The sequence below is a fragment of the Chitinophaga sancti genome, from assembly GCF_034087045.1.
GTDB lineage: Bacteria > Bacteroidota > Bacteroidia > Chitinophagales > Chitinophagaceae > Chitinophaga > Chitinophaga sancti_B.
In genome coordinates this window covers 1-57,671 of the sequence record NZ_CP139247.1, presented here as the reverse complement: position 1 = coordinate 57,671, position 57,671 = coordinate 1, and the positions used below count along the sequence as shown (strand labels likewise).

The following is a 57,671-nucleotide window of genomic DNA, read 5'->3' as shown; positions in this document are numbered from 1 at the left end:
ATTGTGACGAGGACTATCACACCTGAAGAGGAATTATATGAAGACCTTGTCGCCAGTTTTTTTATTTCCCCTGAACCTATTCCTTCCCTACTTGAAGTAATATCAACCAGGTATAGTACTAAAAAGTCATTTTTAGACGCCTTCACATCTTTGCACATATTTGTTATTAGTCTGCGATGTGAGCATACCTGTCATTATTGCCAGGTTTCCAGGGTGACTAGTGACAGGAACAAGTACGATATGAGTAGATTTCATATTGATGCTGGTATTGAAATGATGATGCGATCTCCGAATCCAAACGTTACCATGGAATTTCAGGGAGGTGAGGCGTTATTGGCGTTTGAAAATATTATATATGCGGTTGAAAAGACTAAGGAGGCTGCATTGGTACATAATAAAAATGTCAGCTATGTGATCTGTACCAACCTGGCTCCGTTAACTGATGAAATGCTTAACTATTGTAGTGAGAATAGCATTCTCATTTCTACATCATTGGATGGGCCGGCTTTTATACACGATAAAAATAGGCACAAACCTAATGCAAGTAGTTACGAGTTGGCGGTAAACGGGATCAATCGCTGCAGAGAAATGTTAGGTTACGGAAATGTATCTGCATTAACAACGACGACCAAGCTGTCATTAGAACATCCTGTGGAAATTGTAGATGAGTACGTTAGGCTTGGGTTTAGGAATATTTTTCTGAGGCCCATTAGTCCTTATGGTTTTGCTGTTAAAAGTGAAAAGAAGAATAAATACGAGACTGGCAGGTTCCTCGAGTATTATAAAACTGCGTTGCAGCGGATAATTGATCATAATTTGAATGGGTACTTTATCCGGGAAGATTATACCTCAATCATATTAAGGAAATTGTTGACTCCATTTCCGGTAGGCTATGTAGATCTGCAATCACCTTCGGGAATGATAAATAATGTGATCGTATTTAATTATGACGGTGCCATTTATGCTACGGATGAGGCAAGGATGTTAGCCGAAATGAAAGATTATACCTTTCGATTAGGCACGTTAGGGGAAACATCTTATAATGAAGTCTTCTATGGAGAGAAAGTGCAAGCAATCAGTGAGGTCATGACAAATGAGTCTTTACCTGGGTGTTCTGAATGTGTTTTTCAAACATATTGTGGTGCTGATCCCGTTTTTAACCATGCTACGCAGGGAGATATGGTAGGATTCAGGCCGACGAATTCATTTTGTCAAAGGAATATGGAGATCATCCAACATATTATTATGTTGATGGAGGATGACAAACGAATAGAAAAAATATTTAAAAGTTGGATAACCCATTAAAGCTGATGGTATTAAGGACTAAAGGTATACCCAATAAGATTGATACGCCTATTGTCGGGAGAATCTCCTTCTCCGGATCGGACCTGTTGGTAAATTCGGAATGTATTTTATCCACTGGTAGTGTGAGAGATATGCCGGGGGTATATGGTATAGGTGATCTCAGCCACCTTTACGAAGGAGATATTGTAGTAGTACATGCTGATGGTGTTGTAAATACAGTATATAGAGTAAATTCTGTACATAATTTCCTTTTATTTACCGAACGCTGCAATAGTAATTGTCTGATGTGTTCCCAGCCGCCGAAAGATAAAGACGATACTGACTACTTATATTATTTGCATAGTAAGACTATACCACTTATACCGAAGGATTGTTTTGAGTTGGGAATTACCGGTGGGGAACCAACATTATTAGGGGAGAGGTACTTTAAATTATTGGAGCAGATACAGTATGAGTTACCCAATACAGAGGTTCATTGCCTGACAAACGGTCGCTCATTTGCCTGGCCGAATATAGCCGGCCGTTTAGGTGACATGCATTTTAGGAGATTGATGTTGGGCATTCCGATCTATTCTGATTACCCTGCGCAGCATGACTATATTGTGCAGGCGAAAGATGCTTTTAATCAGACAGTGAAGGGGTTGTATAACCTGGCTAAGCAAAATGTTCGTATTGAACTTAGAATTGTATTGCATCAACAGACTATTCCAAGATTGATGAAGCTGGCTAAATTTATTTATAAAAATTTGCCATTTGCTGAACATGTAACTTTTATGGGGTTGGAATATCAGGGGTATACACCTCATAATATTGATAAGTTATGGATAGATCCTTTGGATTATGGAGAGGTATTATCTGATGCAGTGAGTTTTTTAGGGGATATGGGCATGAGAGTTTCCATTTATAATTCTCAATTGTGTACAATTCCGAAAGATGTGTGGGGGTATGCAAGGAGGTCTATTTCGGATTGGAAGAATGTTTATCATGAGGCTTGTGAAGGGTGTGGTGTGAAAGAGCAGTGTGGTGGATTCTTTGCTTCGGGGATGAAAAAACATAGTAGAGGCATAATGGCAATTGTATAGAAGCACTTACAAGTCTTTATAAAGACTTGTAAGTGGGATTGTAAGACCGGAATTTAATGATGTTATTCAATTCCGGATCATTCAGGATATCATGAAATATAGCAAGATTTTTCTTCGCGCTTTTCTTCAACACCGCATCATAAAACTGGTCTGAATTTTCCAGCGTCTTTAATATTACCGGCTTTATCAGCGCAATAATCTGATCTTCATCTTTCATCACCTTTGTATTTAAGAGGAGTATAGTTAATGTGCACAATGGTCTTAATTCGAGGTTATTAAATGCCCAACGGATCCAGTGGAGTTTATCAAATAGTGTGTATGAGCATGTTTCTTCCCTGCATAGGTGTTTCATTATTGGGTACCATATATGCAAATCCCTTGGTAATAGCTTAGGGATAAGTGCATTTAGAACTGGATACGCCTTTGAATGATAAGGCACCTTGACAAGGGCGGCAACAAACTGTTGGGTCAGTTTTCTGTCAAGCTCAGGAACTTCTTCCATAAGTGATACAAGGTGTTGGGCGAGTACCAGGTTATGTTCCTCATTGTTTTTAAATACGAAAAGCATACCGATACACATTTCTCTTGAATGACGATCTTCACCGTTTTTAATATAACTGATCAGTTCAGGTAGGATGATATCAAAATATTCCTCCATGTTGATGCAGGAGAGTAAGGTCTCGCAATTTCTACAATTGAATTTGTTTTCTTTTAATAAGGTTAAGGCTTGATGCAACATTTCTTCCGTGTATTCAGGCACCCGGATCAACCATGTAATTCCATAGAGCAGCTTTTCGAAAGTAGTTGTATTCCTGATAATATCCAGCATAACAGGTGGAAGCCATTTAATATAAAAATGGTAATAACTTTTTCTTCGAAGAATACTAATATGCGATTCCAGTTCTGCACAATATTTATAGAAATCATATTCAAACTCTGGTTTTGATGCGACGATAAGGGAGCAGATTTCTTTAATAATTGGAGACAGGTGGGTATTGTCCTGCTTATTATAATTTACGAATAGTTTATCTCTGACATTGAAGGAGGTCTTGCTTGTCTTACCGTAGCAGTAGAATTGATGTAGAATGATACATGCAATGACGTTAATCATCGGTAAGTCACTCACACCATCGTAATCATATAGCCATTGCATGATGGTGTCAATGGTTTTGTCACGTTGGATTTCCAGGTATCTGTGTAAGGCTTGTTTAGTAGAGAATGGCGCAATAGGTTCTAAAAATAAATTTTTAGGATCATATATGTGGCAACTGAAATAAAAATGGATGAGGTGAGGACTCATGGTTATGGTGGATAATGCTATCTTGATGAGCTTGAGTTGATTGGGGTAGGATAGGTGCGAATGGAAGACCAGCGGACCTACTTCATGAGGAAGGAAGAAGCCGTTTTGTTCATGAAGGGTGAATGTTTCAATAGTTGTATAGTGTTTATCAGGATGGGATAGATGTTGTACGGTGTTGATGAATATATCGACAGCTTTTTCTTTTTCAGGATGGTTATTGACGATAGAGGATAGTAATTGTTGCATGACGGGCGAGACGTCCTGTTGTAGAAAGGCGTGTTTTGAGATCAGCCAGGGGAAGCCTTTCTTTTGTGTAGGGTTTAGTTGATCCCAGGGTACCTGTAGGTCCAATGATTCGCCAGCCAGGAATTCTCCAATCCAGAGGAAGATTATTCTGATGCCATTGTCTGATAGGAAAAAGAGATTTTCCTGGATGAGTATGGGGATAAGAGCAGGATGGTCTTTTAGAATATCCTGGTATGTTTCGTAGGATAACCAGTGATTTTCGGAATGACTGGCTAAGAGAATGAGAAGGTGGTGGATGATGTTAGAAGGTATATTGGTCAGTCTGGCGATATTGGCACATTTTCTTTGAATATAGGTGGCTACTAATGGATAGTTATCTGGAACAGCGGATATAGCTTGTGAAGAAACATCATGTAAAAGACGGATTACAAGTGGATGACTCAACCTGGAGATCGTCTTGAACTTTCCTGGTAGATTATATAATGAGAATGCCTCGTTGGTTTGTTTAACATTAAAACTTCCCATTCTTATACCTGGATGCTTATAGAAAGGTTTAGTGGAAGTGATGATCAGTTTTATGTTCGTGTTCTTTGCCCAGCCAATGGAGTGTTTGATCCACGAGTTAAACTTACCTGCGAATTGATTGCTCATTTCATTTAATCCATCAATAAATATGATGCATTGATTATTGTATATACTATTACAGACAGTGTGCATTAAGTCTTCTATTGTGATGATTTCCTGGGGATGTTCTGTTAGCGTTTGTTGTAGTAATCTTTTTATTTCTCCTCGCAGGCCATGTGGTCTTAGTTCGAATTGCCAGGCGGAAAAGAATAAAACATATCCCGCTGAGATGGATTGAGTGGCTGCGTATGCTAGTAAAGAAGTTTTGCCTACGCCTGTATCGCCAATTATAAATTTAATATGGCCTGAACTATGAATGAAGGAGTGTATTTTGGTGTCTTCATCGCGCGGGCAATAATACTCGGGCAAATAGATGCCTTTGTCGATCAGGCTATTGATAGCAGTGAGCGCTTGTAGATTGAAAATGGTGGCGATTTCGCCATAGTTTCGAAGGTATTGTCTCATCAAATATGTCTTTGAAAGATATTCCCTGAGCATCTCAAATTGCCCTGTTCTTTTTGGGTTATTGAGAAGGAGTACCCTGGAATATCGATCGGATATTTTTATACCCCACACGTTTAATGTGTCTGTTACTAAAACAGGTAATCCATGCATGCCTGTTGTTTGTAAATGATAATCACATTTATCAATTCTAATGTCCTCGAACTCCCAGGTATGTTTGCCTTGAGAAAATACAGGGTGGGAGACATCTATGATAAGTTCAGCCTTGTAGGAGAAATATAAAAAAAAACGGGTGTCTTTTTGGATGTGGATAACAGCTATGTCATTTCGAAGAGATGAATAATACTTGTTTATTACTGCATCGTATTCATGACCATAATAATCCCGGATGCGGATATTTTGTAGGTTTGAGATTAGATGATAACAGGTGATAGCCAGTCCATGAGGATCGATAAAGAAACCATAGCCTGTAACCTGGTTGTCGGCATCAAGGATGGAAATAATAGATAGTGAAACGTGACTTTCATTGTGGAGAGTCATAGGGTTGCATTTAGGTTGAGGGAATGGGTTATCTATATAGGGTTATTCTACAATATAATGATTTTTTAAAATTTAATAAAATAGGAGGAGAAAATTATTGTTTTATGAGTAATTCAGGGGTGGCAAAAGGTAGGGATTAGTGCAGTGGGAAGAGGGTCAGGAGGAGAGCGCCGTGTTGAGTGATCTGTGGCTAAGGAATTCTGTGGAATAAGACATGGGAAGTGAGCCGTGGGTAGGGAGGAACCAACGGTAAGGGCAAGCGAAGGTTAGTGCTTGCCCTGTACCCTGGCACTAGAAAAGTTGTAGTAACTAATGGGGTTAATAAAATTGGGGTTCTAAAGTAATGGTTGAAAGGTTTCGCAAAAATAAACAGGTTTTTATCGGAGGTCAACTGCGGATTTCCGCAGTTTGGACAGGAATTCTTAAATTAGAGGAATTAAAAATTTGTCATGTCCAATCCCGGGGAGTTTTCCAGATCTATGATCACAGCCTTGCCTGCCGATTTGAACAGTGAACAGGCAGTTAGTTTAAGACGTACAATACAGCGGTTTCCTGAGGAAGCAATATATGTGTATTCCTTTAAGGAGAATAGGATGGTATATGCGGATGGGTGGGAAGAGGTGCTGGGGTATGAGGATAGTGAGATCAATATGCTGAGTATTGTGGATATCACAACGCCGGAGTATAAACCGTTTTCATTTGAACTGAATGACAAGGCGTTGATGTTTATTATGAGCCGCACGGAGGAACTGGAGAAGTATAGTTTTACAATAGAACTGAAGAAGTTGCATAAGAATGGGACGCCGGTGCCGCTCATTGTGCGGGTGGGAGTGTTTAGGTCTGAGAATGGCCGGGTGACGGAGATAATTGGGAGGAACCAGGTCAGCCAGCGGTTGAAATTGGGGAAGGTGATGCAGTATGCGGCGTATGGGCCGGAGAAGGCGGAGTTTGAGGAGGAGTTGAATAAGAATTTGTTCCATTATTATGCGATCTCACAAAAAGAGAAGGAGGCGCTGGCCATGTTGGCACAGGGGAAGTCGTTTAAGGAGATCGCGCATGAGTTGAATGTTACACAGTCGGCGATAGAGAAAAGGATTATTCCATTGTATAAACGGTTTGAGGTAAAGAGTTTAACGCATTTGGTGACGTTTGCTATGGAGAATCATATTTTGCCATGAGGCAGAGTTATTTTCATTTTATATTTTACCCTGCGACAAATAAACAGCAGAAATACTTTCTTTTGGTACCCCAATAGTATGGAGCATCTGTTGCCATTCGCTATAAGTGGCATCATCTCCCAAAATCCAGATTACATTTTTGTTTTTTAAGGCGTGGCGGTTGCCGTCGCTCGCCATGTATTCCATGAATTGGTTGGCGGTCACGATGTCTTTAGGGATCGGTTGACCAGGATTGATATCGTCAATGACGAGAAGGGAGGTCGTACGCCATGTCCAGAGGTTAGGATCTTCTTGCTGGATGTCTTCGTCGGTGAGGGAGAAGAGGCTATATAGCTTCATTGCGGTGGTATACAGGCAGGCTTTGTGCTTGATGGCAGATTCCGTAGCGAGGCCAATACCAAGGGCTGTTTTGCCACTGCCTTTGCCACCAAAGATGAAGAGGTGTTTACCGATGATAGTATCGGGGTGAAGGGTGGCGTTCAGGAATCCGTACACCTTTTCCTTGTCAGCATCTTTGATGGAAAGATTCCATTGACTGAGGCGGAACTGGGTAGGAAGACAGGCTTGTTGAAGATACATTTTAGTTGGGTACCAGTAGCAGATGGGGTAGATGAGTATAATAGCGATGACAGTGATATTCAATAAGGTGTGGTGACCTAAAAGCAGGCTGGCGGCGAAGGCACCCAACCAGAAGAAACAAAGGTCCGTGAAGGTATCGAAGGCGATGTTGCCCCAGGTAGGTGGGAAGGTATATCGCTTCTGAGAAGGGACGTATAATGTTTTGGATTCGGTGTGTTTATTTAATAACAAGGGGCCAAGGAAGTTGTAAGCTTCAAACAGCGTCCAGGCGATGGCGACGATCCAGGGGGCAGCATGGTGGGGAATCAATAAAGTAGGTATAAAGCCTAGAGAAAAGTGCCCGAACTGGTTGGCTAACCATGTATAAGTGAGCGTGACGCCACGATAAGAGTCTTTGCCAATAAGATCCGCTTTCAGTTGTCTGAAAACGTTGATTAGGGAGATGTGGTGCATAGTCGGTAGGGAGTTAAAATTTCAATGTTCGGTTTGCTAGATAGTGAATATTGGTGAAAGTTTTGTTAATGAGTGGTTAATTCGCGTGTTAATGATCCTGGCAGGATCGTTTTAATCCTATTAACTAGTTGATAACAAATGTGTTTGAGAGGGAGGGTGTAGATTTGGTCTTTATACTTGGAACAATTAATATTAAGAAACTTAGGGGCGGGCTTTTCAAGGCCTGCCTTTTTTTTGAAAATGGTCATCATACCTGGTGGTAAATTCCCTCTTTCATGAATGCTTTATTGTTCTGAAAATGGTTTCCATCCCTATTGGTGAATGGTTTATTGGAAATCGAAGCTGATAATAGTGGATTTATAACAGTTATAACTGTATTGGGTAGTACAGTAAGCGGTAGTAGGGAGGGCGATGGTTGGGTAGATACTGATCGTACCTGGTGCGCCATAGACGGTGGTGCAATAGAAGGTAGGGGCATTATAAGTCCTTGCTTTGAAAGCAAATATACCAGCAATAGATACGCAGGTAAAGATGAGGGCTAACAACAGGCGGGCCTTTTTCATGAAGAAAAGTTAGGGATATTTTTGGGGGGAAGGGTTAGGAGGAAGAGAATGTTTATTCAGGTATAATGTGAATATTATTCTGTAGTAACCCCATGTTATTAGCAAAGTGTTTTCGGTATTGTAATGGCGTGAATTTTTTTATCTTCAGGAACTGTTTGTGAAAATTAGCCATTGTATTGTAGCCACTATCAAAGCAGATATCCAGGACAGTTTTTTGTGTTTCCATCAGCAGCGTGCAGGCATATCCAATCCTGATTTCGTTGAGAAAATCAATGTATGTTTTCTTTGTACTTTTCTTGAAATAGTTGCAGAAGGCAGGGATGCTCATACAGGCGATGTCAGCAACTTGTGGAAGGGAAATGGGATCGCGGAAATTGTCTATCGTATATTGAAAAATTCTATCGATCACTTCTTTTTCTTTGGGCTGAGATTTCACTTCCTGTGTCGAGACGGTGATATATTCTTTAGTACGGGCCACCAGGTCCAGGCATTGTCCTAATAGTAGAATACGTTGAAAATCTTTGGCTGTTTCGAGCGATGTGATCAGTGAGAATAACTGGCTTTTGGTCTCTCCCTGTATTTTTAAACCATAGGAGGATGTACTGAGCAGGTGGCGGATATGACGACATTCAGGTATTTCAAGAAACGAATTGCCCCAGCAATTTTCCTTAAATTGTACTACAACAGCACTGGCTATCATATCGGGTTCGCGTTTCTGAAAAGTATGTGGCAAATTAGTACCTAAGAGATAAATGTCATTTGTCTCAAATTCACCCACATGATTCCCGATAAAGCTCATGCCGGCCCCTTCAGTAAAAAGAATAAGCTCGAACTCAATATGCTGGTGCCAGCCTACCTCAAATTCTGGTGTGCGGAAAGTTTGAGCAACAAATGAATTGTTCTCATTGAGAGGTAACTTTTGAATCAGTGGTTTCATTGTGGACGATCTTATGCAAGATAACGGAATTTGAGCAATGGAAAGGTTAATATAATTTACTTTTTGTATAATAAACTGTAGAAGGATATCAGGCAGAGCTGGTAAATTGAGGGTTTGATTTCACTGTTATTAAGAACCATTTTATTCAATGAGATATATAGTACTGATCGTTTTACTATTACAGCTGTATCCCTGTTTTTCTAAAGTACCTGTAATCGTTCATAGCAAGCAGGCGAGTGGTGCCACATTGTTAGCCATTAAAGAGCTGCAGCGATATATCTATGTCAGAACAGGGGAGTTGCCCCGCGTGAGTAATACCGATGCTGATAATAGTATCTGGGTAGGGACGATTGATGCGGTGACGATAAAAGATCAACGAATTAATCAGCAGCTGAAAGGGGATGCCTACCAGTTACTGTCTGTATCCGATCGCAAGTTGATAATAGTGGGAGGATCAGAGATTGCCACGCTATATGGTGCGTATAAATTCCTGGAATCTACCGGGATTGGTTTTGCACTGGATGATGATATTATCCCGGATACCCGTATTAATCAAATCCAGTTAAGTGGGTTTAATAAAACCTATGCACCCGCATTTGCATTAAGGGGGATACAACCATTTCATGATTTTCCGGAAGGGCCGGATTGGTGGAATGAAGATGATTATAAAGCCATCATTGGACAGTTGCCAAAGATGGGAATGAACTTTATCGGATTCCATACATATCCTAGTGTGGGCGTATTCAGAGGATGGTACAAACCTGAACCTGTGGTGTGGATAGGAACAAAGGAGCAGTTTGATCCTGCTACAGGTCATGTAAATAATGCATATCCTGTACTGCATGCGAATACAAACGACAGTACATGGGATTACTATCCTAAGAAAACTTCTGCTTTTAATTTCGGTGCCGCGCAGTTATTCGAGACGGATAACTATGGCGCGGATTATATGAAAGGGGTATCTAACTGGCCGCATACGCCGGAGGAGAATATCCATATTTTTAATAAGGTGGGGAGTGTATTGAATGGGGCCTTTTCCCTGGCAAAGGAATTAGGTGTGAAGACCTGTGTGGGTACAGAAACAGCGTTGACAATTCCTAATGAGGTGAAGCGGACCTTGCCCAAAGCGAGCCAGGATTCTATCAGACAAGCATTGTACGAAGGGATGTTTTCCAGGATTAAGGCGACTTATCCATTAGATTATTATTGGTTTTGGACACCGGAAGACTGGACCTGGTCAGGTGAGCGGCCGGGAGAAACTGATTTTGTAAAGAAAGATCTATTGAGTGCGGTGGCAGCTGCAAAGGCGGTAAAGGCACCGTTTACATTGGCTACCTGTGGATGGGTGTTAGGCCCTTCCCGGAACAGGGCGGAGTTTGATCAGTTATTGCCGAAGGAAATGCCTTTTAGTGTAATTAACAGGCAACAGGGATATACGCCTGTAGAACCTGCATTTGCGACTGTTACTGAAAGACCCAAGTGGGAGATTACGTGGATGGAGGATGATCCGGCATTAATATGTCCGCAGTTTTGGGCAGGCAGGACGAGGAAGGATGCGCAGGATGCATTTAAATATGGCTGCACAGGATTGATGGGTATTCATTGGCGGACGCGGAATATTTCGCCAAACTTTATGGCATTGGCGAAGGCTGGATGGGAAGCGAATACTTATGATAAAGAAGTGCCGGCAGATAAGCGGGATTACCCGGTGGGTGATTTGTATGATGAATGGGCGACTTTGCAATTTGGAAAGGATGCGGCAAAGATGGCTTCTACTATTTTTCAGCGATTTGATGGTGCTGCGCCAGTGAGTCCGGAAGTGACGGATTATACGGCTAACTTTCCAAGAGCCACTATCTGGGGAATAAAAGGACCGGGTTTGATTATTGCCAATAAAGTGCCGTGGGATTCAGTGGTAAAAGGATATGATTTTATTAGTGAGTTTGAGAAGTGTGGGAAGTTGGTGCATACTCCCAGCCAGGTGGCTAACTACCAGTATTGGTTGCATACGTTTTATTATGCGAGGGCTATTTCAAAAGTGGGATGCTTGTTAGGGGAGATGGATACGATTGCAAAACTTTTGCCTGGGAAGAAAGAATTAGGAGATAGTTTGCTGGTATTAAGAGATAGTACGGCAGGAGTTTGGGAGGAGATGATGACAGCGTTGTTGCAGACAGTGAGTACGACGGGCGAGATGGGGATGATAGCGAATATTGAGCAGCATAATATGCAAAGGATGCAGTACTTGACGAGGTATGATAGTTTGATAGCGGCGGCGAGGGGTGGTGTACCTCCGCTTGTGTTATCGAAGGAGTATAAAGGGCCTGCAAGGGTAGTGGTGACGACGAAGCGGACGATGTTGAATGCAGGGGAGAGTTTGGATTTTAGGGTGAGGGTATTGTCGGGGAAAGCAGTGAAAGGGGTAAAGTTGTATTGGAAGGAATTGGGTGGGAAGGCGTTTTCTTCGGAAGCAGTGGAGCGTGAGGGAGCGAATGTGTATAAAGTGCATGTGGGGGAGAAGAAAACAGATTTTGAATATTATATAAAGGTGGAAATAGCGGGGGGAGAGAGTTTGAGGTATCCGGAGGCGGGGAATAGAACGGTGGTGGTGTGGTGAAAAGTTTTATAATTGCTTATGGTAAAATTAATATGACAATAGCCACCTTAATTGGTGGCTATTGTTCTTATCCTGTCGCTGAGAAATTTTTCCATGTAATCAGAATCAGGGTTAACAAAACTAGAAAGTAATCTGATTATATCTACATCTACAATAGGGACAATAAGGCCCCTTTCATCCCTATAAGTATCTTGGCATCTTGCAATAAAGCGTTCCATTTCCTCAATGGACCGACAAACCAAAAATCCTACCTTGCCTCTATTAGGTGAAAATCGACCAGCTAATTGATCCAATTCCGGATTGGCTGGGTCGGATGAATAGTTTTTACACTCTATCATAATAAACTGACTCGGAAGATTCATATTGTTTGATAATCTGAAAAATATACCATCAGTAGCGGCATTGTCAAATGTGATATCGATCCTTTTCCTTCCATCATGAATTTCTGTTTCTAAAGAAGGATTAATCAAATGAGGATAAAATAATAATTCTAGTATTCCTTTCATTAATCGGTGATAGTTGCTAGCATCGTTGTTCCCTGCCGGTAAATTTTGTAAGGATTTAGATAGCGCATTGATCAGATCAGCTAGGTTTATTCCAGGGTTAAGATCTTCATTGGTTAAAGAGTCAGTACTAGTTTGTTTTTTAAAGTCTTTTAGAACGTCGGGATGCTTTCTTGAGAAATCAGCTAAGAAATCTTTTGAAATTGGGAATTTTTCTTTGACAGACTTTTTGGTTACATAAAGAGTGTTATCTTTCCTCTTTTGGACTAGTGCGGTATTGAGAAGAAGCTGTTCATTTCTCATGAAATTTAAAACGAAATGGCTATAGTATTCCTGAGGAGTATAATCTGCACAGAAGGATACTACTCCTTTGGGTACTAATAATATTGGTCTTCCCTCGATAATTAATGCATCAGTACGAACTTGTTCCCAACATGTTTCGCCCCTGTTCCAATAAAATCCAGTAGGAATATCTGGAGTCAACGGTATTTCATGAAGTATACATTGACACTTGGTATATTCAATTAAGCTTTGCTTAATTATATTTGTTGTCATATCGGATAACTTGTCTTTCCCAAATCCTTCTACAAATAGTACACTATCTTCTAAATCTTTAATTAGTCCAGATTGTATGGCCCTACTATTGACAATGCTATTAAAGATGTCATCTGTGTCAGTTTTCCCAACTCCCCTTCCTTGCGGTTGATTCTTGGATAATCCAAGACAAGTAGAATTTGGTTCCTGTAAATGAATGAATAATTTTTTCGCATCTTGGATTTGATTTTTCCCGATTAAGTCTAATACTTGTTGGAAAAAGCTTCTAATTGTTTTAGATGCTTCAATTGACCAATTGTCAGTTCGTAGGCTAAGAAAGAACGGATCGAGAAATAATGGAGTATCTGTATTAGTGTCTACATCAACAAAGTCTAACTGTGGTTGTACTTTATTCAGATTAAAACGTTCGGAGATTCTCATTGCAATATGTTGAGGGGGTAATATGTTGAAATATATTTATTTAATGTTTCGCCGCCAAAATAGACCTTTCGCCAAAAACAATATGCCTGCTATTACATCAATAGGTATCCAAATACTCTTTTTATATAGATAAACAGGAAGAATTGGATTGAATAGAACCGCTATTACCAAAAAGAGGATCACCCAGTTAGTCAGGCTATCCTGGTAGGATGACCTGATTAACAATATTGAGCAGATAAATACCAATATGCGCAGAGCGGTGTAAAACCCTATTGGCAATTTAATTGTTGCAATGAATAGTAAGGCTGCTGTGAAAAAGGTAAATAGTCTCATGCTTTATTACTCTTGAGAGCGTTCTTTGGATTGCTCCATTCTTGCCAGCTTCTCATTGATTTTGTCGAGGTAGAAAATGATGTCGTTAATACGCAATACCCATCGAACGATGGAAACATTCAGTGCGATCAGGAGGATTATAAATCCAATTACGATCATTGGTTGTCCGTAATTCATAACATAGCGAATTTGTTGGTGAATGAAGTAAAGCTAAACTATTACTGGATTGCTAACTGCTGGTGGATGTAAATACCGGAAAAATCCCCTCCCTCCCCAGGTTTTTTCCTACCCCGGTTAATGTCACCTTTGTTGAGACAAGAGACATACACTGCTGGTATAATAAAATTCCCAACATGAAGAATGCATATACCCTGCCCCATGGAAAACGCCTGGTTTGTTTATTGATATTTTTATGGGGATGTGGAGGGGATGAAGCTATCCAATATAAATGCGGCCCTCAAAAACAAACTGCCCCCAATGTGGATTATAACATCTACATCGAAAACTCTGGTAGCATGGCCGGTTACCTGGGAAACAATGCCAACTTCAAAAAAGTCCTTATTAACTTTATCAGCGATATCCCGGCTCAACTAAAAAAGGAACCTCAATTATTCTTTATTAGTGGGCATATCTGTCCTTTCCAGCCACCAACTAATATTCCCCTGGTAAAGTCAGTAATGAATCTTAACCCAGGTACCCTGAAATCATTATGTCCCTCCAATGGCTCTTCGCTATTACCACAGGTGATAGATTCCTGTACCACTCAAATGGGGGAAAAAGTAAGTATCCTGGTATCTGATTGCATCTTCTCTGATAAAGGAGGAAATAGCTCACTTGCTGAAGCAGAGATGAAAATTTTCATGTCCAATAAGTTTAAAGCTGAAGGGAAGATATCGACTATTGTAATTAAATATAACTCCTCTTTTTCCGGAATATATTATGCTGAATCCAATGGCGGAAAGCCCATGAAGGTCAATAATATCAACAGACCCTACTACCTGCTCTTATTTGGAAAAAAAGAAAACCTGACTGCATTACTCCAGGCTATAGATTTTAAAAGTTATCCAGGCTATGAAGCTAGTTATTGTTTGTCAGCGAATGATCCCACTGATTCGGTGTATGCTGCGATGACTTACTATAATAAGAAAGGCAATTTTGAATTTGCAAAACCCGCATGCCGGATGGCATTAACAGGGGCAGAAGCTAATAAAGGCGTATTCCAGTTTTCCTTTAATGCAGATCTTAGCCGGCTAGGGTACCAGGAAGATTATTTGATGGATGTGAATAACTATACTGTCAATGATAAATTTTCTGTGGTGAGTGTTAAAAAAGATACCGGTATTCTCCATACCCTCACACTGAAAACGGATCATTTGCAATCCCATCATATTTTAAAAATCGGCCTCAGATATGAGCTTCCACCCTGGATCATTCAAACAGGAAATGAGGATGATAAAAACCCTTCAGACAGCCTGCAACAACACCAGACATTCGGATTCAGACAACTGATGAGTGGCGTCTCACAGGCCTATAAAGCCAGTAACACAACTCATCTGTTCACAATACCTATTCCTCCAATTTCTATCAGGAACTAAATAAACCACAATTATCATGGACATTTTACCTGCCCTCTTTGAAGCAGTCGGATTATATTCTTCTTCCGGTGGACTGGGAGAACATTTGCGCGGACTTGACGTCGATTGTCAAACTATGTCCCGGCAATCTGCTTATAACTTTGTATTTCTCGCACTTATTTTCGTAAATGTGGTGATCCTGTTCAATTATTATTATGGATTGCTCAACCGCCACCCATTTAACCAGGTGGGATGGTGGTTGGGTAATATCATGGTAGGTGCATTTATCATTTTTCTGATTGCTTATGTAGGTTCAAATAGAGACCTTGTCAATCATCGGTACTGCGAACAACTCAGTTTTCACAATGGTGACTGCATAGGATTTGGTATTACAGCCGCAATTTACTCTGTCGTATGGTCTGTTCTTTTATCCCTCCTTATTAAATGGAAAAGTATTTATAACAAAAAAATCCCCTTCTAACCATGGCTAAACTATTCCTGTTTGCAATAGGAGGTACCGGGTCTCGTGTTGTAAAGGCATTGACCATGCTCATGGCCGCTGGTGTACAGATTAAAAATACCGATGCCATTGTTCCCATCATCATAGATCCTGATACATCGAATGGTGACCTGACCAGGACTATTGAACTACTGAAGACATATAAAGAAATCAGGGAAAAGGGAGCTTCTGATAGTTGTGACTTTTTTAAAACGATGATTTCCTCGCTGGATGAGTTAGGTGATGCCGGTTATCTCTCTGACAATTTTAAGTTTGACATAGATGGCGTAAAGGAACAACGATTCAGGGAGTTTATAGGCTACAGTGAACTGGATAAAAGTAATAAGGCCTTTGCCTCTTTATTGTTTTCGAAGGCGAACCTGGATGCCGATATGGAAGTGGGCTTTAAGGGGAATCCTAATATTGGAAGTGTGGTGCTGAATAAATTTAAAGATGCGCCTTTTTTTAGAAAGTTTGCTTCCAGCTTTGAAGAGCAGGATAGAGTATTCATTGTGAGTTCTATATTTGGCGGTACTGGTGCAGCTGGTTTTCCCTTATTGTTAAAAAATATCCGCGATGCCGCTCCCCCTATTCCCAGGCATTACTATTTACAGCGTGCCAGGGTGGGCGCTGTGACTGTACTTCCATATTTCGGTGTGGATAAAGCCAATGGTGTAACTATAGATAGTAATTCTTTCACCACCAAAACGAAGGCGGCGTTGTCCTACTATGCACATAACCTGACAGGAGAGAGCATTCGTGCTGTAAACGCCCTTTATTATATAGGTGATAAAGTAACCAATGATCAAAAAGGCGCTGATGGTGCCAATGAACAGAAGAATAAAGCACACTTTGTAGAGTTAGCCGCAGCATTAAGTATTATCGACTTTATGGCGATGGATGACAATAAACTACAGGTCAGCGATGACAGGAAGGCTGTCAGTCCCAAATATTTTGAGTTTGGCTTAGGCAAGGAGAGTATGAATATTACTTTCCCCGATCTATCCAGGCAGACTTATGACCTGATTGCCAAACCATTGACCAGGTTAAGTCTTTTCCGCAATTTTATGGACCATCATTATGAAGAATTCGCGGGCAGGAAGGGAGAGGCATGGGCCAATCATGGGAATAATAAACTGACGATAGATGAATTGGATAGTAGATATCGCTCGGCCATTACCGTATTTAACAGGCATTATGCAGAATGGTTAAATGAAATGGCATATTCCAATGTAGGCTTTGCGGCCCTCGATACAGAAAAGAGTGGGAAGGATTTTTATAACCTGGTAAATGGTGTTGTGAATAAAAAGAGTGTCCTGAAAGATATATTCAATGCTGCAGGTGTGGACAACTTTCTGAAAGTATTGTCGAAGTCAGAACCTCCATTAGATCATTTGAATAGTACCCGAAAACTACTGGCATTGTTCTCTGATGCCACCGCTGTCATCATCAATAAAGAAATAAACCTGTAACTGCTATGAGCAAAATCTTTCGCCTACATAAAGGTGCTTCTGAAAATATTGAGGGCTGGCAGGAAACAGGAGGTCATTTGCATGACACATTTATCAACTCTATCAGTGACCCTGCCGGTGCAAATGCCGATACCCAGATCACATCCATTCCTACTCCATTTGCCAGAATGGACCTGGTAAGGACGGCCTTCCGAAATGTAAACCTGAGTGGTAGCCTGGATGGTAATACCATCTATCATAAGATTGTATCTGATTGCCTGGACATAGCCAATATCTTTTTCAATATTGAAGCATTCGCTGACAAAATTGAAATCATTGAATGGAATGCAGGGATCAGTGCTGTCGGCAATGACATCGATATAAATGAAGATAGCGACCTCGGCAAACTTCTAAAATCCAAAGATCCCAGGCACCGTTTGTTAGGAGAAACGTTAAAGACCTTTATCTCACAGGATAGGGTCGCTTTTAACTTTGCTCATGTCAAACAGTTCTACCTGCTTAATTATAAGAATGGTCCTGACATGATAAATATCATTGGAGGAACTTCTCCTTCAACCCTGTTTTTTTCTTCTGCGAATGATCTATCATTTGTGGATATCATGTTTGCCAATGATAGGGTATTCGATAATCAATATTGCCCGCTTCATAAAAGGGACAGAGATTTTATTAAGTACCTGTATTCATTCAAGGCTGGTTTTCCACAGTTTTCAAGGCTTTTTCAGGATGTGGATGCTTATATGGCGAGTTGTTTCTCTTTACTGGGTGATGATTTGCGGGACATGATCCGCAATCTGGATGGTGGGGTTTATGAAAAGGAGTATCAAAAAATATCAGTAAAGGCAGCTGGGAATAATGCTGAAATATTAGGGCATCACCTGCGGGCAAAGAAATATGGTGTGTTAAATACCTCTGATGAGAATGATTTTGTGATGGATGCATCCAGGTTAATAGAGGGGCCGATGCCGTGTGTGTTTCCTATGGAATCATTTAATGAACCATTGCGATTTGCAGGAGGGATATGGCAAAAAGATTATCATCGAAAGGTGCCGGCATATGATCCTAACCCGGTATCAGAAAGGATGTTGCCGAACCAGGGGCATGTGAAATACCCTTATTTGACGGTGAGTGACTTCCTGGAACCATACCTGGTAAGATTGCCGTATCCATTGGATACGGATAAATTCTTTGGGGGAAATTATACGATCCGTTCGGGAGAAAGTGATCATGGATATGCATTGCCTATTAAGAAGGAGTTTTTCAGGTATTTCAAAGTGGAAGACCTGAAGGGGAATGTATCGGATGGGAAAAATCGCTTTGAGATGATGCAAATGCCTGGTGGGGTGAAGGTGATATTGAGAATTCCTATCCGGAATAACCGATATATAGAGATGTCACGGATTTACCTGGTGAACCAGTTCAGCGATAAAATACAACAGCCGGATGAAGCCAATAACCAGGGGATTATTGTAGAGCATCAGTTTACAATAGCCGTCTATCCATTTTTAAAGATATCCGATCCAAGGGTCAATCCACATTACAGGGTGATGTTGGTGGACAGGGATCTACAGGTGCTGACGAAGCATAATAATTATACACTCAACTTTTACAATGCAGATCAGCCTTCGGAAGCAATCAACAAGCTCGCTCCCCGGCAACGTAGTCATAAGCATAAGAAAGAGGGTGTCACTACGCTGTATAATATCCTGGAGCAGAACTTTGATTATATAGAAATAGTGAATACTACTGCCAGGGCATTGTTGATACCATTATTTGTGCAACAACAGGCTGCGGGCAAGGTATTTAAGTTCGCGATTGATTTTGGAACAACGAATACGCATATCGAATATAAAATAGGGAATGAATCACCCAGACCTTTTGATATAACAGAAAAGGATATACAGGTTGGCACCTTGTATGCGCCAGATGACAGAACGTTGGCAGCATTGAAAGTGGCACGATTAGGACTGGGGGCTATTGCACTGACTGATATTGTAAGAGAAGAGTTTTTGCCATTTACAATCGGGCCAGGAAAACAGTACCGTTTTCCACAACGTACAGTGATTTACGACAATGGCTCCTTTAACCCGGATGAAGCCAATTTTGCACTTGCAGACCTCAATATTCCATTTGGGTATTTAAAAGAGAGTATTGTTTATGGTGGAGAAATCACTTCCAATTTGAAATGGGGTGTATTTAATAACCAGAAACGGTTTGAGCGGAGAACGAGGGCGTTCATGAAACAACTGTTGTTGATGATCAGAAATAAAGTTTTGCTGAATGGAGGGGATCTTGCCGCTACAGAGATTGTATGGTTCTACCCTACTAGTATGACGGTGAACAGGCGAATGCTGCTGGATACTTCCTGGAAGGATTATTATAAACGTTACTTCGGAGAGGCTAATAAGCTCCATAGCATGTCGGAATCATTTGCACCATTCTATTACTATTATCATAAGGAGAATGTAAGAGCGCATGACAGGAGTGCTGTCAATATCGACATTGGTGGCGGTACAACTGATATTGTAGCTTATAAGGGAGAAAATCCAATTCTGTTGACTTCATTCAAGTTTGCAGCAAATGCCATTTTCGGGGATGGATATGGAAGCAATGCTAATTCGAATGGATTTGTACAACGGTTTGAAGCAAGTATCAGTGATTCACTGAAGAATATTACTGCGAATAACCTAAGTACGGTACTGGAAACTTTAAAGAATCAAAATTCTAACTCAATTGAGTTGATAGAGTTTTTCTTTTCGTTGGAAGATAATAAAACATTGAAAGATAAAGGCATTACGCTGTCCTTCTCGAAGATGCTGGCAGAGGAAAGTGAATTGAAGCTGGTGTTGGTTTTCTTTTATGGTGCGATTATCTACCACATTGCTCAATTGATGAAAGCGAAGGGGATGGAAGTGCCGGAGTACATTACCTTCAGTGGCAATGGGGCCAGGTTGGTAAAATTAACTGATGGTGGTAATCTGGAAACCTTAAATGAATTTACAAGGATTATATTCTCTGATGTATTTGAGATACATGCTCCGGAGATAGAATTTAGGTTTAATGATAAATCTAAAGAAATCACCTGTAAAGGTGGATTGGAATGTACTGACTTTACTCTTTTTCATAAGTTGGAAAAGCAGATCGGAACTGTGTTAGTCGGTGGCGCACAGCAGTCATTGATTCCTGGTACTTCGCTTCGTTATAGTCAGTTGAATGATGAGCAGTTGATACAGGATGTATGTAATGCAGTGAGTCAGTTTGTAGATAAGTTCTTTGAATGGGATAGGCAGTTTAATTACTACCAGCATTTTGGAGTGAACCCTGGCCGTTTTGAACAATATAAAAAGTTATTAAAAGATAAGGTAAGGAATGACTTACAGAGTGGGATCTCAGAGAAATTGAAGGAGCTGGCGGGGAATGTCAATATTGACCTTGAAGAAACCTTGTTTTTTTATCCATTGATAGGAGCTATGAATAGGCTGGCCTATAAAATTTATCATCTAAACAACCTTGTAAAATCATGAAAGGAATAATCACGTTATTGATATTTATATGTTTTTTTCAGGATGGGGTTGGGCAACAAAATTCTCCGAAGGCAGTGATGCCTAAAAAGAAAGAGGAGGTGAAAAAAGGGAAGGAGGTACATGCGTCAGAGAAAAAAGTTGTAGCTGCGGCTGATAAAAAGGGGGCACACGCAGGAGATAAAAAGGTGGTACACACGCCGGAGAAGAAGGTAATACACGCGGTAGATAAAAAGGTAGTATCCGCGCCGGTAGAGAAGAAGGTTGTACCTGCGGCAAAGAAGAAGATTGTACCCGCGCCGGTAGAAAAGATTGTAGCTGTACCAGTGAAAAAGGAAGAAACAACAGCTGCTGACGAAGATAGTTCACCAACAAAGGAAGCGGTGGTAGATACAAATCTGATCACATCTGCGGTCGATACAGCGCCTTTACCAGTGCCCATACAGATTCCACCTCCTGAAGTCACTGAGGCAGGTACTGACTGGCAGACGTGGGCATCATGCCTGTCTATGTTATTAATAATTGGTATGGGTATTTATGTTTTTACCGCTAATAGTAATATACACCGTCGGTTGTGGGGTATTGAAAGAAAGTTGAATAAAATGGGGATGCCGCTGGATTGGGAGAAAGCTAAAAGCCCTGCTGGCATTACTCCGACAGAAGTAGAACGATTGATAGCTTATAGTCCTGTTCTGAAAAGTATACAGGATGAATACGCTACCCTTAAAGAACATGTTGAAAAGTTACAGCAGCCTGCACCTCGTGTGGTTACTATGAACAACCCTGTTATTCCTGAAGAATCTGCTGGGGGTACTTTTTATATGACTGGTCCTACGGGCAATAGTTTCCCTTCCAGCGCACGTTCCAATCACAGGGAAAACACGGTATATAAGTTTTACCTGCAACCTGGCGGGACGGAGGCCAGATTTGAATTGCATACGACTGGTGCCAGCATCAATGATATTATAAAGGTCATTGAAAGCTATATCAAACCAGCTTGTGATGAGGAGAATCTTCCAATTCCCGGTACCCGGAATATTATTACCCGCAAACAGGGAGTCGCTTTCCTGGAAAATGATAAATGGATCATTAAAGCTAAAGCTGTTATAAGATATGAATAGTGTGCAGGCTTTTGAAATTCTGGGAGTCATCTTTATTATAGGTTTGCAGGCGGTCGTATTTTTCAGGACGCTGAGCCGGGTTCGGTTATTTGAGCAGATCTTCCCATCCCGTGACGAGTTTGAAGTAATTAATGTGGGGCTGGCCAAGTCACTTTTTCAATTACATCCCAATGAATTGCTGGACAATATTAATAAGTATATCATGGCGAGTGATGAGTTGGGTGAAGAGATCGTCAATATTGACCTGGTATTTAAAAAAGGCCAGGGAAATCTGGTGACAGACAAGATCGTGCGTAATATCAATACTTACCTGGTTAGGAACAGAGGTGTTGCTTCAGATTTTCACCTGATTAAAGATATGGTGGAGCGAAATGTTGCTGTAATTGAAAATGATATTCAGCAGTCAGTATCATTGCCTTTGTATCTTGGGTTGTTGGGTACTTTTATGGGGATTGTACTGGGATTAATACAGATCTCAGGGGAAAGTCTGGCTGCCGACCCTGGTGTGGCAGGTCAAGCTATCCAATTATTGCTGGGGGGGGTGAAAATAGCAATGATCGCGAGCTTTGCGGGATTGCAGTGTACCCTGGCGGGGAATAGCTTTTTCTTTAAGCGGGCTAAGCGAATGGTAGAAGATAGTAGGAATGAGTTTTACACTTTTATTCAGACGGATCTCATGCCTTTATTGAACCAGAATATTAATTCCACCTTGTATTCACTACAGAATAACCTGCATAAATTTAATGAAGAGTTTAAGACCAGTATTCATCAATTAAGTGGAGCGATGGGAAAACATGTGACGACTATTCAGGCACAGGAGCGGATATTGGATACACTGAATAATATGGATGTGGTCAATTTTGCGAATGCGAATGTGGTTATTCTGCAGGAATTGCAAACCTCTATGGAGCAGTTCAAAGCGTTTAATAAGTATGTGTCGAATATCAGCGAATTGGTAGGGAGTACGCGAACGTTCGCAGAAAAGATCAGCCAGGTCATGACGCGTACGGACGAGTTGCATGTAGTGGGAGATAATATTGTGACGGTATTTAGTCAGAACCGGGAGTTGATGCAATTTTTGCAACATCATTATAGTTCGTTGGATGATAGTCATCAGTTGATCACCAAGGCGGTGAATGGTGTGAATAATACCCTGGATAATAGCTTACAGATGCTGAAGGACTTCACCCAGGAGCGGATGATAGAAATTCAGCAGATCACGTTGAAGGAGATTGATCAGATGAAGGATAGCTATTATGAGAAGTGGAAGCACCTGGAGAAGTTAGGGCAATTGGAGTTGATGAATCGTCATTTGGTAGATATCAAGAGTCAGGGGAATGATCATATAGATCGGTTTGAAGGGTTTAATGAACAATTTGCGAAAATGCTGGCAGAGTTAAATCTGATCAAACGGTCATCAGAAGATTCATTGTCTGTGAGGTTGAGTCGTACGGTTACAAAATTGTTAGGTAAAAAAACAGCGTCAAGATGAATACAGCAAAATCTGATGCTTTCTGGCCGAGTTATACGGATTTGATGACCAGTTTATTTTTTATTATGCTGGTATTGTATATTCTTACTTATGTACGGTTGAATTCTACGATTCAGTTGCAGGCAAATAAATTGAAGATCATAGAGACAGTGGAAGAGAATTTGCGCCCCTTGAAGGCCGAGTCTTCATTATTTATTTATGAGGAGCAGTATAAGCGATTTAAGTTAGCGTTTGATGTGAAGTTTGGGAATAACCAGTATCAGTTAACGCCTGATCAGTTGGAGAACTATCAGGAGACGATCAATCATATAGATCAGGCGGGGTTGAAGTTGAAGTCAATCATTGATCATTTAAAACAGGAGCGGTCGTCGGATGAGCGGTTAAAGCGGGTGTCGTATGTGGTGGTGATAGCGGGGTATGCTTCCAGGACGGGACAGGAGGCGCATAATTATGAGTTGAGTTATCAGCGGGCACTGGCGTTGAAGAATTATTGGAAAGCGAAGGGGATTGATTTTGAGGCGAAGGAGTATGAGGAATTGGTGGATTTGCAGGTGGCAGGGAATGGATGGGGAGGGATTGGGCGGTTGCCGTTTGAGCCGGATAATCAGAGGTTTTTGATACAGATTTTTCCTAAGATAGGAGATGTGAAGTGATTGGGGTGTCAATAAGCATAAGTACTTTCTTTTATAATTAGGATGTGGATAAAGATTAGTAATGGGGCATTTACCCCATTACTAATAATTTGCTAAATATTGTGGGTTACAACTCTACCAACCCATGCTTCACCGCATACAGCGCCAGCGTTACCCTGGTCCTTACACCTAATTTCCTGAATAGCGCCTCCCTATACCCATCAATCGTCTTCACACTCAGATTCATCTTATCCGCTATCTGTTGATAAGTCATATCCGTAGCTACCCATTTAATAAACTCCCTTTCATTCTCAGATAAATGTATAGCTGTATTATTTGATCGATCTAATCCATTCAGGTTTTGATGCAATACCTCAGAAGCTGCGTTAGAATAATAAAATCCATTAGCCGCAATAGACTCCAATGCAGCCGTGAGTTCTTCTACCTCGATATCTTTATGAATATACCCTTTCACCCCCATGCGTAGCATCCGCAAGATCGCTGTTTCAGATTCCAGCATGGTCATGACCAATACCTTTACATCGCCATGTGTACGTTGCAGCCATTCTACCGCTTCAAAGCCATCCACTTCCGGCATATCGATATCCATGAGAATGATATCAGGAAATGGCGGTGTTCTCATTTTCTCTTTGAGTTGGTTGCCGTTGTCTGCTTCAAAAAGGATATGATACCGCTGTTGTGTATCTCCCATGTTGATCAGTTTGATCAGGCCTTTGCGAAACAGGTTATGGTCGTCTACGAGGGCTATTTGGATTTTACTCATTCTTGAATAGATTTAAGGATCTGGGGTTGAGGAATCGTAATGAGCACGACGGTACCGCCACCATTGCGGCTGGTGATGATGAGTTCTGCATTGATCAGCGAGGCTCTTTTGTGCATATTCAACAAACCGGTACTTTGTTTATCTCCGCTGTTTTCTAGGGCATCCTGTACGTTGAACCCAGTGCCATTGTCCGTAATGATGAGTACAAACTGCTCTTTTGAAAAATTGATTGAAGCAGTGACTTCAGATGCTTTTGCATACTTCACGGTATTGTTGAGTACTTCCTGGCAGAGGCGGAAGAGGATGATTTCGTGTTCAGGTAAGATACGATATTCCTCCCCAGCTTTGGTGATGACCACTTCGTATTTCTTCGTTTTAGCCAGCCGGTTCAGTTCATTTTCCAGTGCTTTGACAAAGCCGATGTGGATAATATGATCTGTGTTTAAGTTGGCCGATAGGGCTTTTAGCTCACTCATCAGTTGCTTGGCCAGCGATTTTGTTTCGAGGATGTTTTCCCGTTGATTTGCGGGAGCCTGTGGCAGAATTTCCTGGAGATTGATATTGATCAACGACACGAGGTGACTGAAGTTGGCGTGCAACTCCTTACTGATATGATCCAACGTTTGTTCCTGGATAGCGAGTCTTGATTGCAGCAATACATGATTAAATTGCTCGCGCATTTCAATGAGCTCCTGTTGGTGTCGGAATTTCTTTTTCTGATAGAGGAAGAGAAAATATACGACGGCGGTACAGAGTCCCAGAACGAGTAAAGTGGATATAATGATTGTCAGAGAGGTTGCGAATATTGAGGTTTCCATAAAAAGCTTATTAAATAACAGGAGCACAATAAGAAGTTAAGGGCTTCATTAATAGGAAAAAATAAGACAGTCAGCCGATAGTCTTGCATGTTGAAGAACCCCAACATAATTAAGAATGGCAAAGACACAGCATGATAAAAGAAGATGCTGATTGCCATCCAGAATAAGGGTTCTTTTTGTATAGAGATAACGCCAGGCTCCTGCAATAGTTGCCGGAAATACAATAGACATAATGTGATGATACAAATATGGGTGAGAATCATGCTATAGGTGTTAAACTGAAGCGGCCCATGGATGAAGGCGTAGTCCAGTATTCCAAACAAAAAGATGATGCCCGTAATAAGGGGTAATAGTTTATTACGGTATAATGTCAGGTTAAAAATAGCCGATAGCAGGCCAAACCGGATGATGAGAAAACAATTGTAGATCCAGAAATTGTTCTGGGAAAAATGATAGGATCCCCATTTGTATAGTTCCCATTTCCAGGCAAGGGCCAGGATCTCTGTGAGCAGAGAGAGAATGACCATGCATGCATACAGTCTATAAGGCTTAGGCCATTTTAGTCTGAAGGCCTTCAGACTAAAAATGGCGCTAAGCAATAGTGGAATAAGATATAAAAACCGATGATTTAACAATCTGTACATTTAGTGTATCTTATTTTGGTCCGCCATCATTGCAGAATGGTGGGCAGGGTGAACCCAGGTTAAAGTCTTTGACGATAGGATCTTCTCCCGGGAAGTGAATAATGTCTCTTTCCTGTGCAGAGCGGTCTGCAAAGTCTGGTTCGTTTTCCAGAATTACGTTCGTGTGGGTGATGGCGCCGCCAACTTCAGTTGCTCTCGTAGTATTGAATAAAAGGCAAGTTTGTCCCTCGTATTGGTGACCCGCTTCATACGTACCAAAGCTGATACGGATGCCGTCGCCACCTGCAAACTCGATTTCTTCCAGCAATTTTACGAAATGTTCTTTTGAATACCATACGGAACAAGTATCGGGTTTACCAATTGCCTGTGTGAGGAGGGGATGTTTTTGTGTCTTGAAACTGCTGATGCGGTCATTGGTGATGGATTGTCCGACATAGAAGAAAGGTAGAGGTTTTACTGTGACGTGTTGTTGCATAATGAACAAAGTTTTTTGGTGTTAAGGAAATAAAGATGCTTGTGTAAACCGTTTACAGTTGCGAAGCTATAGTTTCCTTAGCCTTCAAAAATCAACGAAAAGCAAATAGGGGAAAAATCCTATGGTGGTGGAGGGAATTCCCCCTGGGTGTTAAAAATTCCTTACTGGTATTAAAATTCATGACTGGTTTCAAAAATTCTTTTCTGGTACAAAAATTCTTCTCAGTTTTAAAATCTACCCGGTTTTTTAAAAAAGGGGATTTTTCCCCTGTGGTACAGGTTTTTTCCTATGGATATAACAACAACCTTTGGGGGGAAATGTTGAATCCCTTTAAATCCCCTAACATATGAGAAGAGCATTGGTTGTCGGTATTAATGATTATCCGGGCAGTGCGAGGTTATATGGTTGTGTGAATGATGCGACCAGTATTGGAGAGGTATTAAGTTCCAATGAAGATGGTGCCCCTAATTTTGAGGTCATGTTGATGACCAAAGGTCATAGCAAAGCAGCTATCAGATCCCGGTTGCTGGAGCTATTCAGCGGGGATGATGAGATTCATTTATTTTATTTTTCAGGACATGGGATGGTGAATGAGATGGGAGGGTACATCGTGACGCCGGATTTTCAGCGGTATGATGAGGGGATTTCTATGGATGATATCCTGATGATGGCGGCGACTTCAAAGGCCATGCAGAAGGTAATCATACTGGATTGTTGTCATGCAGGCGCAATGGGAACGCCAGGTTTGATGGGGAATGGGATGGCGGTGCTGGGGAAAGGAGTGGTGATATTGGCCTCCAGCGGAGATACGGAGAAATCGAAGGAGGTAGGAGGGATGGGGGTGTTTACAAGTTTGTTGTTGAAGGCATTGCATGGTGGTGCAGCGGATATAGTGGGGGATGTGACGGCGGGGAATATTTATAGTTATATAGATAGAGGATTGGGAGGGTGGCAACAGCGACCCGTGTTTAAGGCGAATATTACGCGGTCGTTGAATTTACGTAAAGTGAAGCCACCATTAGATTTAGGTGATTTGAGGTTACTGAGGAGTTATTTTCCGGAGGTAGCTTATGAGATGCCGTTGGATCCTAGTTATGAGTATACGGTAGAGGGGGCGGATTCGGAGCATATCAGGGTGTTTAAGGTATTGCGGAGGATGCAGGGGGTGGGGTTGGTGGAGCCGGTGAATGAGGAATATATGTATTGGGCGGCGATGAATAGTGGGAAGTGCAGGTTGACGCCGTTGGGGATGTATTATTGGCAATTGGTGAAGGAGGGGAGGATATGAAGACAATTGATGTAGCCATTTCGGTGGCGGAAGAAGATACATATGTGGCGGATATGATTGCGGCTGAGTTGAAGCAATTGAATGTTCGGTATTACTATTATAAAGAGGTGAAGGATAATTGGGGAAAGCATTTGATTAACCTGACCATGGATGCATATGGGAAACGGACGAAGTATGTGTTGTTGATAACGAGTAAGTTTTGTGTGAATAAATATTGGTCTGGTATAGAGCAACAAATGGCATTGGCGCAGTTTCCACAGGGGAATGTTTTGCAGTTGAGATTAGATGATACGGAGGTGGGTGGATTGTCGAAGCATATGGTATATGTGGATTGGAAGAAGAATCCGGAGGAGATAGCGAGGTCATTGAAAGAGAAGATTGTGAGAAGGAAGCGGGTGGCGAGAGGGCGGTTGTTAAGGATATGTACATTCTTGTGTGTGATGGGGATGACAGTTTTTTTGTGGTATTTAATTTATATGTGGTGGTGCCAACGGTTGATTTTGAAGCAGGAATATGTGCATGTACAAGGGTTGCCTATTTGTATCAGTAATATAGAAGTGACAGTGGCTGCTTACAGGGAGTATTGCATGCTTACACATAAGGTATTCCCTGAGCAGCCCATTCATTCTGTTGATTCTATGCCGGTGAGGAATGTGACGTGGGAGGAGGCGAAGGCGTATTGTGCATTTGTGAAAGGAAGATTGCCGAGTGAGATGGAGTGGCAGGCGGCGGCACTGGCGGGGGGAAGTACGATTTATAGTGGTGGGACTTCGGCGGGAACGGTGGCGGTGTATAATAGGGTGAAGCCAGCGTTTGTAGGGCATAGGAAGGCGAATGCGTGGGGAATTTATGATATGAGTGGGAATGTGGCGGAGTGGTGCGAGGATTGGGCGGATTCGGCGCAGACGAAGAAGGTGGTGAAGGGAGGTGCGTATGATAGTGAAGTGGGAGCGTTGACGGTGAGTAGTAAACGTGCGGAACGGCCGGATGAGCGATTGAGTGATGTTGGGTTTAGAGTTGTAAAAGATTATTAAACTAAAAACAATATAATATGGCAAATCCCCAATTTGATCTTTTTAAATCCAGTGGTGAGTTTTACTTCCACTTAAAAGCAGGAAATGGTGAGATTATTTTATCCAGCGAAGGGTATATTAGTAAACAAGGTGCTGAAAATGGTATAAAGTCAGTGAAGGAAAATGCGCCTTTGGATAATAAGTATGTGAAAAAGGATACGCCTACCTATACGTTTGTTTTGACAGCTGGTAATGGGCTAAAAATAGGGAAAAGTGAAAGCTATACTACAGCTGCCGGACGTGATAATGGCATTGCTGCTGTGAAAAAATGTGCTCCTAAAGCGGATATTAATGATTTGACCTAAGATTCAATAAGGAACCTGTCCTATTTATCCCCATTTAAATTTTAATTATTTAACCCAGATGAAACGATTATTGTTCTGTACTGCATTACTGGTATCTATGTTAGCCTGCAACCCTATGGATTGTACTTATAATGGACATAAGTTGAATGTAGGCCCGAGAGGAGGTTGTTATTATTTGAATAAGAATGGGAATAAGACGTATGTGGATAGGTCTTATTGTGCTTGTAAGTAATTTTTAAATTCTTTTTTATGGCATGGACCTATCGAAAACGAATCAAAATCATTCCTGGTGTTCATTTAAATATTAGTAGAAAAGGTATTAGTACTAATATAGGTGTAAAAGGCGCGAGTGTTACATTTGGGCATGATGGTACTTATGTGAATTCTGTGTTAGGGAGACATAAGGTGTCGTCGAAGCCTGCATTGCCTGCAGGTGCGAATAAGCCAGCATTGCCTGGGGCAAAACCGGCTTCACCTGTACCGCATCATGTTCCTGTAACTACCACCCCACAAGGCAATATCTTCAGCGTCGCTCCTACAGAAATTACGAACCAGGATATGCAGGGTGTGAAGGATACTATCTTATCGGCACATCAGCAAAGAAAAGAATTGCAACATGACTTGCAGCAAATAGGACTGGCATTGAAGGGTTCGAAAACTAAGCTCACGCTGAGTTATGTTTTTCTCTATGGGCTGTTTGTAAGATCCATTTCACAAGGGATCAAAGAAAGAATCGCTGCTCAACAAACGGCTATTGACGAAATCAATCAGGAGTTGGTGAAAAGCCGGATGGAACTGGATATTTCTTTTGATGCTGACATCCTGCAGAAATATGAGTCTGTCACAACAGCCTTCAAACGGCTATCGCAATCGCATAAAATATGGGATGTGACCAGCGCTGTTGCTGAAAACAGGAGGGTGACTAGGTCCGCAGCTTCTACAGTGGTGGATAAGAAAGAAGTAAAAATAGGGATAAAACCTATTGAAGATATTCATTCCAATTTTGAACCGCTGTGGTTCAAGAATGCCAATGGCGCAGATTTGTATTGCTACCCTGGATTTATCATCATGTACGATACGAAAGACCGGTTTGGCATAATCGACCTGAAAGAATTACAGTTTAAGTTCCTGCCTGTGAGGTTCATTGAAAGAGGGGCCGTGCCACCTGATGCGAAGGTCATAGACCATACCTGGGACAAGGTTAATAAGAACGGCGCTCCGGACAAACGGTTCAGGGATAATTTCCAGATCCCGATTGTAAGGTATGGTGCGATCACCTTGCGAACGGCAGCAGGTGTGCACGAGGAATATGAGTTTAGTAATTATGAGGCTGCTGAAAATTTTAGTGAGGCCTTTATCGATTTCCTGAATGTGATAAAAGGAGGGTATTAACTCTCCTTTTTTTAAATTGCAAGAATATGAGATGCTTTATCATTATTTTATGCTTAGCTATAGTGGGCTGTAACAGTGTACCAAGATATGACAATTATATAGGCTATGAGGAATGTAATAATTCAGTCGGCTTTTATTTGTATGCTACTGATGATACAACTTCGCAACCAGTATTATTTGTTCCAGCAAATAATACTTTATATACCAGGACGGCACATCGTCATAAGTATATAAAGCTATATTATGGTAGTCATCATGGATATGCTTACAACAGGAAATTTAAGTTTAAGAAGGTTTGGCATCCGTCAATACCAGCAGAATTGACTGTACAACAGGATAATAATTATTCTTTATGGTTGAAGGATTACCTGCCAAATAAAGAGATTACAACTCCGGCAAGATCATCGCCTTCTTCGTCTGGAAGTAGCGGTGGTTCAGTACATGTAAATGGTTACTATAGAAAGAATGGTACTTACGTAAGGCCTTATACCAGAAGTGCACCTTCGAGGAGGCATTAGTTTGTTATGATTATAGGGGATCATTCACAATCCTGTAAAGAGATTTTCCTGCAATGGGATTACTTCACTTGCACTTTTCTGGTTTTTAAAGATATTGGATGTAGCTTAACCGCTTTTTTTATGTGCCTGGAGAAATAATCTCTTAAAGCAGGATCGCACACGTATACATATGTACCAAGTATACCTCTTTGTAAAAGCGTTAAATAGATGTTGATTATAAATTCTTTCAGGATTACAGTGCTTTCAATTTTTCGCCCTCCATTACTATCATGATAATGTTCCTGTCTAACTACAATTTCATTTTTGGATTTATCGTATGTGATTTCGTTTCCAAAGATGACACCAGCATAATTGAGGTCATATCCCTGAACTGTATGGATACAACCCACTTCGTTGATCGCATTTTTTGAATTTATCCAGTCTTTTAATTGACTGTTCCATTTAAGTTTAAAACCCTCAATTAGGATGTCAAATTTAGCAGGATCTTTTTTAGATACCCAAGCCCATGCATAGCCTGCTGATAATCTGCTTAATTTTTTTTCTTTCTCTCTACTCTTGATTTTTGCTACAAACTCATCTATGGACTCAAATAATTGAAAATCATAATCGCTGGAAGCGAATATAGCAGTGGCTGGTTTGAGTGAGCATTTTAATAGGTTATGTACATAATTGACATACTTGACACCTCCCTTTAATCGCATTTGACTTGTCAGAGTATAATTACTGGTAATATCCTTTTGCGAAGCTAACAACAGGAAGTCTTCAGGTAATACGTCAGTTGACCTAACCCGTTGATTTGAATCGTAGAATAATACCAGTTTTTTGGTTTGGGCATTATGTAGAAACCAGTCTAATTCTGTGGAATTGAGCGGATCTAGTTCCAATTTTTTACAGCCTGTTTCAAAATCTGTTCGATATGCACCTGAGGGACCATTGCGAAGGCGATGTGATTCATCCACAAAGACAATGTCATATTTCTTCTTTGTAATTGCAGTTGGACCAACGACCATTGAACGATCTAATCCTTCGATCTGGTGAAATACTTTTTCAATAGTTCCCCGAAATGACGTTACAGGGATGACCAATGCCATTTTGGGAGAAGGGTATTTTTGCTTGAGTGATTTGACAGTTTCAATAAACTCCAATTCCTCTGAGCCAAAACTGGCAAAATTGAATGCCTCGATATCAGTATGCATTAATTTGAAGAGAAAAATTGCAAGGATTGTTTTGCCTGTACCTGGTCTTCCATCTACAATAGTATTTCTATTTTTGTCGTTCAGTAGATTTTTCATGATACCTAGCAGGCTCTTTGCCTGATCAGTACTCAATTCTTTGTAGGGAGAATATTTAAAGATATCCTCGTTTTTAATAAAGTTGGTGGAGTTAACAGCTATGCCAAGCTTTATTAATTTTTTCCAGATAGATTCAAATAAAGGTTGATACACCTCCTGTTTTTGGAAGAAATTATGTTCTTCTAATCCAATATTGGCATTTAGCAACTTGAATTGCTGGTCGCCGCTCAGGTATTTTATCAGATTAGCTTCGATATCCAGCGTTGCTGATTTATGGAAAAGATGACTGGATATAATATATATATTGGTGAGTTTTTTCTTAAGGCTGTGGGTGAGGTGTTTGCTTAGTCTGGTGAACAGGTCTTTGGTTTCACCTACATAAGCATATCCGTCTCCAGTCAGAATATATATGACTGGCCAGTGGTCTCTTGAAAAATGGATTTCATCGAGTCTATTCAGTATGTCTTTATTAAAAGGGAATTCCTGAATATGGAATCGAGTTGTATTACTCATAACTCATTATACTTTTTCGCAGTACCCTTTGCCTTTTCTACAGGGTATTTTTCACCATTTTTAGCAATTTTTTCAAGCATAATCTCCTTCAAATCAAACCCATATCGCTCTGCCAACAGAAACGAATACAGCATTACATCGGCCAGCTCTTCCCTGACTTTTTCCGTTTTCGCATCCGCCGCATTCTTCCAAAGGAATAATTCAAGTAATTCCCCTGCTTCCACATTGATAGCGAGGGCCAGGTCTTTTGGGTTGTGGAATTGTTCCCAATCACGCTCGTTTCTAAATTTCAACAGCTCTTGAAGAATAGTATCAAAATCGTTCATAATCATTAAGGGTATATCGCAATGAAAATAAAGGTATTGATTTTTTTAGTGTTATGGTTGAGCTGATCGGCAGGGTGTTTTTCCGTTTTCCGCAAATAAATTTCCCGATCCGTCTCGGTCATCCCCACTATATTCTCCAAATTTGCTAGCGTGGTTTGTTATAACCATTTCTATATCAACTGATAAGGGCGAAGCGACATGAATAAAAAAACTCAGCCAACAGGAAAAAAGGGAAAATCCTGGCGGGCAAAACTCAATGCCTGGTTACATTTATGGCTTGGATTAGCCTCCGGAATTGTTGTATTTATCGTAAGCATTACGGGATGTTTGTTCGCTTTTCAGAAGGAAATTTCTGAAAAGGTGCATCATGATATCATGTTCGTACAGCCTCAGCAGACCGCTACCCTGCCTATCAGTACTTTGATAAATAATGCTGGGAAAGCGCTGGGCCCGGATAAGAAAGTAAACTATATAACGACTTATACCGATAAGGATAGAGCATGGGAGTTTATGACTTATGTAGCGGGAGATCCCAAAGCCCTCACCTATTTTGGAAGTGTGAAATATTATGAGGCGGTTTTCCTGAATCCTTATACTGGTGAGGTGGTTGGACACCATGATTTCAAGTATGACTTTTTTGCGATTGTGAAAATGATTCATTGGAGCTTGTTGTTGAGCGGGAAGGTGGGCGAACAGATTGTAGGATGGAGTGTGTTGATATTTGTAATCTTGTTAATAACCGGGTTGATCCTTTGGTGGCCTAAGAAATGGACGAAGGCTACAAGAGAGCAGAGTTTTAAGATAAAATGGAAGGCGAGTTTTAAGAGGGTGAACTATGATTTGCACAATGTACTTGGGTTTTATGCCATGGCGGTTGCGCTGGTATTGGCATTGACAGGGATGGTGTGGTCCTTTAAGTGGTTCCAGACGACGGTGTATGTGGTGGCTTCCAGGAGTATTACGCCGCCGGCGCATAAGAATGGGGTGTCCGATACGACGTTGGCGAATACACCACAGAGAGGATTGGATATTGCATTTGAGAGTGTGCAAAAAGATAATCCGGCTGCTAAAAGGATTGGATTGAGTACTCCGGATAGTGGAAAGGCAGCGGTGGTGTATATGTCGGCTTATTGGGGGAATGAGGTGTATTATGATAGAGATGATTTTCAGTTTGATAAGTATACAGGGAAGATGCTGGCGAAGGTGACAGGGAAGGATAGAAATGCGGGGGAGAAGTTGATCGGGATGAATTATGATATACATGTGGGGGCGATAGGTGGGATCATTGGGAAGATTATTGCTTTTATAGTGAGTTTGATTTGTGCGAGTTTGCCGGTGACTGGGTTTATAGTGTGGTGGGGGAAAGGGAAGAAGAAGGATAAGAAGAAGGTGACGGTAGCAAAGGTAGTGCCGGCGACGGCGGTGTAGGAATGTGGGGAAAGGGGAGAAGAGGGCAACGATTTCAAAGGTAGTGCCGGCGGCTACAGTGTAGGTATGTGGGGGAAAGCATTGACCAGAGTGATATTATAGGATTTCGGGTAAAAAGATGATCGGTAGTAGAAGAGGAAAACATTTAAATTGAATGCATTACTCATAGCAATAATGCAGAATTTTCGAAAAAGCGATTATCATATAAAGATATTATAAAGGGTCCTGCCACAACAGGGCCCTTTTTCAATTAAAAGTGCATTATCTTAGCCCCAAAACGTACGCTGCATGAAATATTTCTACCGTATAATCCCCCTGGTCGGCCTTTTTGCCTGTCAAGGACCTGAGCAGAAGCAGGCTGCTACAGCGGATTCAGTAGCCATTAAAAGCATAGACTCGGCAAGTATTGCCCGCGACATCACTGTATTATCCTCTGATGTATTTCAGGGGCGTAAACCCTTTACCATTGGAGAAGATAAAACCATCAAATACCTGGAAGACCGCTTCAGAGAGATCGGACTGCAGCCAGGAAATGGGGATAGTTTTTTTCAGGAAGTACCGATGGTGGAAATTATTTCTAAGCCCAGCGGGCCTTTGGTGATCACAGGAAAGAGCGGGAGCGTAACCCTGCCTTACCTGGACGAATATGTGATTGCGACCCGTCGTGTAAAAGAGAAGGTAAATGTGGATAATTCTGAACTGGTGTTTGCCGGCTTTGGGATTGATGCACCGGAATATAAATGGAATGACTATGAGGGGCTGGATGTAAAGGGGAAGACCGTTGTTGTGATGGTGAATGATCCAGGTTTTTACGACAGCACTTTATTCAAAGGAAAGACCATGACCTATTATGGTCGTTGGACATATAAATTCGAAGAGGCTGCCCGTAAAGGAGCCACTGGCGTGATTATCATTCATGATATTTTGCCTGCCAGCTATGGTTGGAATGTGGTGAGGAGCGGCTGGTCTAAACCAAGACTGGACCTGCAGACAGCGGATGATAATATGTCAAGAGCGGCGATGGAAGGTTGGATAACCCTGGAGTCAGCAAAGAAAGTGTTTGCGCTGGCAGGGGTGCCGTTTGATGTAATTGAGAAAGCGAAGCATCCAGGGTTTAAGGCAGTGCCATTAGGGGTGACTACCAGCCTGGAGATTACGAATAAGATCAAGAAGTCTACCTCTCATAATGTGATTGCACAGTTGCCAGGTACAGACAGAAAGAATGAATACATTATTTACTCTGCACACTGGGATCACCTGGGTGTAGGAGAAGTGATCAGGGGTGACTCAATCTATAATGGTGCAGCGGATAATGCCAGTGGTACAGCGGCGTTGTTAAGTCTGGCAAAGGCTTTCAGGAGTCTGCCAAATGCGCCAAGGAGATCTATCCTTTTTATAGCGCTGACAGGGGAAGAGCAGGGGCTGTTGGGATCTGAGTATTATGCAACGCATCCTTTGTTTCCTGTGAAGTCTACAGTGGCGGATATTAATATGGATGTGATGAATACTTTTGGTCGTACGACGGATATTACGATCATTGGTAAGGGGCAGTCAGAGCTGGATGATTATGCCGAGAGAGCGGCGAAGAAGCAAGGGAGGACGATTATTCCGGAGGCGAATCCTTCTGGAGGGTGGTTTTTCCGGTCAGATCATTTCAATTTTGCAAAGGTGGGGATTCCTTCTTTGTATCCTGGGGCGGGGGAACATTCATTGCTGCATGATTCAGCGTGGGTGCCGAATCATAGGGCTGCTTATGGAAGGGATAGGTATCATTCACCGTTTGATCAGTTTGATGATACGTGGGAGTTGTCAGGGATGGTGGAGGATATTCGGTTCTTGTTTGATGTAGGGGAGACGTTGGCAAATGAGGAAAGGTTTCCGGAATGGCGGAAGACTTCGGAGTTTAAGGGGAAGAGGTAGTGTAATGGAATTGGCTTTTAAGTGAAAGACTTCGGAGTATAAGGGGAAGAGGTGGTATAATGGCACTGGGCTTTTCGTGGCCGACTTCGGAGTTTAAGGGTAAGAGGTAGTATAATGGCACTGGGTTTTTCGTGGACGACTTTGGAGTTTAAGGGTAAAAGATAGTATAATGGTACTGGGTTTTTCGTGGACGACTTCAACGTTTAAGAGTAAAAGATAATAACTTGCAGCCGGCTTCGTGGAGGCCGGCTGTTTAATTAAAATGATAAATTATGGAAAGAACGATTGCTTATTATTTGAAGGGAAGTGAGGATTTTGTGAGTGAGTACCTGGTTGAGTTGGAAGTGGCGGAGATTAGTAAGATTTGGGAAGCGGAAGATGGGGATGCAGATTATTTGAATATTTATCAGGTAGGAGCAGCGCAGCAGGCGGCAGTGGAGAAATTGTTAGGGGAGAAGCTGGATTTGAATAAATATGATTATTATTTAGAGACGCATCAGGGGTAATAAGCAAACCTATTTATTATCCACAAATCCACCAGGGGGAATATTACCTATCCCCCCTCATAGCAATATGGGATGACAACTCCCATGTTATGAAAACAGACATATTAATAGAAGGTAGAGGTCTTGAAGAATTAAACCAGTTCCTGGACGACAAAGGTCTGGAACCAGACATAAAGTATCGCTTTAATCATTGGTTCTTATCTGCTGAAATAGCAGGGGTTAGATTAAGTGGAGATAGCGAGTCACTGATTGAAGTGCTATTGGATTATTATGAAGGTAGAAAAGGAAAGGATGTGACCCTAACTATTGGTAATCATCAGCGGATCTCCTTTAAAGACAAAGAGATCGCAATTATCAGACAGGAAATAGACACTATTCTTCAGGAGATAATAACTACCAGACCGGAAAAGGAGATAGTAACTACCAGGCCGGAAAAGGAGATATTAACATCCTGTTGATATGGAAGAACCGAGTATTTTCGACGAACCTTTTTTCCCGGTTAGCAGAAGGAGTCTGTTGCCTGTTTTTCTTAAAATTTATATTTGGGTAGGGATGGTGCTATCAGGGATTCTTTTCCTGGGGGCTGCTTCTTTAATGCCTTTCCGGTTGCTGGGAGGAATAAGGAGGTGGGAGGTCGCCGTTGGATTGGGGGCAGAGATTATCTGGGCGGGGATTATGTTTGCCATGACAGCTTTGTTATGGTTTGAGAGGAAATGGGCAGTCCGGTATAATTGGGTAGGAGCAGGGTTATATGCCTTATCATTATTTTTTGTTTTGTTTATGGGAGAGATTAAAATTCCTATTTTTATAGTAGCGGTATTGACAATCCCATATTGGTGGATGTTATATAAGATCCAGGATAAATGGGAGAATGAAGCTGTTTAGGAATATTCAGTTTCTCTGGGGAAATGAAATCATTTAAGTATATCCAGTTCAGCTGGGAGAAGCATGCCCTTTCAAAGAGTGTAAAAAAATCAGCCCTATAAAATAGTTAATAACCTATGGAGCAACCCTCTATTTTCGGAGAACAATTCGCCACAGCATTCCAGGTGCGTCGTCGCCGCATGTTACCTGTTTTTCTTAAAGTATACATCTGGATTGGGTTCCTGATATTGTTAGGCTGTTTGATCGCTTTATTATTTTCTATAGGCTCCGACCTTCTTAAACATCATCATTATAAAAGACGCGACTCAGGATGGTTGGTAGTCGTTGAACTCTCCGTAGGATTGGGATTGATCACAATATTTTTTACGGCTGTTGCCGCTCTCTGGTTTGAAGCCAAATGGGCGATCCGGTATAACTGGGCGTTGGGAGCAATCCTGTTGGCTATTTTCCTGTTTGTCATAGGTATTTCGTTCGATGATTGGACCGGAACGGATTTAACTGAACTCTCCCTTCCATTGGTAGTAGCTATTCCCTATTATGTCATGTTATACAAGATCCAGTATCGCTGGGAACACATAGCCATTTCAAAAAAAGAAGCCCTTACCGCTACCCCTATGAAATAGCTGATGTATTGTGTATATTTGCTATATAATAATATCTATGGAACAGCCAACTATTTTCGAGGATAATTTCGGGACGGAATTTCGTATTCGCCGTCGAAGTTTGTTACCTGTTTTCCTGAAAGTTTACATCTGGATAGGTTTTGTTGTGGCTGTGATCTTCTTTCTGGCCATCTTATTTGCGTTGGGGTTTTCACAACTCATACTTGGAGCGTTCGGGCAGAATTATTTGGTGATGGCAGGTTTGGTGGGTATGGCCGCACTCTTTTCAGCTATTATTTTTTCGATGACAGCGTCTCTTTGGTTTGAAGTGAAATGGGCCATCCGGTATAACTGGATCATGGGTGCGATTTGGTTGGTGATGTTGGGAGTCGGCTTTTTTACGGGTGGTACAAAAATGAGCCAGGTCAATGGGTTGGTATTGACCATTCCTTACTGGATTATGATCTACAAAATCCAATACCGCTGGGAACAGGAAGCTCTATCTAAGCGGGAACTCAAAACAAAGACAAACTAAACAAAGACATACTAAGCGAATACAAACTAAACGAACACGTACTAAGCGACTTATTTTTTCCTTATACCATGAATGCACAAGTTATTTACCTGCTAGTTTTTATTTTAGGGGTCGTGATGGCCATTTGGATGCAGAAACGTTTTTGTATACTCTGCGATGCCAGTAACATAGATCCCAAACCTTTTAGTTATTCCAGGTTACAGTTACTCTGGTGGACTTTTATCATACTGGTTTCCTTTATCAGTATCCTGGCTGCTACCGGCAAGATGCCGACTTTTGATACTTCTACGTTATTACTCCTGGGTATTGGCGCATTGACCACGGCCTCTGCACGCATTGTAGACGTAGCGGATGATAACAAATACAAAGAAGCGGTGACAGAAGCGACTGAAGAGGAAGTAGCTGCGCCGCAGAAGAATTCAAAAGACATGAAAAGTGAAGGTTTCTGGCTGGATATCCTGTCTGATAAAACAGGGATTAGTATTCCACGTTTTCAGGCGGTGGTGTTCAATTTGTTTTTTGGGATCTGGTTTATATGGAGAACGGTGATCAATTTGCAGTTGGCAGGGTATGCTTCTTCTGATGATATGATTGATAAGATTATGCCTGTTATTCCCATGAATAACCTTATCTTATTGGGTATTAGTGCGGGTACTTATGTGGCGCTGAAGTCTTCCGAAAATAAATAGTATGTAGCCATTACCGGGGAGGTAAGTGGGATATTTATAGTTTTTGAAGAAGGAACCTTCATGGATGCCCTGCATTTGCATATGTAGGTGTGAATGGGTTGTTGGCGTACCTGGTGTATGAGAAAATAATATTTATAGTTTTTTAAGAAGGAACCTACATGGATGCCCTGCATTTGCATATGCATGGCGCGAATGGGTTGTTGGCGTACCTGGTACATGAGAAAATAATATTTATGGATATTAACCTACGCAGAAGAAATCTACTGCCATTGTTGTTAAAGATTTATTTATTAGCCGGTGTGCTGGTGGGCGTGCTTTTTCTTTGTTTAGGAGCAGCGATGGTGGGGCATGCGGCTATGCCGGAGGAGTATAGTCTGGCAGATGAAATAATGGGAAATGTAGCGATTGGAGGATATTTCCTGTTGTCGATTGCTTATATCGTAAAATACTTTTTGTTATGGTTTGAGGTGAAGTCTGCGATTCGTTGGAATTGGGGGATAGGTGTTTGTTGGGGGATTTTTATTTTGGTGATGGGTATTGTGCAGGATAAACCGGAATATCTGTTAATACAATTGGTAGTGAGTGTGCCTTACTGGTGGATGTTGTATCGTATCCAGGATAAATGGGAATATGGCGCGGTAACTAATGGTGAGCAATCGCAGTCAATAACGAATCGTTGATAGCCCTGATCACAGGCACTGGCATTTTGGGAACTTTTCTATCGTAGGTGATTAATCCATTTTCTTCTCTTTCTACATCAAATGGTTGGGTATAGATAGCCCCTGATAAACCAGCTCTTTCGTATAAATACAATAATTGCATAAGTGCCTGGTAGTAGTCAGGAAATTCTGCGCGGGTGACATCGAGATAACTATAAGACTGATCGGGTTCCCAGCGATGACCTGTTATACTTACACCGATGCCTCCCCATTCACCGAGTACTGCGGCTTTTTGAGGTAAAGAGGGGCCGATGGAAGGGCCAGGGTATTTATGTACATCGACGAAGTCGCTGCCTGCCCACATTTGAGAAGGGTAGCCTTCGCTGTATTCATCCATGTTAGCACCGGAGTGAGCGTTGAGGAGACGGCTGGGATCGTAGCGTTTGAGTTGGGTGGCGAGGCGTAGTTGATCGTAAGCACCCCAGCCTTCGTTGAATAAGGTCCAGACGATGATGGAGGGGAAGTTGTAAAGTTGTTGGATGATTTTTGGGCTTTCGTCTTCGAATACGGAGGCGTCGGCCTGGGTATAGCCGGCAGGGGGAATGAGGTCTTGCCACACGAGCATACCTAGTTTGTCACAGTGGTAGTACCAGCGGTCAGGTTCGATTTTGATGTGTTTGCGGATGGTATTGAAACCCATTTGTTTGATGATGTTGATATCGTAGGCTAAGGCGCTGTCAGTTGGGGCGGTGTAAATACCGTCTGGCCAGTAGCCCTGGTCGAGGACGCCGAGGTTGAATAGGTATTTGTGGTTGAGAAAGATGCGGGGACGACCGGCGGCGTCTGGTTCTAAGGTGATTTTACGCATAGCGAAATAGCTGGTGATGGAGTCGGTGATGATGCCGTCTTTTAAGAGGCGGATGGTGAGGGGGTAGAGATAAGGATCTTGTGGACTCCAGGTATGGGGAGATGGAATGTGTAGGGTGAGGCTGTCGCCAGCAGAGGGGGCGGTGGTGATGTTGTTTGAAATAGCTTGAATGGTATAATGAGCAGAGGTGGTAGATGTGATTTGAGGATTGGAGGATGAAATGGGCAATGTGTTTTGAGTGCTGGGGTATGAAACAGGGATGGTGTGATGAGAGTCGAAGTTGTGAGTGTCGAATGATGAAACAGGAATGGTATTTTGATTATGGGATATGGATTGATCATGAGGTGTAGATTGATCATGAGGTATGAATTGATCATGAGGTATAGAAACGGAAATTGCATTTTGTCCATCAGGAGATGAAACGGCCACTTTGATCTGTACTTCATTATTATCAAGATCTGGTGTGAGGGTGAACCCGGCGATGTAAGTGTCAGGTACAGTTTCTAACCAGACGGTTTGCCAGATGCCGCTGCAGGCAGTGTATAATATTTTACGCGGGTAGAGGCTTTGCTTGCCATGTGGGTTATTGCCCTGGGAGGTAGGGTCGTAGACACTGACGATTAATTCGTTGTTACCTGGTTTGAGGAAAGAAGTGATGTCGTAAGAGAAATGATTATAGCCACCGAGGTGTGCGCCGAGGTTATGGCCATTGAGGTAGACGGTAGCCTTCCAGTCGACGGCGCCGAAATGAAGGAGGGTTCTTTGTTTGGGAGTGGCTTTGAAAGTAGTGTGGTACCAGAGGCGTTGTTTAGGTAGAAGCGCGTGTTGCACACCGGAAAGCGCGGATTCTATTGGAAAAGGGACGAGAATTTTTCCCTGGTAAAAAGAAGGAGCGGCAGCATCCCAGGCAGTGATGGCGTAGTCCCAGAGGCCGTTGAGGTTTTGCCATTGGGTGCGGACCATTTGAGGGCGGGGGTATTCAGGGAGGGGATGAGAGGGTGATACCTGTGAGGCCCAGGGAGATTGAATAGTGATTGGCTGCATGTGCCAGGCGGAGATGGGGCGGGCTTTGACATGCAGGAGTGAGTTGTAGAGAAGCAGGAGGATGATGAATTGGAGGATCCTGGATTTCATTGGAGGTAAATATAAAGGTTGAGGGGAAGAGGGAGTTAGGAGATCACAGAAATAATTGAGAGGTGGGTGCAAAGGTGGGGTGGACGAGTTAAATAGATAAGGAGTTATTCCTGAAAAAGGATTTCAGGGAATGGGCTTTTGGAAAGAGTAGAAGCTGGGTATTACCAGAACTTCCACCAGGGCTTTGTGACATTAGTGTTTTCAGACTGTTGGTCTGTTACTGACTGCTGGTTTGAAGCAGACTGTTGCTTGTGAGTTGGTTGGGTTGAGGAGACTGCTTTGGTTGTATTAAAACCTGACAGCATGAACTCAAACATATCCTCATCTTCAAAAAACTCTTTACCGGTATACCTTGCCCATATTGAGGATACGAAATTTTCTCCTACCTGGTCCTCTTCATAAGGTTCGTCGTCTCTTAAATGATAGATCCTTCTACCATCTTTGATTTCAGATTTGGAGAGGAGTTCCTGCTCTTCCAACAAAGGTTCGCCTAGTTCTATGATGGTACCCTGGTCAGCATTACCACATCTTACACGAATCTTTTCTCCATTCTTTACAATAGCGTATCCCCAGTGATTGACTCCGCTATGTAATTGTATGGTACAGATTTCAGAAGCCGGGAAAAGGTTAGACAGCTTTTGTTCAAATGTTGATAACTCTTTACCGAAAGAATGATCCGTTATTTCCCAGGAAGAGATGATCAGATTATTTTTATACACACCTATGAATATCTGACATTTTTCAGGATAAACAGCTACGTCATACGGCTCATCATCAATCGTTGTGAATTGTTCAAACCCCAGTTCCTGCAAGAGCTTTTCAGCATCTACTGTAGTGACATTGCTGATAATTATTGACGCAGCTTTCCATCCCATAATATTAGTTTTTAAATCCGCTGATTTTATATTGATTTCTTTCTTTGGAAACGAAGACTTTTATGTAATGTCTTTTCTTTTCGTAGTTATCCAAAAAGGATATATTGTACAAGTTAGGTGTTTTTAGATCTTTTTCGATTTGCAATGTTCTTACCCAATCCTTGTCAGCATCCTGTGCATTCAGATATGGATCGTAGTCCAACTCCATTGTTTCAGTTTGCTTGTTTACCCAGGAGATGAGTTTGGCGGTACTATATTGTTTCTGCAATTTTTCAATTTGGCGCAGTCCGGTGCTGGAATCAACAGTCGGAATATAAGCCTTGTAAAACTTCGTTAACATGATTTTTGCACTGTCTGTCTGCGCATGTGTAAACTGGGGGAATAACAATGCATTCAGGATAAAAAGGTAAAGGATGTTTTTTGATTTCATGGTATAAATATAAAAAGAAACGGCGCTTATTATTTTAAGCGCCGTTTCTTTTTACAATCTATTATTAAAGAACCTGGTCCTTTATTTCAACAGATCAATGATCTTTTTAAAGATCTCTGTATTCTCATACACCCCTCTGAATAACAATGAATTAGGCCCATAAGCAAATACCGGAACCATCACCGCTGTATGGTCATTGGTACTGAAATGACCGTCAGCCTGACCTTTGGAGATGTTGCCATCTAACAGGGATAGCCCCCCGGTTTCATGATCGGCAGTAACGATCACTAAGGTATGACCATCTTCATCTGCGAATTTCATGGCTTCGCCAATGGCTTTGTCAAAGTCCATCATTTCTGTGATGACATAAGGGAGTTTGTTAGCATGACCACCATAATCTATCTGCGCTCCTTCGGCCATGATAAAGAAGCCTTTTTTATTGGCGTTTAAGGTGTGGATGGTTTTGGTGAGTGCTTTAGAAAGAAATTCTCCACGACCATTCTGCATGGAGAGCTCTGCCTGGGTAGTCAGGTTGATATATTTTGAAGATTGTATAGTGTCGAGGTCTTCTAATTTAGTCGTGAAGGTGTAGCCTTTCTCTTTTAATAATGCAGGCATATCCAATTTGTCCCCACGTGCATTGAAGTGACGGGGAGCACCACCGATCAGGACGGAGACAGGACTGTTGAGGAAGTCTTTTGCAATAGCATCTTCGTAACTTCTGTCCTGTGCATGGCCATAGAAGGCAGCAGGAGTCGCATCGGTGATATCACCGGCGCTGATGATGCCTGATACATAACCTTTAGGCGCAATGAGGTCAGGGATGGCAGGAATCGCAACGCCGGTGGCATCTACACCAACGTAACGGTTATTGGTTTTTTTGCCTGATGCCATGGCGGTGCCGCCGGCAGCAGAGTCGGTGATATAGCTGTCGGATGAGTAGGTTTTTGAAAAGCCGATGTTCAGCATTTCAAGGAGGTTCAGCTGGCCACGGTTGCCAGTGAAGCCGGAGTATATCTGCGTGAGACCCATACCATCGCCGATGAGAAGGATGACTTTGTTGATGGTAATAAGACTGTCGTTGTTGATATATTTTGCTTGGTAGACTTCGTGCGGTGCCATGGTCGCATTGTATTCAATGTTTGCACGGTTGGAGAGGAAGTCGGCAATCGCTTCTACTTTATCAGTATTGATATAGTTGACACCCAGGTTCATGAAAGTCTTCCAGGTGTTTGGATTGTCAGGAGTATCCCAGAAGCGTACTTTTTTACCAAGGGTGTGTACGCTGTCTATCCATTGTTGGATGCGGTCATGTTCAGGTTTGATGATGATGCCTTTGCCATTCCATTGGGTAAAGTTTTTCAGATCAGTGCTGTACATGGGAATGCGTTTGGCAGCGTCCGCGGGATAGGTGCCTTCACGCTTGCCGTCGAATAAGATGTAGGAGGGGTAGGTGTGCCATAGTTTGGGATCCGGTTGGTTACCGCTGATCACGATCTGGATGGTGGGGTTGTTGGTGATGGTGGGGTATTTGGAGAGGATCTTTATGAGGGCTGCCATGGTGGCAATGCTGTCGGTTTTAAAGTCGATCAGGAGTTGGAGAGTGTCGTGGGAATTTGGATAGGCGGTGCCGTTGTTTTTTTTGATGTTGTTTTTTAATGGGATGAGATAGAGGGATTCGAGGGTACGGTCAGGGGTGAGTTCTTTGGTTTCGTGAGCGACCCATAAAGAGTTGTTTTGGGTGTAGACGTCGGCTTCGATGCTACCGAAGTGGCGGGTGTAAGCGGAGAGGAAGGGAATGGGTTGTTCGTAGTCGTTGTGGGAGTGGGCGTTGATAGGGGTGTAGGTTGGAAGGGAGGTTTTTGTTTGTGATTGGGCCAGGGTTTTTGTTTGAGCCAGAGATGGAGGCTGAGTCTGGACCTGGGATTGGGCTTGAGTTTGTGTTTGAGCCTGGGTATATGTTTGGGCCTGGGTTTGTGCTAGGAAGGTGGTAAATAGTAGTGAGGATAAAAGTAATTTTTTCATGGTTTATTGAAGTTTGATTATTTCCCGTCCTCCCTTTCCCAGGTAGGCCCAAAAGGGGCCTGGGAAAGGGAGGACGGGATTATTATATAAATGATTTATTCCCATCCGGCATTCTGGGTCACAACACCATTACTGCTGGTCACCTCTGTTCTTGGCACCGGCCATACATTATGTATCGCAGGATTGAAGGTACGTGCAGGCCATACCACTGAACCAGAATACCCGTGCAATGGCTGAGCATAAGTGGCTTGTGCATCACCCCATCTTACCAGGTCAAAGTGACGGTTTGCCCATTCACCAGCCAGTTCTGAACGACGTTGTTTTTTCAACTCAGTCATTGTAGCATTCGTTACACTCGCCAGACCAGCACGGTTACGGATCTTATTGATTTCAACATCTGCATTCTTACCCTGCATCAGCTCCGCTTCTGCCTTGATCAACAACACTTCTGCATAACGGATCAGTGGCAGGTTCAGGTCAGTCGTCGGGTGATCACCATTCGGACTCACGTGTGCCTGATTGGCATAGGAGAACGGCTCCATATACTTGCGGAACTGATAGCCAGACAAACTGTTGGTAGAAGCATACGTCTTAGCCGTACCAAAGTAAGTAAAGTTATCTCCTGGTTTCAGGATCGTTGCTTCTCTGCGCAGGTCACCAGTTTCGTAAGAGTCATACAACTCTTTGGTTGGCATATAATAGCCCCAGCCATTGTATTCACCCCAACCTTTGTTTTCCAGCATCACACCTGGCAGAATGCTACCCCAGCCACTTGGTGATTGTGAGTTAGAATATACAGACCAAATATATTCACTGGTCCAGTTATTAGCAATAGTAAATACATCAGCGAAATTTGGCAGCAATGCATGCTTGCCACTGTTGATTACAGAGTCAGCATATTTTTCTGCATTTGCATAGTCCTTTTTGTAGAGGTACATTTTGCTCATGAATGCCCAGGCTGCTGTTTTGTGAGGACGGCCATACTGATCAGTGGTGTAAGTATCGAAGTATGGGAGGTGGTTAGCCGCCTTTTGCAGTTCGCTGGCTACGTAGTCATACACTACGTCTACATTTGCAGCACGTGGGATAGGTGCATCGCCTACAGTGCTGTCACGGTTTACGATAGGTACACCTGCGCGGGCATCTCCATATGTGTAAGCCAGTTCAAAGTACATGAGACCACTGAAGAAATATGCTTCACCGAGGATACGGTTTTTCAGGGTTTCGTCCATGTCGATAGCTGGAACATGCTTGATGATATCGTTCGCACGTTTGATCACGATGTAACGCATCTTCCATTGTGATTCGGTGTAGGAACCGCCGATGAAACTGCTGTTGAAGTTTTTGATATTATCACCTTCCGCTTTTACACGACCGGTAACCATGTCATCACTGGCGTTGATAAACCACCAGTAGCCACGACCATAAAAGTTTTCATTGTCAAATTCGGAATATAAGGCATTGGCACCAGCGACAGCATCGTCTGATGTTGTCCAGAAGTTACCACTGGTAGGAGTACCTGCCGGCGTGATCTCCAGCTTCTTGTTACAAGCAGCGAGGAGGAGGATGGAGAATGATAAAGATATAAGACGTTTCATTATTGTAGTATTAATTACCTTGATAGAAGTTTACTTTTAAGCTTCCTGTTTAGTATTCATTACTTCGGCTGGAAGGTTATAATTAAGCTTAGAATGAATGTTCCTGTGTAGTATTCATTACCTTGATCAGAAGCTTACATTTAAGCTTCTTTTTTAGTATTCATTACCCGACCAGAAATTTGCATTCAAGCTCAGTATGCATCTTCCAGCTTAGCATCATTCCCTCTACTAGAAGTTTACATTTAAGCCCAGTAAGAAGCTTCTTGATTGTGGATAACGGGCTACATCGATACCGTAATTATCCATACCTACTTCAGGATCGTATCCTTTATATTTTGTGAATGTGAGCAAATTATTTGCGGTAGCATAAATGCGTACAGCACCGATCTTCGCTGCATTCGTCAGGTGTACTGGCAATGTATAACCAAGTGTAACGTTCTTGATACGCAGATAAGAACCATCTTCGATATACCAGTCAGATGTATTACCATAGTTACCATTCAGGTCTGTAGAGATCACACGTGTTACATCTGTATTCGTATGTGTTGGTGTCCATGCATCGAGAATACCTTTCAGCATGTTGTAGTTAGTACCAATGCTTGGGTTCATGTTCGTATACTTCAGTGCATTGAAGATCTTGTTACCATGTACACCCTGTGCAAAGATGTTCAAATCAAAACCTTTGTAAGCAGCGTTCAGACTGAAACCATATGTAAAGCCAGGGTAAAAACTACCTACGATCTGACGGTCATTGTTATCAATCACACCATCATTGTTTTTGTCTACGAACTTACGGTCGCCTGCTTTTGCATTAGGCTGGATCTTAGTTACGCCATCAGGACCTACATAGCTGTCAACTTCTGCCTGTGACTGGAAGATACCGGCAGTCTTGATCACGTTGAAAGAATACTGTGGATTACCTACACGTGTTACCAGCGGCGTCAGGGAGCTACGGATGTTGGTAGAAGCAACACTCACAACTTCGTTCAGACCTGTTTGCAGTGACAACAGTTTGTTGGTTACTTTAGTCATGGTAGCACCTACACCGTAAGTGAAGTCTTTACCAAATTTACCATTGTAGTTCAGACCGAGTTCAATACCCTTATCACGTGCCTCACCCATGTTCTTGTACATACCTTCGCTCACACCTGCAGTACTTGGTGGGTTCACCTGCATCACCATGTTAGTGGTGGTCTTAATAAAGTAATCAGCAGTTAATGACAGTTGGTTTTTGAAGAATGCGAGGTCAGTACCAAAGTTGAGTTGTTTTGATTCCGCCCATTTCAGGTTTGGATTGGACAGCGCATTTTCAGCTAAACCTGTAGACAGGGTACCTTCAGCACCTGTGTATACAGAAACAGAAGCCAGGTTTACGTTGAGTGCATTAGCAGGAACGCTACCCAGGTTACCCAATACACCATAGCTGGCGCGGAGTTTCGCGATGCTCAGCCATTTGATGTCTTTCATAAAATCTTCGTCGGACAATACCCAACCACCAGATACAGAGTAGTAGTTCTGGTAGCGGTTCTGTGCTGCCACGCGGGAGCTACCATCACGACGACCCAGGATGGTGAAGAGGTACCTGTTGTTGTAGTCATAGTTCACACGGGCGAGGAAAGATTCCACGGCATCCTGCTCAATACCACTACTTGGTTTAGACCATGCAGCAGCATTGTCAAAATAACGATATACATCACGCTCATCACTGAAAGAGTTAGCAGAAGCGATGAGGTATTTTTCAGTATGATGTTGATAAGTGTAACCTGCAACAGCATTGATGTTGTGCAGACCGAAGCGGTGTGCATAGTTCAATGTTTGTTCAGACAGGATATCGGAGTAGTCCTGGATTGTTTCAACCAGTGAGTTGTTGCTGTTGATCTTACCGATTTCAAGCGCACGGGTAGTGAATGTTTTCTGATCGCTGAAAGACTTGGTCACGCTGAAGTTAGAGCGGAAGGTCAGGTCTTTGGTCAAGGTTAATTCAGCATAAGGGTTGAGGTTGATTGCATTGACAGGCGTTTTGGAATCCAGGCGCATCAGGGTAGCAACCGGGTTGGCGAGGTCACCATAAGAACCTGCATAAGCAGCTGGCAGACCGCTGAAAGCACCGGTAGCAGTATAAGGTGTCACGTTACGTGGGTAACCTAGTGCAGTGAAGATAACACCGGTATAAGGGCTGGTTGTGTTAGCACCGTTACCGTTGTTATAAGTATAACTCATGTTTTCCCCGATCTTCAACCATGGTTTGATCTGCGCATCGGAGTTGAGGCGGAAAGTATAGCGCTCGCTGTTAGTATTGAGAAGGATACCTTCGTTGTTACGGTAACCAAAGCCCATGTAGTAATGGTTCTTGTCAGTACCACCGTTTACGCCTATGTTGTAGTCCTGGATTTTACCGGTACGGAAAATTTGGTCCTGCCAGTCGGTACGGGTGATTTGTCCATCAGGATAGATGTCAGCGTTAAAGGCATCGGCACGAGCGATACCAGCAGCATCGTAGGCAGTGTTTTCAACGTCTGCAAATTCTTTAGCAGTGAGAACGTCGAGTTTTTTAGCAGCCCATTGCCAGCCGGTTTTAGCATCAACAGAGACGGTCGCAGTACCTGATTTACCTTTCTTGGTAGTGATGAGGATGACACCACCGGAAGCGCGTGCACCATAGATGGCAGCAGAGGCGTCTTTCAGAACGTTGATAGATTCGATATCGTTCGGGTTGATAGGACCACCGGTGTAGATAGATCCATCCACTACATAGAGTGCAGATTCACCATTGATACCACCTAAGCCACGCACGTATACAGTTGGCTTAGAGGTTGGATCACCACCGTTGTTAGATACGATCACACCGGCAGCTTTACCTTGCAGCGCTTCGGTAACGTCGTTCAGTGAGCGGGAGGTGAGTTTATCCATCTGAACATCAGCAATCGCACCAGATACGGTAGCTTTACGCTGCGTACCGTAACCTACTACAACGAGTTGGTTCAGGTTCAGGCTATTTTCCTGTAATACAATGTTGAAAGTACGTTCTGCACCGATGGTGATGTCTGCTGATTTGTAACCAATCATTGTGATAGTGATGGTTGCATTTTCAGGTACAGTGAGTTTGAATTGACCGCTGGCATCAGTGTGTGTGCCTTTGGTAGTTCCTTTTACGAAAACGGTAGCGCCGATGAGGGGGCCGTTTTTGTCAGATACAGAACCGGTGATGGTGATGTCGTTGGCAGCTTGCTGGAGGCTGGTGTGAGCCAGGGAGGCAGCACTGTCATAGATTAAGATGGTGTTGTAGCGTTCTTCGAATTTTAAAGAAGATTGGTTGAGGAGGTCCTGGAGGATCGCGATCACCGCGGTTTTGCGATAGGTGTTGGCGTGCACCTGGACTTTCCTGAGGGCATCTTCATCGTAGGCAAGACTGATCTGGGCGGCAGATTCCAGTTGTTTGAGGGCAGTGGAAAGGCTGCCTTGTTGAACCTGGAAGCGTTGTAGCATTTTGTGCAGTTCCTGCCTGCCGGATGATGGTCTGGCCATGGCGGAGGTAACCAGCAGTAGCAGGGCCATAGTGGCTGCGAATGCGTGTTTGACGCGGGTTGAGAAAAGTGCGTTGTCTGTGTGCATATATAGTGTTTGTTAAGGCTTGCTGAAGGGCAAATAATTCCCTGTCCGGTGTGTAACACCGGTTATAAATTTTAAATAATGATGGCTTTTTCTACAGCTTCATGCTACTCAATGCTCAGTTGATCATGCTGCAGTTTGAAATGAACTTTCGGTTTATACGATATTTTCTCCACCACTTCCAGTAGTGCCTGTAAAGGCATTTTGTCAGTAATACGGAGGTTATAGCTTCCTTTCCTGGTATCCAATTTTGTAGTGGCAGTGACCCCGTAGTGTTCCCTGATAGCGAGTACCAGGTCGTGTAAGGAGGCGTTGCGCAGGATGATCTCTCCTTTTGTCCATGCTAATAAATCGGCGGAGGAGATGACGTCCTGTATAACGGTTCCTTTGGCACAGGTGAGGCGTTGATCGGGTACCAGTATGGTGGTTTTGCTGGCGCCGCTTTGCACGCTTACCTTGCCGGTGGCGACTGCGATACGGGATACCTTGTTATTATATTCTGCTATAAATGAGGTGCCGAGTACGGTAGTGCGTACACCGCTGGCATCTGATACGATAAATGGTTGTGCCGGATTAGTCCTGACATCGAAGAAAGCTTTTCCTTCTTTTAATATGACTTTTCTTGAGGGATTATATTGAAGGGTGCTGTAGGCACCGAGATATACGATAGAGCTATCTGGCAGATAGACTTTTTGAATGCGGTGGCTGGTGTTGGTGATGGTTTGCCAGTTGGCAGCCAGTAGTGATTTTTGTTGGCGGGGCCAGAGTAGGTACGTACCGATGATTAACGGGAGTACTGCTGCTGCGGCTTTGAGCCAGATGTATTGTTTCTTTTTGTTGGAGAGGAGGGGGATTTCTTCCATCATAGCAAGCTTGACGGCGTCGATGTCGGTAGCGGGGGCTACGTCGGAGGCGTCGGCTTCCAGGGCGTCGAGCCAGTCAAAGAGAAGTTGTTCTTCTTCTTTGGTGCAGTCGCCCTGCTGGTATTTTTTTAAGAGTGATGAAAGGTCCTTTTTGTCCATTTGATATAAAGACACGAAGAAAGGGGGGAATAACTATTGGGAGGGAAAGTTTTTTTGGGTTTATTATTCTGAAAGTTGAATTAGAAGGGATAGAGCAGTTGCCTGACGTAAATAATATGCCTGAATCTATAGGATAAATTTTTATTTGAAATACTTTCCACTTATTGAGCTATAATAAGAAAAGAGGCCGTATCATAAGTAAGATATGGTCTCTTTTCATTCGGGTACCTGACAGCGGTAGCTAGTCTATTTAGTAATCCTGAAAAGGTTTATTTATTATTGATACAACTTGTTTTCTTCGTATAGGGGAAGGCGACAAGTGTCGAACCAGTGAATAGACTATTTACTTATTGAATGGTAAGGTTGGATGAATGTCCCTGACGGTATGCTTTATTACCTTTCAATCGAGACGTCATTCAGGTTATCCAGTTGAGCAATGATACCCCAGCCATAGAAATTATTAGCCACCCCAATGAGCAGTTCATTGGCACCCTGGGCTAACGGCAGCCCGAATGAAGTATTATCTATGGTACAACGACCATCAGGGCTTTTCATCAAAGGGGCACCATAGAGGTTTTTGTCCATGTATAAAGGTCGCCCGTTGATGAATACATAAATTTCATCACTAAATCCCATGTGTAGCTGTTTTTTTTGCGGACTATTTGCATAAATGGTGGTTTTTAAAAAGATGACCCTGCGCGGCCCCATAGAAGCACCTCCATATTTACGGGTAAGATTGATGAGCCCACGTCTTTCTGCCCGGATAGTATCCCAGGCAGTAGTTTTATTTGGCAGCAGGTCATAGTTGAAATCAATCTTTTCAGGCATATTTATCACCTGGCTGATCTGCCATTTCCGTAGGTAACGGGCATCGTTGTCAGTGATGTCGGTGCCGGGCCATGGAGAAAGTGCTTCTACCTGATCTGGTTTTAGAACAAGATTGGCGAAGATCGCGTGACCTTCTAAAGCAAGTCCGCCGTGATCATTCGACCCTTCCAGGTAAGGGATTTCGAGGGGCATATCCATTCTTCCATTTACGAATACCCGCATTTGTTTACCGGAGATCACCAGTTTTACGTGGTTCCATCCGCTTGTATCAATCATTGCATTCCGCTGGTATTGGTATAACATATCCCAGAGGTTGACCCCTTTAATGATGGGCGCATATTGAATAGCATCTTCTGCATCGATGTTGGGGGCTTTGAATAGCCGGAAATAAAAACATTCCGATTCTTTGTCGCTGCTCCTTCTGAAGTAAAAAGAGGTAAAGGTTTTGCCAATGGGTTCCATATCGAATTCGATGGTGCCATCTTTAAAGTCAAGGTCTTTGAGGATGACGGGGCCTTTACCAGTGATCTTCAGGGATGGTACAGATTTATAAGTTAGGAATTCAACTGCATCAGGCTGGTATTCCCAGTTAGCTGCCTGCAGTGCTACCCTGACTTCCTTTTTAGCAGCGTTGTGTTGTGCGTTCACATGGGTTGCTAGTAATAATGCTAATAATAGACCGGTGACTGTTTTTGTCATGTTCTGCTTTTTAAATTTGTGAGCGGATAAGTACTGCAAATGTGAATAATCAGTAATTTCCCTTTGAAGCAGGGCTTGAGCAAGTTTGTGCAAGTCGGTGCAATTTTGTAATAGTCTGAAATGCAATGACTAAGAATATTGACATAAATTATATAAATAACTGTGTGTCGCTTATCGAAACCCGTTTGAACTGGGGGAAGAGTAGTGAATGGACGAATTATGACTTCGAAAAGTTGAGTGTGGCGATACAGGATAAGACGGGTGTGACATTGAGTGTTACCACCTTGAAGCGGTTGTGGGGGAAGCTGAAATATTAGAATATACCTGCGGTAACGACATTGAATACTTTGGCAAAGTTTGCCGGTTTTGAAGATTGGAGGGATTTTAAACAGCAGGGGGCTGTGCCGGTTTCGCCATCGGTGACTGATTTACAGGTTTCACTATCGGTGACTGATTTACAGGTTTCGGCTTCAGCGACTGATTTACAGGTTTTACCTTTAGCGACTGATTTACCGGTTTTGCCTTTAGCGACTGATTTACCAGTTTCGCCATCAGTAACCGATTTACCGATTTCGCCTTCAGCGACTGATTTACAAGTTTCTTCTTCAGTAACCGATTTACCGGTTTCGTCCTCAGTGCCCAATTTACAGGAGTTGCCGAAAAAAACAGCGCCGTCAAGAAAACGGGGCATCTGGTTATTAGGGCTTTTAATACTACCTGCTATTTTTCTGGTATCAAACAGGAAGCCACCACTTAATCCTGCTGCATTTAAGTTTAGTAGTAATAAGGTGAGGATGGAAGGCGTGCCGAATTCAGTGGTCTTTAATTATGATGCTACTGCCGCGGGAAAGGGTGATGTATACATTGCTCAATCCTGGGATGTAAGGCGAAAGATGCGGGTGTCAGCTACGGAGAAAGTATATTCAACCATTTATTACGTGCCGGGGTATTTCCGGGCAAAGCTGATGGTAGGAGATCAAATCATGAAGGAGCATGACCTGATGATTGCCTCCGGGGGATGGCTGGCATTACTGGAAAAAGAGAATGATGTACCGCTTTACTTTAAAAAAGAAGAATTCCAGTATCCGGATAGCATAGCTGTTTCTGCAGCAGTACTGTCGGGTTATAATGTGGCGTTACAGCCAGCATTGCCTGCGTTGCGGTTTTATAATGTGCGGGATATGGAGGGGATACAGGATGACAATTTTACTTTCGAGACAACTTTGAAGAGTGAATATGATCAGGGAACGAGTGCTTGTCAGCGGATAGAAGTGCTTATACTGTGTAAAAATGATGTGATCATTATTCCGTTATGTGCGAAGGGGTGTGTGGGGAATTTGCAGTTGTATGCAGCAGGGGCATCGGTAGGGAGCGGGGTAGCCGATCTGTCGAAGTTTGGGTGTGATTTGAGGCAGTGGGTAAATGTAAAGGTGGTGGCAAAGGATAGACATATGCAGTTCTTTGTGAATGGGATGGAGGCGTATGCTTTGGATTGCCCGGATATGCCGGTGGATATAGTGGGAGTGGAATATCGGTTTAATGGCATAGGAGTGGTGAAGGGGACAAGGTTTATAAGAGGAGATAAAGTGATAGTTTTATAAATGCATAATAAAAAATGCAACCCGGTAAATTAGTCATTAAAGACCTTTTTCAATCACCTGTTCCTGAATATAACTTCTGACTACTTTATAATTATCAATTGGGTGACCATCAAACGAGTCGTCGTTAAAGTCTTATAAGATATGTTTAATAGGCTATAGGAGATAAGATGCAACTATTGCAACGATCGTGCTTTATTCTACAATAAAAATATGTTTAATCCGCTGAAGCGCTGTATTGAGTTGATTACGGATCGTTTGAGGGCTGGAACCCAGTCGCAGGGCGATTTCAGCGACAGAAAGGTCTTCCACTCTATTCATGTAAAAGACTTCCTTCATGCGTTCGGGCAGGCGATTGATGGATTGTAATAATTGTTGTTCGGTTTCTTTGAGGTGGAGTTGTTCGTGAGCGGGGGTAGCATGATGGTTTTCGGCTACCTGGTGAAAGGTATCGACATGTTTTTGGTAGAGGTTTTCATCGCGCATAGCGTTGAGAAGTCGATGTTTGAGGGCGGTGCGTAGGTATGGGAGTACGGCGGTGACAGGGGGGAGGGTGGTATGTTTTTCCCAGAGATGGATGAATACACTTTGGACCGCGTCCTGCGCAGTGGCGGGATCGCGGGTGATACGACACGCGTAGGTGAAGAGGTCCTGCCAGTGCAGCTCGAAGAGCTGACGGAAAGCGTCTTCATTACCCGTGCGGATAGCATCCCAGTGTGTATGTTGACAATCTTTTGGCATAAGGTGCATCAATGGTGCAAAGGTATTGGTTGTTCCTTATGAGGTGTAATTATCAAATTGTTAACCGACGAGGTGGTTGATGACTATGAATATAAAAAAAAATCCCAGGCTTTTACTGCCTGGGAAATAATAAGGTTTTTATAGGGGCTTCATTTACATAGCTGCCAACTGTACTTTCTGTTGCAATTCAATTACATTATCACGGAAAGTATTATCAGTATCCATCAGATCTTTCACTGTCTGGCAGGAGTGGATCACCGTAGTGTGGTCGCGTCCGCCGAAGTGCTCTCCGATAGTTTTTAGTGAATTCTTTGTAAAAGACTTTGCAAGGTACATCGTGATTTGTCTGGCCTGTACGATTTCACGTTTACGTGTTTTCTGCAGGAGCTTATCATAAGGTACATCAAAGTATTCGCATACCATTTTCTGGATGCTTTCGATGGTAATTTCTTTAGAAGAAGTTTTAACGAAAGATTTCAGTACACGCTTAGCGAGTTCCAGGTCGATCTCTTTTCTGTTGAGAGAAGATTGTGCGAGCAGGGAGATGAGTGCACCTTCCAGTTCGCGTACATTGCTTTGAATATTATAAGCAACATACTTCACTACTTCTTTCGGCATTTCAAGACCATCATTCTTCATCTTCATTTCGAGGATCTCCATACGTGTCTCGAAGTCCGGCATTTGCATGTCGGCACTTAGACCCCAGCGGAAGCGGCTCAGTAATCTTTCCTGCAAGCCATCCAGATCTTTGGGTGACTTATCGGATGTTAATATGAGTTGCTTACCGGATTGATGCAGGTGGTTGAAGATAGCGAAGAACGCATCCTGTGTTTTTTCTGCACGGGCAAAGAACTGTATGTCATCAACGATCAGCACATCGATGAGCTGATAGAAGTGAATGAAGTCATTGATGATACTATTCTTAGAGTGATCAATGAACTGATTGATAAATTTCTCAGCGCTTACGTATAGCACTGCTTTGTTGGGATGAAGACGTTTCACTTCATTACCGATCGCCTGCGCCAGATGCGTTTTACCTAAACCAACAGAACCATATATTACTAATGGATTGAAGGAGGTACCACCTGGTTTCTCAGATACTGTTTTACCAGCTCTGCGTGCCACGCGATTGCAATCACCTTCGATGTAAGCATCGAACGTGTAGTGAGGATTCAGCTGTGAGTCTATTTGAACGCGTTTGATACCCGGTATAACGAATGGGTTCTTTACCGGATTCTGTATCGTAAGCGGAAAATCAACTTCGCTGTCTTTCTTGGTCTTAGTGAATTGCCCTGGCATATTCACGGTTTTAGGATGTTGATGGGGTGTTCCGTTCTCAACTACTATGCGATATTCCAGCCTTGCTTCTTTCCCCAGTTCACGCTTGATTGTCTTGCCTAATAAACCAACGTAATGTTCTTCCAGATATTCATAGAAGAACTGACTAGGTACTTGAATCGTTAAAACATTGTTTTCAAGCTGGATCGGTTTAATAGGTTCAAACCAGGTTTTAAATGGCTGCCATTCCACAATATCCCTAATTATATTAAGACACCTTTCCCAAACTTGTTCGCAAGTTTTATTCAT

Annotated in this window: 51 protein-coding genes (1 of these 51 running past the window's edge); 28 read left to right on the top strand and 23 right to left on the bottom strand. The window is 42.5% G+C overall.

Going from position 1 to position 57,671, the window contains the following annotated elements; genetic code table 11:
- Positions 1 to 1,305, top strand: the 3' portion of a protein-coding gene (gene hxsB, locus SIO70_RS00250) for a His-Xaa-Ser system radical SAM maturase HxsB (protein WP_320578341.1). Its footprint begins 183 nt before the window's first position; 1,305 of the gene's 1,488 nt are visible here — the last part of the coding sequence; its start codon lies off the left edge, out of view; the stop codon is at positions 1,303 to 1,305.
- Positions 1,290 to 2,387: a His-Xaa-Ser system radical SAM maturase HxsC gene (hxsC, locus tag SIO70_RS00245; protein ID WP_320578339.1), complete on the top strand. Its 1,098-nt coding sequence runs from the start codon at positions 1,290 to 1,292 to the stop codon at positions 2,385 to 2,387. Before hxsB ends, hxsC begins: the two co-directional genes overlap by 16 nt.
- A 16-nt stretch (positions 2,388 to 2,403) precedes the next feature.
- Here hxsC and SIO70_RS00240 read toward each other — a convergent pair whose 3' ends face one another.
- Entirely contained in the window at positions 2,404 to 5,559 is a 3,156-nt protein-coding gene (locus SIO70_RS00240; RefSeq protein ID WP_320578337.1) for a hypothetical protein, read from the bottom strand.
- Between the two features lie 449 nt (positions 5,560 to 6,008).
- Between SIO70_RS00240 and SIO70_RS00235 the strand changes: the two genes are divergently transcribed.
- On the top strand, positions 6,009 to 6,737 hold the full coding sequence (locus SIO70_RS00235) for a LuxR C-terminal-related transcriptional regulator (protein WP_320578336.1): 729 nt from the start codon (positions 6,009 to 6,011) through the stop codon (positions 6,735 to 6,737).
- Positions 6,738 to 6,755: 18 nt separating this feature from the next.
- On the opposite strand, the gene SIO70_RS00230 is transcribed toward SIO70_RS00235, so the two are convergent.
- The 3 genes from SIO70_RS00230 to SIO70_RS00220 form a co-directional block, all read right to left on the bottom strand.
- Complete coding sequence (locus SIO70_RS00230) at positions 6,756 to 7,769, bottom strand: hypothetical protein (RefSeq protein WP_320578334.1); 1,014 nt, start codon at positions 7,767 to 7,769, stop codon at positions 6,756 to 6,758.
- A 326-nt stretch (positions 7,770 to 8,095) separates the two neighbouring features.
- Positions 8,096 to 8,332: a hypothetical protein gene (locus tag SIO70_RS00225; RefSeq protein ID WP_320578333.1), complete on the bottom strand. Its 237-nt coding sequence runs from the start codon at positions 8,330 to 8,332 to the stop codon at positions 8,096 to 8,098.
- Between the two features lie 52 nt (positions 8,333 to 8,384).
- Positions 8,385 to 9,269, bottom strand: a complete 885-nt coding sequence (locus SIO70_RS00220) for an AraC family transcriptional regulator (protein WP_320578331.1) — start codon at positions 9,267 to 9,269, stop codon at positions 8,385 to 8,387.
- Between the two features lie 148 nt (positions 9,270 to 9,417).
- Here SIO70_RS00220 and SIO70_RS00215 point away from each other — a divergent pair, with 148 nt between their 5' ends.
- Positions 9,418 to 11,886, top strand: coding sequence for an alpha-glucuronidase family glycosyl hydrolase (locus SIO70_RS00215; RefSeq protein WP_320578329.1), 2,469 nt, complete (start codon positions 9,418 to 9,420; stop codon positions 11,884 to 11,886).
- A gap of 47 nt (positions 11,887 to 11,933) precedes the next feature.
- Here SIO70_RS00215 and SIO70_RS00210 read toward each other — a convergent pair whose 3' ends face one another.
- The 3 genes from SIO70_RS00210 to SIO70_RS00205 are packed head-to-tail and all read right to left on the bottom strand — an operon-like array spanning position 11,934 to position 13,874.
- Positions 11,934 to 13,364, bottom strand: a complete 1,431-nt coding sequence (locus tag SIO70_RS00210) for a hypothetical protein (protein WP_320578327.1) — start codon at positions 13,362 to 13,364, stop codon at positions 11,934 to 11,936.
- A gap of 36 nt (positions 13,365 to 13,400) precedes the next feature.
- Positions 13,401 to 13,697 (bottom strand): DUF6804 family protein, encoded by a 297-nt coding sequence (locus SIO70_RS33275; RefSeq protein WP_414017891.1) that lies wholly within the window; start codon positions 13,695 to 13,697, stop codon positions 13,401 to 13,403.
- Between the two features lie 6 nt (positions 13,698 to 13,703).
- On the bottom strand, positions 13,704 to 13,874 hold the full coding sequence (locus SIO70_RS00205; RefSeq protein ID WP_320578326.1) for a hypothetical protein: 171 nt from the start codon (positions 13,872 to 13,874) through the stop codon (positions 13,704 to 13,706).
- A gap of 176 nt (positions 13,875 to 14,050) precedes the next feature.
- Between SIO70_RS00205 and SIO70_RS00200 the strand changes: the two genes are divergently transcribed.
- Genes SIO70_RS00200 through SIO70_RS00170 form a run of 7 tightly spaced genes read left to right on the top strand, consistent with a single transcriptional unit; the run spans position 14,051 to position 24,026 of the window.
- Positions 14,051 to 15,292 carry a hypothetical protein gene (locus SIO70_RS00200; RefSeq protein ID WP_320578325.1) on the top strand — a complete coding sequence of 414 codons (1,242 nt, stop codon included), beginning with the start codon at positions 14,051 to 14,053 and terminating at the stop codon, positions 15,290 to 15,292.
- A 16-nt stretch (positions 15,293 to 15,308) separates the two neighbouring features.
- Entirely contained in the window at positions 15,309 to 15,752 is a 444-nt protein-coding gene (locus SIO70_RS00195) for a hypothetical protein (RefSeq protein ID WP_320578324.1), read from the top strand.
- Positions 15,753 to 15,754: 2 nt separating this feature from the next.
- The gene (locus tag SIO70_RS00190) at positions 15,755 to 17,242 is read left to right on the top strand and encodes a hypothetical protein (RefSeq protein ID WP_320578323.1); all 1,488 of its coding nucleotides are present in this window, start codon (positions 15,755 to 15,757) and stop codon (positions 17,240 to 17,242) included.
- A 5-nt stretch (positions 17,243 to 17,247) separates the two neighbouring features.
- Positions 17,248 to 20,763 (top strand): hypothetical protein, encoded by a 3,516-nt coding sequence (locus SIO70_RS00185; protein WP_320578322.1) that lies wholly within the window; start codon positions 17,248 to 17,250, stop codon positions 20,761 to 20,763.
- Positions 20,760 to 21,881 (top strand): hypothetical protein, encoded by a 1,122-nt coding sequence (locus SIO70_RS00180; RefSeq protein ID WP_320578321.1) that lies wholly within the window; start codon positions 20,760 to 20,762, stop codon positions 21,879 to 21,881. Before SIO70_RS00185 ends, SIO70_RS00180 begins: the two co-directional genes overlap by 4 nt.
- The gene (locus SIO70_RS00175; RefSeq protein WP_320578319.1) at positions 21,874 to 23,373 is read left to right on the top strand and encodes a hypothetical protein; all 1,500 of its coding nucleotides are present in this window, start codon (positions 21,874 to 21,876) and stop codon (positions 23,371 to 23,373) included. Before SIO70_RS00180 ends, SIO70_RS00175 begins: the two co-directional genes overlap by 8 nt.
- The gene (locus tag SIO70_RS00170; protein WP_320578317.1) at positions 23,370 to 24,026 is read left to right on the top strand and encodes an OmpA family protein; all 657 of its coding nucleotides are present in this window, start codon (positions 23,370 to 23,372) and stop codon (positions 24,024 to 24,026) included. Before SIO70_RS00175 ends, SIO70_RS00170 begins: the two co-directional genes overlap by 4 nt.
- Before the next feature lie 106 nt (positions 24,027 to 24,132).
- On the opposite strand, the gene SIO70_RS00165 is transcribed toward SIO70_RS00170, so the two are convergent.
- The 3 genes from SIO70_RS00165 to SIO70_RS00155 form a co-directional block, all read right to left on the bottom strand.
- On the bottom strand, positions 24,133 to 24,789 hold the full coding sequence (locus tag SIO70_RS00165) for a response regulator transcription factor (RefSeq protein ID WP_320578315.1): 657 nt from the start codon (positions 24,787 to 24,789) through the stop codon (positions 24,133 to 24,135).
- The gene (locus SIO70_RS00160) at positions 24,786 to 25,607 is read right to left on the bottom strand and encodes a sensor histidine kinase (RefSeq protein WP_320578313.1); all 822 of its coding nucleotides are present in this window, start codon (positions 25,605 to 25,607) and stop codon (positions 24,786 to 24,788) included. Before SIO70_RS00160 ends, SIO70_RS00165 begins: the two co-directional genes overlap by 4 nt.
- A gap of 654 nt (positions 25,608 to 26,261) precedes the next feature.
- A complete protein-coding gene (locus SIO70_RS00155; protein WP_320578311.1) occupies positions 26,262 to 26,726 on the bottom strand; it encodes a hypothetical protein in 465 nt (154 codons plus the stop codon).
- Between the two features lie 346 nt (positions 26,727 to 27,072).
- Between SIO70_RS00155 and SIO70_RS00150 the strand changes: the two genes are divergently transcribed.
- Genes SIO70_RS00150 through SIO70_RS00125 form a run of 6 tightly spaced genes read left to right on the top strand, consistent with a single transcriptional unit; the run spans position 27,073 to position 31,302 of the window.
- Positions 27,073 to 28,014 carry a caspase family protein gene (locus tag SIO70_RS00150; protein ID WP_320578309.1) on the top strand — a complete coding sequence of 314 codons (942 nt, stop codon included), beginning with the start codon at positions 27,073 to 27,075 and terminating at the stop codon, positions 28,012 to 28,014.
- Positions 27,954 to 29,048 carry an SUMF1/EgtB/PvdO family nonheme iron enzyme gene (locus SIO70_RS00145; protein WP_320578307.1) on the top strand — a complete coding sequence of 365 codons (1,095 nt, stop codon included), beginning with the start codon at positions 27,954 to 27,956 and terminating at the stop codon, positions 29,046 to 29,048. Before SIO70_RS00150 ends, SIO70_RS00145 begins: the two co-directional genes overlap by 61 nt.
- 17 nt (positions 29,049 to 29,065) lie before the next feature.
- Positions 29,066 to 29,392 (top strand): YegP family protein, encoded by a 327-nt coding sequence (locus SIO70_RS00140; RefSeq protein ID WP_320578305.1) that lies wholly within the window; start codon positions 29,066 to 29,068, stop codon positions 29,390 to 29,392.
- A gap of 58 nt (positions 29,393 to 29,450) precedes the next feature.
- The gene (locus SIO70_RS00135) at positions 29,451 to 29,624 is read left to right on the top strand and encodes a hypothetical protein (RefSeq protein ID WP_320578303.1); all 174 of its coding nucleotides are present in this window, start codon (positions 29,451 to 29,453) and stop codon (positions 29,622 to 29,624) included.
- A gap of 17 nt (positions 29,625 to 29,641) precedes the next feature.
- A complete protein-coding gene (locus tag SIO70_RS00130; RefSeq protein WP_320578301.1) occupies positions 29,642 to 30,784 on the top strand; it encodes a DUF4236 domain-containing protein in 1,143 nt (380 codons plus the stop codon).
- Between the two features lie 26 nt (positions 30,785 to 30,810).
- Positions 30,811 to 31,302, top strand: coding sequence for a hypothetical protein (locus SIO70_RS00125; protein WP_320578298.1), 492 nt, complete (start codon positions 30,811 to 30,813; stop codon positions 31,300 to 31,302).
- A 59-nt stretch (positions 31,303 to 31,361) separates the two neighbouring features.
- Here the strand turns inward: SIO70_RS00125 and SIO70_RS00120 are convergent, their stop codons facing one another.
- Positions 31,362 to 33,107: a DNA/RNA helicase domain-containing protein gene (locus SIO70_RS00120; RefSeq protein WP_320578296.1), complete on the bottom strand. Its 1,746-nt coding sequence runs from the start codon at positions 33,105 to 33,107 to the stop codon at positions 31,362 to 31,364.
- Positions 33,104 to 33,433: a nucleotide pyrophosphohydrolase gene (locus SIO70_RS00115; RefSeq protein WP_320578294.1), complete on the bottom strand. Its 330-nt coding sequence runs from the start codon at positions 33,431 to 33,433 to the stop codon at positions 33,104 to 33,106. Before SIO70_RS00115 ends, SIO70_RS00120 begins: the two co-directional genes overlap by 4 nt.
- Before the next feature lie 198 nt (positions 33,434 to 33,631).
- On the opposite strand from SIO70_RS00115, the gene SIO70_RS00110 reads away from it, so the two are divergent.
- From SIO70_RS00110 to SIO70_RS00070, 9 genes are all read left to right on the top strand, one after another.
- A complete protein-coding gene (locus tag SIO70_RS00110; protein ID WP_320578293.1) occupies positions 33,632 to 34,861 on the top strand; it encodes a PepSY-associated TM helix domain-containing protein in 1,230 nt (409 codons plus the stop codon).
- A gap of 288 nt (positions 34,862 to 35,149) precedes the next feature.
- Entirely contained in the window at positions 35,150 to 36,781 is a 1,632-nt protein-coding gene (locus SIO70_RS00105; RefSeq protein WP_320578291.1) for a M28 family metallopeptidase, read from the top strand.
- 272 nt (positions 36,782 to 37,053) lie between these two features.
- On the top strand, positions 37,054 to 37,287 hold the full coding sequence (locus tag SIO70_RS00100) for a hypothetical protein (RefSeq protein ID WP_320578289.1): 234 nt from the start codon (positions 37,054 to 37,056) through the stop codon (positions 37,285 to 37,287).
- Between the two features lie 89 nt (positions 37,288 to 37,376).
- Positions 37,377 to 37,745, top strand: coding sequence for a hypothetical protein (locus SIO70_RS00095; RefSeq protein WP_320578287.1), 369 nt, complete (start codon positions 37,377 to 37,379; stop codon positions 37,743 to 37,745).
- 1 nt (position 37,746) lies between these two features.
- Positions 37,747 to 38,172: a hypothetical protein gene (locus SIO70_RS00090; RefSeq protein WP_320578285.1), complete on the top strand. Its 426-nt coding sequence runs from the start codon at positions 37,747 to 37,749 to the stop codon at positions 38,170 to 38,172.
- Positions 38,173 to 38,288: 116 nt separating this feature from the next.
- On the top strand, positions 38,289 to 38,795 hold the full coding sequence (locus SIO70_RS00085) for a hypothetical protein (RefSeq protein ID WP_320578283.1): 507 nt from the start codon (positions 38,289 to 38,291) through the stop codon (positions 38,793 to 38,795).
- 37 nt (positions 38,796 to 38,832) lie between these two features.
- Positions 38,833 to 39,309 (top strand): hypothetical protein, encoded by a 477-nt coding sequence (locus tag SIO70_RS00080; RefSeq protein WP_320578280.1) that lies wholly within the window; start codon positions 38,833 to 38,835, stop codon positions 39,307 to 39,309.
- Positions 39,310 to 39,377: 68 nt separating this feature from the next.
- Positions 39,378 to 39,998 carry a hypothetical protein gene (locus SIO70_RS00075; RefSeq protein ID WP_320578279.1) on the top strand — a complete coding sequence of 207 codons (621 nt, stop codon included), beginning with the start codon at positions 39,378 to 39,380 and terminating at the stop codon, positions 39,996 to 39,998.
- A 158-nt stretch (positions 39,999 to 40,156) separates the two neighbouring features.
- Positions 40,157 to 40,678: a hypothetical protein gene (locus SIO70_RS00070; protein ID WP_320578277.1), complete on the top strand. Its 522-nt coding sequence runs from the start codon at positions 40,157 to 40,159 to the stop codon at positions 40,676 to 40,678.
- On the opposite strand, the gene SIO70_RS00065 is transcribed toward SIO70_RS00070, so the two are convergent.
- From SIO70_RS00065 to SIO70_RS00030, 8 genes are all read right to left on the bottom strand, one after another.
- Positions 40,641 to 42,659, bottom strand: a complete 2,019-nt coding sequence (locus tag SIO70_RS00065) for a glycoside hydrolase family 2 protein (RefSeq protein WP_320578275.1) — start codon at positions 42,657 to 42,659, stop codon at positions 40,641 to 40,643. The genes SIO70_RS00070 and SIO70_RS00065 overlap by 38 nt on opposite strands.
- Positions 42,660 to 42,820: 161 nt before the next feature.
- Entirely contained in the window at positions 42,821 to 43,534 is a 714-nt protein-coding gene (locus SIO70_RS00060) for a DUF6928 family protein (protein WP_320578273.1), read from the bottom strand.
- Positions 43,535 to 43,538: 4 nt separating this feature from the next.
- A complete protein-coding gene (locus SIO70_RS00055; RefSeq protein ID WP_320578271.1) occupies positions 43,539 to 43,964 on the bottom strand; it encodes a DUF3828 domain-containing protein in 426 nt (141 codons plus the stop codon).
- A gap of 81 nt (positions 43,965 to 44,045) precedes the next feature.
- Entirely contained in the window at positions 44,046 to 45,989 is a 1,944-nt protein-coding gene (locus SIO70_RS00050; RefSeq protein WP_320578270.1) for an alkaline phosphatase, read from the bottom strand.
- Positions 45,990 to 46,084: 95 nt separating this feature from the next.
- Positions 46,085 to 47,587: a RagB/SusD family nutrient uptake outer membrane protein gene (locus SIO70_RS00045; RefSeq protein WP_320578268.1), complete on the bottom strand. Its 1,503-nt coding sequence runs from the start codon at positions 47,585 to 47,587 to the stop codon at positions 46,085 to 46,087.
- A gap of 228 nt (positions 47,588 to 47,815) precedes the next feature.
- Entirely contained in the window at positions 47,816 to 51,199 is a 3,384-nt protein-coding gene (locus SIO70_RS00040; protein ID WP_320578267.1) for a TonB-dependent receptor, read from the bottom strand.
- A gap of 104 nt (positions 51,200 to 51,303) precedes the next feature.
- Positions 51,304 to 52,218, bottom strand: coding sequence for a FecR family protein (locus SIO70_RS00035; protein WP_320578266.1), 915 nt, complete (start codon positions 52,216 to 52,218; stop codon positions 51,304 to 51,306).
- Between the two features lie 393 nt (positions 52,219 to 52,611).
- A complete protein-coding gene (locus SIO70_RS00030; protein WP_320578265.1) occupies positions 52,612 to 53,745 on the bottom strand; it encodes a hypothetical protein in 1,134 nt (377 codons plus the stop codon).
- A 164-nt stretch (positions 53,746 to 53,909) separates the two neighbouring features.
- Here SIO70_RS00030 and SIO70_RS00025 point away from each other — a divergent pair, with 164 nt between their 5' ends.
- Positions 53,910 to 54,062: a hypothetical protein gene (locus SIO70_RS00025; RefSeq protein ID WP_320578264.1), complete on the top strand. Its 153-nt coding sequence runs from the start codon at positions 53,910 to 53,912 to the stop codon at positions 54,060 to 54,062.
- Here the strand turns inward: SIO70_RS00025 and SIO70_RS00020 are convergent.
- Entirely contained in the window at positions 54,059 to 54,388 is a 330-nt protein-coding gene (locus SIO70_RS00020) for a hypothetical protein (RefSeq protein WP_320578263.1), read from the bottom strand. The two genes, SIO70_RS00025 and SIO70_RS00020, sit on opposite strands and share 4 nt — an antisense overlap.
- Positions 54,389 to 54,398: 10 nt before the next feature.
- Between SIO70_RS00020 and SIO70_RS00015 the strand changes: the two genes are divergently transcribed.
- A complete protein-coding gene (locus SIO70_RS00015) occupies positions 54,399 to 55,346 on the top strand; it encodes a hypothetical protein (protein WP_320578262.1) in 948 nt (315 codons plus the stop codon).
- Between the two features lie 192 nt (positions 55,347 to 55,538).
- Here the strand turns inward: SIO70_RS00015 and SIO70_RS00010 are convergent, their stop codons facing one another.
- Together SIO70_RS00010 and dnaA are read right to left on the bottom strand one after the other, a co-directional pair.
- On the bottom strand, positions 55,539 to 56,093 hold the full coding sequence (locus SIO70_RS00010) for an RNA polymerase sigma-70 factor (RefSeq protein ID WP_320578261.1): 555 nt from the start codon (positions 56,091 to 56,093) through the stop codon (positions 55,539 to 55,541).
- A gap of 144 nt (positions 56,094 to 56,237) precedes the next feature.
- Positions 56,238 to 57,614, bottom strand: a complete 1,377-nt coding sequence (dnaA, locus tag SIO70_RS00005) for a chromosomal replication initiator protein DnaA (protein WP_235643371.1) — start codon at positions 57,612 to 57,614, stop codon at positions 56,238 to 56,240.
- Positions 57,615 to 57,671 lie beyond the last annotated feature (57 nt).

Excerpts from the sequence above, each read along its gene's own strand:
- SIO70_RS00240 (WP_320578337.1), bottom strand. The coding sequence starts at position 5,559 with ATGACTCTCCACAATGAAAGTCACGTTTCACTATCTATTATTTCCATC.
- SIO70_RS00235 (WP_320578336.1), top strand. The coding sequence starts at position 6,009 with ATGTCCAATCCCGGGGAGTTTTCCAGATCTATGATCACAGCCTTGCCT.
- SIO70_RS00230 (WP_320578334.1), bottom strand. The coding sequence starts at position 7,769 with ATGCACCACATCTCCCTAATCAACGTTTTCAGACAACTGAAAGCGGAT.
- SIO70_RS00225 (WP_320578333.1), bottom strand. The coding sequence starts at position 8,332 with ATGAAAAAGGCCCGCCTGTTGTTAGCCCTCATCTTTACCTGCGTATCT.
- SIO70_RS00220 (WP_320578331.1), bottom strand. The coding sequence starts at position 9,269 with ATGAAACCACTGATTCAAAAGTTACCTCTCAATGAGAACAATTCATTT.
- SIO70_RS00215 (WP_320578329.1), top strand. The coding sequence starts at position 9,418 with ATGAGATATATAGTACTGATCGTTTTACTATTACAGCTGTATCCCTGT.
- SIO70_RS00210 (WP_320578327.1), bottom strand. The coding sequence starts at position 13,364 with ATGAGAATCTCCGAACGTTTTAATCTGAATAAAGTACAACCACAGTTA.
- SIO70_RS33275 (WP_414017891.1), bottom strand. The coding sequence starts at position 13,697 with ATGAGACTATTTACCTTTTTCACAGCAGCCTTACTATTCATTGCAACA.
- SIO70_RS00205 (WP_320578326.1), bottom strand. The coding sequence starts at position 13,874 with ATGAATTACGGACAACCAATGATCGTAATTGGATTTATAATCCTCCTG.
- SIO70_RS00200 (WP_320578325.1), top strand. The coding sequence starts at position 14,051 with ATGAAGAATGCATATACCCTGCCCCATGGAAAACGCCTGGTTTGTTTA.
- SIO70_RS00195 (WP_320578324.1), top strand. The coding sequence starts at position 15,309 with ATGGACATTTTACCTGCCCTCTTTGAAGCAGTCGGATTATATTCTTCT.
- SIO70_RS00190 (WP_320578323.1), top strand. The coding sequence starts at position 15,755 with ATGGCTAAACTATTCCTGTTTGCAATAGGAGGTACCGGGTCTCGTGTT.
- SIO70_RS00185 (WP_320578322.1), top strand. The coding sequence starts at position 17,248 with ATGAGCAAAATCTTTCGCCTACATAAAGGTGCTTCTGAAAATATTGAG.
- SIO70_RS00180 (WP_320578321.1), top strand. The coding sequence starts at position 20,760 with ATGAAAGGAATAATCACGTTATTGATATTTATATGTTTTTTTCAGGAT.
- SIO70_RS00175 (WP_320578319.1), top strand. The coding sequence starts at position 21,874 with ATGAATAGTGTGCAGGCTTTTGAAATTCTGGGAGTCATCTTTATTATA.
- SIO70_RS00170 (WP_320578317.1), top strand. The coding sequence starts at position 23,370 with ATGAATACAGCAAAATCTGATGCTTTCTGGCCGAGTTATACGGATTTG.
- SIO70_RS00165 (WP_320578315.1), bottom strand. The coding sequence starts at position 24,789 with ATGAGTAAAATCCAAATAGCCCTCGTAGACGACCATAACCTGTTTCGC.
- SIO70_RS00160 (WP_320578313.1), bottom strand. The coding sequence starts at position 25,607 with ATGGAAACCTCAATATTCGCAACCTCTCTGACAATCATTATATCCACT.
- SIO70_RS00155 (WP_320578311.1), bottom strand. The coding sequence starts at position 26,726 with ATGCAACAACACGTCACAGTAAAACCTCTACCTTTCTTCTATGTCGGA.
- SIO70_RS00150 (WP_320578309.1), top strand. The coding sequence starts at position 27,073 with ATGAGAAGAGCATTGGTTGTCGGTATTAATGATTATCCGGGCAGTGCG.
- SIO70_RS00140 (WP_320578305.1), top strand. The coding sequence starts at position 29,066 with ATGGCAAATCCCCAATTTGATCTTTTTAAATCCAGTGGTGAGTTTTAC.
- SIO70_RS00135 (WP_320578303.1), top strand. The coding sequence starts at position 29,451 with ATGAAACGATTATTGTTCTGTACTGCATTACTGGTATCTATGTTAGCC.
- SIO70_RS00130 (WP_320578301.1), top strand. The coding sequence starts at position 29,642 with ATGGCATGGACCTATCGAAAACGAATCAAAATCATTCCTGGTGTTCAT.
- SIO70_RS00125 (WP_320578298.1), top strand. The coding sequence starts at position 30,811 with ATGAGATGCTTTATCATTATTTTATGCTTAGCTATAGTGGGCTGTAAC.
- SIO70_RS00120 (WP_320578296.1), bottom strand. The coding sequence starts at position 33,107 with ATGAGTAATACAACTCGATTCCATATTCAGGAATTCCCTTTTAATAAA.
- SIO70_RS00115 (WP_320578294.1), bottom strand. The coding sequence starts at position 33,433 with ATGAACGATTTTGATACTATTCTTCAAGAGCTGTTGAAATTTAGAAAC.
- SIO70_RS00110 (WP_320578293.1), top strand. The coding sequence starts at position 33,632 with ATGAATAAAAAAACTCAGCCAACAGGAAAAAAGGGAAAATCCTGGCGG.
- SIO70_RS00105 (WP_320578291.1), top strand. The coding sequence starts at position 35,150 with ATGAAATATTTCTACCGTATAATCCCCCTGGTCGGCCTTTTTGCCTGT.
- SIO70_RS00100 (WP_320578289.1), top strand. The coding sequence starts at position 37,054 with ATGGAAAGAACGATTGCTTATTATTTGAAGGGAAGTGAGGATTTTGTG.
- SIO70_RS00095 (WP_320578287.1), top strand. The coding sequence starts at position 37,377 with ATGAAAACAGACATATTAATAGAAGGTAGAGGTCTTGAAGAATTAAAC.
- SIO70_RS00090 (WP_320578285.1), top strand. The coding sequence starts at position 37,747 with ATGGAAGAACCGAGTATTTTCGACGAACCTTTTTTCCCGGTTAGCAGA.
- SIO70_RS00085 (WP_320578283.1), top strand. The coding sequence starts at position 38,289 with ATGGAGCAACCCTCTATTTTCGGAGAACAATTCGCCACAGCATTCCAG.
- SIO70_RS00080 (WP_320578280.1), top strand. The coding sequence starts at position 38,833 with ATGGAACAGCCAACTATTTTCGAGGATAATTTCGGGACGGAATTTCGT.
- SIO70_RS00075 (WP_320578279.1), top strand. The coding sequence starts at position 39,378 with ATGAATGCACAAGTTATTTACCTGCTAGTTTTTATTTTAGGGGTCGTG.
- SIO70_RS00070 (WP_320578277.1), top strand. The coding sequence starts at position 40,157 with ATGGATGCCCTGCATTTGCATATGCATGGCGCGAATGGGTTGTTGGCG.
- SIO70_RS00065 (WP_320578275.1), bottom strand. The coding sequence starts at position 42,659 with ATGAAATCCAGGATCCTCCAATTCATCATCCTCCTGCTTCTCTACAAC.
- SIO70_RS00060 (WP_320578273.1), bottom strand. The coding sequence starts at position 43,534 with ATGGGATGGAAAGCTGCGTCAATAATTATCAGCAATGTCACTACAGTA.
- SIO70_RS00055 (WP_320578271.1), bottom strand. The coding sequence starts at position 43,964 with ATGAAATCAAAAAACATCCTTTACCTTTTTATCCTGAATGCATTGTTA.
- SIO70_RS00050 (WP_320578270.1), bottom strand. The coding sequence starts at position 45,989 with ATGAAAAAATTACTTTTATCCTCACTACTATTTACCACCTTCCTAGCA.
- SIO70_RS00045 (WP_320578268.1), bottom strand. The coding sequence starts at position 47,587 with ATGAAACGTCTTATATCTTTATCATTCTCCATCCTCCTCCTCGCTGCT.
- SIO70_RS00040 (WP_320578267.1), bottom strand. The coding sequence starts at position 51,199 with ATGCACACAGACAACGCACTTTTCTCAACCCGCGTCAAACACGCATTC.
- SIO70_RS00035 (WP_320578266.1), bottom strand. The coding sequence starts at position 52,218 with ATGGACAAAAAGGACCTTTCATCACTCTTAAAAAAATACCAGCAGGGC.
- SIO70_RS00030 (WP_320578265.1), bottom strand. The coding sequence starts at position 53,745 with ATGACAAAAACAGTCACCGGTCTATTATTAGCATTATTACTAGCAACC.
- SIO70_RS00010 (WP_320578261.1), bottom strand. The coding sequence starts at position 56,093 with ATGCACCTTATGCCAAAAGATTGTCAACATACACACTGGGATGCTATC.